The 57,671-nt window shown below is 53.4% G+C and carries 52 protein-coding genes, 2 tRNA genes and 3 rRNA genes (1 of these 57 cut by a window edge); 28 read left to right on the forward strand and 29 right to left on the reverse strand.

Annotation, left to right across the window (positions count from 1 at the left end):
• From trkA to def, 4 genes are all read right to left on the reverse strand, one after another.
• On the reverse strand, nt 1–886 hold the 5' portion of the coding sequence (gene trkA, locus Q3V30_RS02185) for a Trk system potassium transporter TrkA (RefSeq protein WP_306210052.1). Its footprint begins 491 nt before the window's first position; 886 of the gene's 1,377 nt are visible here — the first part of the coding sequence; it begins with the start codon at nt 884–886; the stop codon falls past the left edge of the window.
• Nucleotides 887–948: 62 nt separating this feature from the next.
• On the reverse strand, nt 949–2,238 hold the full coding sequence (rsmB, locus tag Q3V30_RS02190) for a 16S rRNA (cytosine(967)-C(5))-methyltransferase RsmB (protein WP_306210054.1): 1,290 nt from the start codon (nt 2,236–2,238) through the stop codon (nt 949–951).
• A 46-nt stretch (nt 2,239–2,284) separates the two neighbouring features.
• The gene (fmt, locus tag Q3V30_RS02195; protein WP_306210056.1) at nt 2,285–3,229 is read right to left on the reverse strand and encodes a methionyl-tRNA formyltransferase; all 945 of its coding nucleotides are present in this window, start codon (nt 3,227–3,229) and stop codon (nt 2,285–2,287) included.
• Between the two features lie 24 nt (nt 3,230–3,253).
• The gene (def, locus tag Q3V30_RS02200) at nt 3,254–3,763 is read right to left on the reverse strand and encodes a peptide deformylase (RefSeq protein WP_306210058.1); all 510 of its coding nucleotides are present in this window, start codon (nt 3,761–3,763) and stop codon (nt 3,254–3,256) included.
• Between the two features lie 119 nt (nt 3,764–3,882).
• Between def and dprA the strand changes: the two genes are divergently transcribed.
• Genes dprA through aroE form a run of 5 tightly spaced genes read left to right on the forward strand, consistent with a single transcriptional unit; the run spans nt 3,883 to nt 7,426 of the window.
• Nucleotides 3,883–5,007, forward strand: a complete 1,125-nt coding sequence (gene dprA, locus Q3V30_RS02205; RefSeq protein WP_306210060.1) for a DNA-protecting protein DprA — start codon at nt 3,883–3,885, stop codon at nt 5,005–5,007.
• Complete coding sequence (smg, locus tag Q3V30_RS02210; protein WP_034899681.1) at nt 4,979–5,452, forward strand: DUF494 family protein Smg; 474 nt, start codon at nt 4,979–4,981, stop codon at nt 5,450–5,452. Before dprA ends, smg begins: the two co-directional genes overlap by 29 nt.
• Nucleotides 5,453–5,477: 25 nt before the next feature.
• On the forward strand, nt 5,478–6,035 hold the full coding sequence (locus tag Q3V30_RS02215) for a DNA topoisomerase family protein (RefSeq protein WP_306213290.1): 558 nt from the start codon (nt 5,478–5,480) through the stop codon (nt 6,033–6,035).
• The gene (gene tsaC, locus Q3V30_RS02220; RefSeq protein ID WP_306210063.1) at nt 6,025–6,597 is read left to right on the forward strand and encodes an L-threonylcarbamoyladenylate synthase type 1 TsaC; all 573 of its coding nucleotides are present in this window, start codon (nt 6,025–6,027) and stop codon (nt 6,595–6,597) included. Before Q3V30_RS02215 ends, tsaC begins: the two co-directional genes overlap by 11 nt.
• A 10-nt stretch (nt 6,598–6,607) precedes the next feature.
• Nucleotides 6,608–7,426, forward strand: coding sequence for a shikimate dehydrogenase (gene aroE, locus Q3V30_RS02225; protein WP_306210065.1), 819 nt, complete (start codon nt 6,608–6,610; stop codon nt 7,424–7,426).
• Between the two features lie 43 nt (nt 7,427–7,469).
• Here the strand turns inward: aroE and Q3V30_RS02230 are convergent, their stop codons facing one another.
• Nucleotides 7,470–8,024, reverse strand: a complete 555-nt coding sequence (locus tag Q3V30_RS02230) for a gamma carbonic anhydrase family protein (protein ID WP_306210067.1) — start codon at nt 8,022–8,024, stop codon at nt 7,470–7,472.
• A gap of 513 nt (nt 8,025–8,537) precedes the next feature.
• Between Q3V30_RS02230 and Q3V30_RS02235 the strand changes: the two genes are divergently transcribed.
• From Q3V30_RS02235 to rrf, 5 genes are all read left to right on the forward strand, one after another.
• A 16S ribosomal RNA gene (locus tag Q3V30_RS02235) occupies nt 8,538–10,079 on the forward strand.
• Between the two features lie 74 nt (nt 10,080–10,153).
• Nucleotides 10,154–10,230: transfer RNA gene (locus tag Q3V30_RS02240), tRNA-Ile, on the forward strand.
• Nucleotides 10,231–10,409: 179 nt separating this feature from the next.
• Nucleotides 10,410–10,485, forward strand: a tRNA-Ala gene (locus tag Q3V30_RS02245).
• Between the two features lie 201 nt (nt 10,486–10,686).
• A 23S ribosomal RNA gene (locus tag Q3V30_RS02250) occupies nt 10,687–13,590 on the forward strand.
• Nucleotides 13,591–13,699: 109 nt separating this feature from the next.
• A 5S ribosomal RNA gene (gene rrf / locus Q3V30_RS02255) occupies nt 13,700–13,815 on the forward strand.
• Together the 16S, 23S and 5S rRNA genes with 2 tRNA genes alongside form the textbook arrangement of a ribosomal RNA operon.
• A 230-nt stretch (nt 13,816–14,045) precedes the next feature.
• On the opposite strand, the gene Q3V30_RS02260 is transcribed toward rrf, so the two are convergent.
• The 17 genes from Q3V30_RS02260 to acuI all read right to left on the reverse strand — a co-directional run bounded on the left by Q3V30_RS02260 (nt 14,046) and on the right by acuI (nt 30,053).
• Nucleotides 14,046–14,807: an amino acid ABC transporter ATP-binding protein gene (locus Q3V30_RS02260; protein ID WP_306210069.1), complete on the reverse strand. Its 762-nt coding sequence runs from the start codon at nt 14,805–14,807 to the stop codon at nt 14,046–14,048.
• An 8-nt stretch (nt 14,808–14,815) separates the two neighbouring features.
• Nucleotides 14,816–15,916: an amino acid ABC transporter permease gene (locus Q3V30_RS02265; protein ID WP_306210071.1), complete on the reverse strand. Its 1,101-nt coding sequence runs from the start codon at nt 15,914–15,916 to the stop codon at nt 14,816–14,818.
• 15 nt (nt 15,917–15,931) lie between these two features.
• Entirely contained in the window at nt 15,932–17,110 is a 1,179-nt protein-coding gene (locus tag Q3V30_RS02270; protein ID WP_306210073.1) for an amino acid ABC transporter permease, read from the reverse strand.
• Nucleotides 17,111–17,178: 68 nt separating this feature from the next.
• A complete protein-coding gene (locus Q3V30_RS02275; protein WP_306210074.1) occupies nt 17,179–18,204 on the reverse strand; it encodes an amino acid ABC transporter substrate-binding protein in 1,026 nt (341 codons plus the stop codon).
• A 348-nt stretch (nt 18,205–18,552) separates the two neighbouring features.
• On the reverse strand, nt 18,553–19,473 hold the full coding sequence (gene lpxP, locus Q3V30_RS02280; RefSeq protein ID WP_306210076.1) for a kdo(2)-lipid IV(A) palmitoleoyltransferase: 921 nt from the start codon (nt 19,471–19,473) through the stop codon (nt 18,553–18,555).
• A gap of 188 nt (nt 19,474–19,661) precedes the next feature.
• Entirely contained in the window at nt 19,662–19,958 is a 297-nt protein-coding gene (gene fis, locus Q3V30_RS02285) for a DNA-binding transcriptional regulator Fis (protein WP_000462905.1), read from the reverse strand.
• A 24-nt stretch (nt 19,959–19,982) separates the two neighbouring features.
• A complete protein-coding gene (gene dusB, locus Q3V30_RS02290) occupies nt 19,983–20,948 on the reverse strand; it encodes a tRNA dihydrouridine synthase DusB (protein WP_428979231.1) in 966 nt (321 codons plus the stop codon).
• Between the two features lie 313 nt (nt 20,949–21,261).
• Nucleotides 21,262–21,999, reverse strand: coding sequence for a carbonic anhydrase (locus tag Q3V30_RS02295; protein WP_306210078.1), 738 nt, complete (start codon nt 21,997–21,999; stop codon nt 21,262–21,264).
• 133 nt (nt 22,000–22,132) lie between these two features.
• Complete coding sequence (gene prmA / locus Q3V30_RS02300; RefSeq protein WP_306210080.1) at nt 22,133–23,014, reverse strand: 50S ribosomal protein L11 methyltransferase; 882 nt, start codon at nt 23,012–23,014, stop codon at nt 22,133–22,135.
• Nucleotides 23,015–23,025: 11 nt separating this feature from the next.
• Nucleotides 23,026–24,480 carry a sodium/pantothenate symporter gene (gene panF, locus Q3V30_RS02305; protein WP_306210082.1) on the reverse strand — a complete coding sequence of 485 codons (1,455 nt, stop codon included), beginning with the start codon at nt 24,478–24,480 and terminating at the stop codon, nt 23,026–23,028.
• On the reverse strand, nt 24,477–24,713 hold the full coding sequence (locus tag Q3V30_RS02310) for a YhdT family protein (protein WP_306210084.1): 237 nt from the start codon (nt 24,711–24,713) through the stop codon (nt 24,477–24,479). Before Q3V30_RS02310 ends, panF begins: the two co-directional genes overlap by 4 nt.
• Nucleotides 24,714–24,784: 71 nt before the next feature.
• Nucleotides 24,785–26,134 carry an acetyl-CoA carboxylase biotin carboxylase subunit gene (gene accC, locus Q3V30_RS02315; RefSeq protein ID WP_306210086.1) on the reverse strand — a complete coding sequence of 450 codons (1,350 nt, stop codon included), beginning with the start codon at nt 26,132–26,134 and terminating at the stop codon, nt 24,785–24,787.
• Nucleotides 26,135–26,145: 11 nt separating this feature from the next.
• On the reverse strand, nt 26,146–26,616 hold the full coding sequence (gene accB / locus Q3V30_RS02320; RefSeq protein ID WP_306210088.1) for an acetyl-CoA carboxylase biotin carboxyl carrier protein: 471 nt from the start codon (nt 26,614–26,616) through the stop codon (nt 26,146–26,148).
• A 21-nt stretch (nt 26,617–26,637) separates the two neighbouring features.
• A complete protein-coding gene (gene aroQ, locus Q3V30_RS02325) occupies nt 26,638–27,090 on the reverse strand; it encodes a type II 3-dehydroquinate dehydratase (RefSeq protein ID WP_306210091.1) in 453 nt (150 codons plus the stop codon).
• Nucleotides 27,091–27,329: 239 nt separating this feature from the next.
• Nucleotides 27,330–27,932, reverse strand: coding sequence for a protein-methionine-sulfoxide reductase heme-binding subunit MsrQ (msrQ, locus tag Q3V30_RS02330; protein WP_306210093.1), 603 nt, complete (start codon nt 27,930–27,932; stop codon nt 27,330–27,332).
• Nucleotides 27,932–28,936 carry a protein-methionine-sulfoxide reductase catalytic subunit MsrP gene (gene msrP, locus Q3V30_RS02335; RefSeq protein WP_306210095.1) on the reverse strand — a complete coding sequence of 335 codons (1,005 nt, stop codon included), beginning with the start codon at nt 28,934–28,936 and terminating at the stop codon, nt 27,932–27,934. The genes msrQ and msrP overlap by 1 nt, the downstream gene beginning before the upstream one ends.
• Nucleotides 28,937–29,075: 139 nt before the next feature.
• The gene (acuI, locus tag Q3V30_RS02340; RefSeq protein WP_306210097.1) at nt 29,076–30,053 is read right to left on the reverse strand and encodes an acrylyl-CoA reductase (NADPH); all 978 of its coding nucleotides are present in this window, start codon (nt 30,051–30,053) and stop codon (nt 29,076–29,078) included.
• A gap of 211 nt (nt 30,054–30,264) precedes the next feature.
• Between acuI and csrD the strand changes: the two genes are divergently transcribed.
• From csrD to tldD, 8 genes are all read left to right on the forward strand, one after another.
• A complete protein-coding gene (gene csrD / locus Q3V30_RS02345) occupies nt 30,265–32,214 on the forward strand; it encodes an RNase E specificity factor CsrD (protein WP_306213036.1) in 1,950 nt (649 codons plus the stop codon).
• Between the two features lie 312 nt (nt 32,215–32,526).
• Entirely contained in the window at nt 32,527–33,570 is a 1,044-nt protein-coding gene (mreB, locus tag Q3V30_RS02350; RefSeq protein WP_003855260.1) for a rod shape-determining protein MreB, read from the forward strand.
• A 72-nt stretch (nt 33,571–33,642) separates the two neighbouring features.
• Nucleotides 33,643–34,692 carry a rod shape-determining protein MreC gene (mreC, locus tag Q3V30_RS02355; RefSeq protein WP_306210100.1) on the forward strand — a complete coding sequence of 350 codons (1,050 nt, stop codon included), beginning with the start codon at nt 33,643–33,645 and terminating at the stop codon, nt 34,690–34,692.
• Nucleotides 34,689–35,177, forward strand: coding sequence for a rod shape-determining protein MreD (mreD, locus tag Q3V30_RS02360; protein ID WP_306210102.1), 489 nt, complete (start codon nt 34,689–34,691; stop codon nt 35,175–35,177). Before mreC ends, mreD begins: the two co-directional genes overlap by 4 nt.
• 8 nt (nt 35,178–35,185) lie before the next feature.
• The gene (locus tag Q3V30_RS02365) at nt 35,186–35,779 is read left to right on the forward strand and encodes a Maf family protein (protein ID WP_306210104.1); all 594 of its coding nucleotides are present in this window, start codon (nt 35,186–35,188) and stop codon (nt 35,777–35,779) included.
• Nucleotides 35,769–37,238 (forward strand): ribonuclease G, encoded by a 1,470-nt coding sequence (gene rng / locus Q3V30_RS02370; RefSeq protein WP_306210106.1) that lies wholly within the window; start codon nt 35,769–35,771, stop codon nt 37,236–37,238. The genes Q3V30_RS02365 and rng overlap by 11 nt, the downstream gene beginning before the upstream one ends.
• 19 nt (nt 37,239–37,257) lie before the next feature.
• Entirely contained in the window at nt 37,258–41,079 is a 3,822-nt protein-coding gene (gene yhdP, locus Q3V30_RS02375; RefSeq protein WP_306210108.1) for an AsmA2 domain-containing protein YhdP, read from the forward strand.
• Between the two features lie 83 nt (nt 41,080–41,162).
• Nucleotides 41,163–42,608, forward strand: a complete 1,446-nt coding sequence (gene tldD / locus Q3V30_RS02380) for a metalloprotease TldD (protein WP_306210109.1) — start codon at nt 41,163–41,165, stop codon at nt 42,606–42,608.
• 128 nt (nt 42,609–42,736) lie between these two features.
• Here tldD and aaeR read toward each other — a convergent pair whose 3' ends face one another.
• Nucleotides 42,737–43,654: an HTH-type transcriptional activator AaeR gene (aaeR, locus tag Q3V30_RS02385; protein ID WP_306210111.1), complete on the reverse strand. Its 918-nt coding sequence runs from the start codon at nt 43,652–43,654 to the stop codon at nt 42,737–42,739.
• A gap of 270 nt (nt 43,655–43,924) precedes the next feature.
• Between aaeR and aaeX the strand changes: the two genes are divergently transcribed.
• The 5 genes from aaeX to Q3V30_RS02410 all read left to right on the forward strand — a co-directional run bounded on the left by aaeX (nt 43,925) and on the right by Q3V30_RS02410 (nt 48,930).
• Entirely contained in the window at nt 43,925–44,128 is a 204-nt protein-coding gene (aaeX, locus tag Q3V30_RS02390; RefSeq protein ID WP_034890367.1) for a p-hydroxybenzoic acid efflux pump operon protein AaeX, read from the forward strand.
• 7 nt (nt 44,129–44,135) lie between these two features.
• Entirely contained in the window at nt 44,136–45,068 is a 933-nt protein-coding gene (gene aaeA, locus Q3V30_RS02395; protein ID WP_306210114.1) for a p-hydroxybenzoic acid efflux pump subunit AaeA, read from the forward strand.
• 14 nt (nt 45,069–45,082) lie between these two features.
• Nucleotides 45,083–47,041, forward strand: a complete 1,959-nt coding sequence (gene aaeB, locus Q3V30_RS02400; protein WP_306210116.1) for a p-hydroxybenzoic acid efflux pump subunit AaeB — start codon at nt 45,083–45,085, stop codon at nt 47,039–47,041.
• A gap of 113 nt (nt 47,042–47,154) precedes the next feature.
• Nucleotides 47,155–48,609, forward strand: a complete 1,455-nt coding sequence (locus Q3V30_RS02405; protein ID WP_306210118.1) for an NAD-dependent succinate-semialdehyde dehydrogenase — start codon at nt 47,155–47,157, stop codon at nt 48,607–48,609.
• Nucleotides 48,610–48,660: 51 nt separating this feature from the next.
• Nucleotides 48,661–48,930 carry a barstar family protein gene (locus Q3V30_RS02410; protein WP_306210120.1) on the forward strand — a complete coding sequence of 90 codons (270 nt, stop codon included), beginning with the start codon at nt 48,661–48,663 and terminating at the stop codon, nt 48,928–48,930.
• Nucleotides 48,931–49,064: 134 nt separating this feature from the next.
• Here Q3V30_RS02410 and yhcN (Q3V30_RS02415) read toward each other — a convergent pair whose 3' ends face one another.
• Both yhcN (Q3V30_RS02415) and yhcN (Q3V30_RS02420) read right to left on the reverse strand, forming a co-directional pair.
• A complete protein-coding gene (gene yhcN / locus Q3V30_RS02415) occupies nt 49,065–49,334 on the reverse strand; it encodes a peroxide/acid stress response protein YhcN (protein WP_306210122.1) in 270 nt (89 codons plus the stop codon).
• 108 nt (nt 49,335–49,442) lie between these two features.
• The gene (yhcN, locus tag Q3V30_RS02420) at nt 49,443–49,706 is read right to left on the reverse strand and encodes a peroxide/acid stress response protein YhcN (protein WP_306210124.1); all 264 of its coding nucleotides are present in this window, start codon (nt 49,704–49,706) and stop codon (nt 49,443–49,445) included.
• Nucleotides 49,707–49,988: 282 nt separating this feature from the next.
• Here yhcN (Q3V30_RS02420) and Q3V30_RS02425 point away from each other — a divergent pair, with 282 nt between their 5' ends.
• On the forward strand, nt 49,989–50,111 hold the full coding sequence (locus Q3V30_RS02425) for a hypothetical protein (protein WP_306210126.1): 123 nt from the start codon (nt 49,989–49,991) through the stop codon (nt 50,109–50,111).
• Between the two features lie 84 nt (nt 50,112–50,195).
• Here the strand turns inward: Q3V30_RS02425 and argR are convergent, their stop codons facing one another.
• The gene (gene argR, locus Q3V30_RS02430) at nt 50,196–50,666 is read right to left on the reverse strand and encodes a transcriptional regulator ArgR (protein ID WP_306210128.1); all 471 of its coding nucleotides are present in this window, start codon (nt 50,664–50,666) and stop codon (nt 50,196–50,198) included.
• A 434-nt stretch (nt 50,667–51,100) separates the two neighbouring features.
• Between argR and mdh the strand changes: the two genes are divergently transcribed.
• Nucleotides 51,101–52,036 (forward strand): malate dehydrogenase, encoded by a 936-nt coding sequence (mdh, locus tag Q3V30_RS02435; RefSeq protein WP_306210130.1) that lies wholly within the window; start codon nt 51,101–51,103, stop codon nt 52,034–52,036.
• 44 nt (nt 52,037–52,080) lie between these two features.
• Here mdh and degS read toward each other — a convergent pair whose 3' ends face one another.
• The 3 genes from degS to zapG form a co-directional block, all read right to left on the reverse strand.
• Nucleotides 52,081–53,139: an outer membrane-stress sensor serine endopeptidase DegS gene (degS, locus tag Q3V30_RS02440; protein ID WP_306210132.1), complete on the reverse strand. Its 1,059-nt coding sequence runs from the start codon at nt 53,137–53,139 to the stop codon at nt 52,081–52,083.
• A 76-nt stretch (nt 53,140–53,215) separates the two neighbouring features.
• Complete coding sequence (degQ, locus tag Q3V30_RS02445; protein ID WP_306210134.1) at nt 53,216–54,586, reverse strand: serine endoprotease DegQ; 1,371 nt, start codon at nt 54,584–54,586, stop codon at nt 53,216–53,218.
• 97 nt (nt 54,587–54,683) lie between these two features.
• Nucleotides 54,684–55,085 (reverse strand): Z-ring associated protein ZapG, encoded by a 402-nt coding sequence (zapG, locus tag Q3V30_RS02450; protein ID WP_306210136.1) that lies wholly within the window; start codon nt 55,083–55,085, stop codon nt 54,684–54,686.
• Between the two features lie 187 nt (nt 55,086–55,272).
• Between zapG and zapE the strand changes: the two genes are divergently transcribed.
• From zapE to rpsI, 3 genes are all read left to right on the forward strand, one after another.
• A complete protein-coding gene (zapE, locus tag Q3V30_RS02455) occupies nt 55,273–56,400 on the forward strand; it encodes a cell division protein ZapE (protein WP_306210138.1) in 1,128 nt (375 codons plus the stop codon).
• A gap of 245 nt (nt 56,401–56,645) precedes the next feature.
• Nucleotides 56,646–57,074 carry a 50S ribosomal protein L13 gene (rplM, locus tag Q3V30_RS02460; protein WP_306210140.1) on the forward strand — a complete coding sequence of 143 codons (429 nt, stop codon included), beginning with the start codon at nt 56,646–56,648 and terminating at the stop codon, nt 57,072–57,074.
• A gap of 15 nt (nt 57,075–57,089) precedes the next feature.
• Nucleotides 57,090–57,482 (forward strand): 30S ribosomal protein S9, encoded by a 393-nt coding sequence (gene rpsI, locus Q3V30_RS02465; RefSeq protein ID WP_306210142.1) that lies wholly within the window; start codon nt 57,090–57,092, stop codon nt 57,480–57,482.
• Nucleotides 57,483–57,671 lie beyond the last annotated feature (189 nt).

Consider the following 57,671-nt stretch of genomic DNA (forward strand, 5'->3'; position numbering starts at 1 on the left):
CGATATGCTCCTCTTCCAGTAATTCCTGATCCGAAGCGTCACCATAAAACACAATGGTATTTTGCAACAATTCAGCCAGTTCAGCGGCGCGTTGCTGATCGCGTTCAATCAGCTTAACGCTGTAGTGTTTCTCCAGCCGCTGCGCAAGGCCAGACCCTATGTTACCGCCACCGACAATCATAATGCGTTTATACGGTTTTTCGAGACGTTGATATTCGCTCATTACAGCGCGAATATGCTGGCTCGCCGCAATGAAGAATACTTCGTCTCCCGCCTCCACGATGGTGGAACCCTGAGGGCGGATAGGGCGATCCTGACGGAAAATGGCTGCCACGCGGGTATCAATATGCGGCATATGTTCCCGCATTACCGCCAGAGCATTACCTACTAACGGGCCGCCATAATAAGCTTTTACCACCGCCAGGCTGACTTTTCCTTCAGCAAAGGGCACCACTTGCAGCGCGCCCGGATACTCGATCAGACGATAAATATTATCAATAACCAGCTGTTCCGGAGAGATCAGGTGATCGATAGGGATCGCTTCAGGAACAAACAGTTTCTCTGCATCACGGATGTAATCTGGCGCACGAATACGGGCTATACGGTTAGGCGTATTAAAAAGGGAATAGGCAACCTGACAGGCCACCATATTGGTTTCGTCCGAATTGGTCACCGCAACCAGCATATCAGCATCTTCGGCACCCGCTTCACGCAGTACCCTGGGGTGCGAACCGTGCCCCTGGACTACACGAAGATCGAATTTATCCTGCAGCTGACGCAATCGGATCGAATCAGTATCTACCACGGTGATATCGTTGTTTTCACCAACCAGGTTTTCGGCAAGCGTGCCACCGACCTGACCGGCGCCAAGAATGATTATTTTCATTGTGCTTCAGTCTGCTTCGTGGGAAGTCAGGATGGCCGGAAAACTTCTTCCGGCCGCGGCAATTATCGCTTAATTATTTTGGCGTAGAAGAACCCGTCACCGCCTTCGGCAACCGGGAACACCTGCAGCCCGGGCCGCTCAGGCTCACCTGTTTCTGTCAGAATGGCATCTTCGTGACGCTGAAGGAAGTCTGCAACCTGCAAATGGTTTTCTTCCGGCAAAATGGAGCACGTTGCATAAAGCAGCGTGCCGCCTGATTTCAAATGAGGCCAGATCGCTTCCAGGATTTTTTGCTGCAGGGCGGCCAGCTCGACTATGTCACGATCGCGACGCAACCATTTGATATCCGGATGACGGCGAATGACGCCAGTGGCTGAACAGGGCGCATCCAGCAAAATACGGTCAAACTGACGCTCGCCGCACCAGCTCTCGGGGAAGCAGCCATCTCCCACTTTCACTTCAGCGGTCATATTCAGTCGCTGGAGATTTTCAACAATTCTGGTCAGGCGTTGCGCATCAATATCCACGGCAAGCACTTTTGCCTGGGGAGCAGCCTCAAGAATATGCGTGGTTTTCCCGCCAGGGGCAGCACAGAGATCAAGTATCTCTTCTCCGTTCTGAGGATCCAATAAAGCGACGCATCCCTGGGCCGAAGCATCCTGCACAGTAACCCACCCTTGATCAAAACCGGGAAGCTGTGAAACCGGGCAGGGAGCTTCAAGCATTAAAGCATCAGCATGCACCGGATCGGGTTCCGCCATCTTCCCGGACTCCTGCAGCAGGCTCAGCCATGCCTCACGCGTGTGGTGCTGACGGTTAACACGGAGCCACATTGGCGGTCTTTGATTATTTGCTGCAACAATGGCTTCCCACTGCTCTGGCCAGGCGCGCCTGAGCCTTTCCAGCAGCCATTTAGGATGCAGGTATTGCTGATCGCCCCTGTTCATCTGCTGGGTTAGCTCTTCCTGCTTACGCTGGAACTGGCGCAGCACGCCGTTTATCAACCCTTTGAATTGCTGCCGCTTCAGGGATACCGCCCCTTCCACCGTTTCGGCCAGAGCCGCATGCGCGGGGATACGGGTATAAATCAGCTGATAAAGCCCCACCATAACTAAAAAGTGAATGGTGCGTTGCTTGCCTGTCATCGGGCGTTCCATCAGTTGACTGATGATCCACTCCAGTTGCGGAAGGGTGCGTAATACCCCATAGCAAAGCTCCTGCAGTAGCGCTGCATCTTTATCGGCAACGCTTTTTTGCGCAATGGGCAGCACAGTACTCAGGGATTGACCCTGCTCGACCACTTTTTCAATAGTCTGGGCAGCAATGCTGCGCAAGTTGGTATTTTTTTTCATAGGGATCGCAAATCAAAATCTGCCCGGCAGCGTGCCGGGCGAAGCATCAGGCAAGGATATTGCCTGGCGTGAACCATTCCCGACGGGAATTCAGCAGGTCCTGAGCTTTCATCGGTTTTTTACCGGCAGGCTGCAACTCTTCGATATTCAACACGCCATCAAGGGTCGCAACCTGAATCCCCATTTTATCAGCCTGAACTATCTCGCCCGGCTGTTTATTAACATGGGGGAGGACGGTAGCTTTCCAGACCTTTATTGACTGATCGTCAACAGTGAAATAGCTCACTGGCCACGGATTAAAAGCCCGGATGCATCGTTCAAGCTGCGCAGCGGAGAGCTGCCAGTCAAGCCGGGCTTCTTCTTTGCTCAACTTCTCCGCATAGCTGACCAGCGTCTCATCCTGCACTTCTGGCTGAGCACGCCCTTCTGCCAGCGCCGATAAGGTGGCCAGCATCCCCTCAGGTCCCAGCGCAGCCAGCTTGTTATAAAGCGTGGCGCTGGTGTCGTCTGGCTCGATAGCGCAGGCGAGCTTATAAAGCATATCACCGGTATCAAGCCCGACATCCATTTGCATAATGGTCACGCCGGTTTCATCATCACCTGCCCATAAGGCACGCTGAATGGGGGCCGCGCCGCGCCACTTAGGCAACAGAGAACCATGCACGTTAATACATCCAAGCCGGGGCATCGCTAACACAGGGGCTGGAAGGATAAGACCGTAAGCCACCACCACCATAATATCGGCGTTCAGGGCGGCAACCAGCTGCTGGTTCTCTTCGGGGCGTAAAGATTTGGGCTGAAAAACAGGCAGGTTGTGCTGTTCAGCCAGCTGTTTGACCGGACTGGCGGTGACTTTATTCCCCCGGCCCGCTGGACGATCCGGCTGAGTAAATACGCCAACCACGTTATGGCCAGAAGACAAAAGCGCGTCAAGATGACGCGCTGCAAAGTCAGGAGTACCGGCAAAGATTATATTCAAGGCTTCGGACACGCTCTTCCCTTATTCAGGCTCGTGTTAATCACGGGCGTTCTGACGATAAAGCTTTTCCAGTTTCTGACGAATACGCTGACGCTTCATGGGCGACAGGTAATCAATAAACAGCTTACCGACCAGATGATCCATTTCATGCTGAATACAGATAGCGAGCAGACCGTCGGCCTCCAGCTCGAAACTGTTACCGTCCCGATCGAGGGCACGAATTTTCACTTTTTCGGCACGCGGTACCAGGGCACGCTGTTCAGGGATAGAAAGACAGCCCTCTTCAATGCCCGTTTCGCCACTTTTTTCCAGCATTTCCGGATTAATTAACACCAGTCGTTCTTCGCGATTTTCCGACACATCAATCACGATAATGCGCTGATGAATATCCACCTGCGTGGCCGCCAGCCCGATGCCCTCTTCGGCATACATCGTTTCAAACATATCATCAACGATGCGCTGAATGGTGGCATCTACTTCTTTAACGGGTTTCGCAACGATGCGCAGGCGCTCGTCAGGAAAATGTAATACCTGCAAAACTGACATAACTTTCCAGATCTGTGTTCAAGGGATTAGATATTTATCTTTCTTATTGTAGACATTTCGGGCGGTGATTGACAGCATTCCCGCTATGTTAGCCGGGCAGATTCAACAGGGATTGTGAAATGACACCAACGGAGATTTGGTTACGCCTTTCTGGCGTTTCGGGAATAAGATCGGCGCAGCGAATCCAGATAGTAGCATCGTTGATTCGCCTGGGTATGGCTGGTAAACAGGAGTTGACTGAAGCAGGATTGAGTGAGGAACAAGGCGCGACGTTTCTGAACTACGATCCCGTTACGCTTGATAAAACGCTGTGCTGGCTGGATCACTCCGACCATCATCTTCTGACCTGCGACAGCGCAGACTATCCGACACGGCTACGAGAGATCTCTTCCTTTCCTCCCTTGCTGTTTATTGCCGGCAACCCCGAGCTTTTAAAAACCCCACAAATTGCCGTTGTAGGCAGCCGCAAATGCTCACTGTATGGCAGAAACTGGGGAACCTACTTTTCGCAGGTTTTAGCCTTAAGCGGCCTTACCATCACCAGTGGTCTGGCATCAGGCATTGATGGCATTGCCCATCGTGCGGCTCTGGAGGCTGGTGGGAAAACGCTGGCAGTATTAGGCAGCGGTTTATGCCACCTTTATCCGCAACAGCACAAAGGGCTGGCAAAAGAAATTATCGGGGCAGGAGGCGCCGTCATTTCTGAATATCCTCTTGCCATGACCCCGCAGCCGCAAAATTTCCCGCGCCGCAACAGAATCATTAGCGGACTGAGTCTGGGAGTATTGGTAATAGAAGCTGCAATGAACAGCGGTTCTCTGGTGACAGCAAGGCTGGCTCTGGAACAAAATCGTGATGTTTATGCCTTGCCCGGCGCTGTAGGAAATCCGGGAAGTGAAGGGCCTCACTGGCTTATTCAGCAGGGCGCATTATTGACCGCGCATCCTGATTCTATCCTTGAGCAGCTGAGAAGCGACCTCAAATGGTTACCTGTAGCTCAAAATTCAATAATATATTCGCATGAGGAGGGCAATACGCCATTGCCATTTGCTGAGGTGTTGGCTAACGTAGGAGATGAGGTTACACCTGTTGACGTCGTCGCTGAACGTGCCGGCCAACCTGTGCCAGCCATCGTAGCTAAGCTGCTTGAGTTGGAGTTAGCAGGGTGGATCGCAGCTGTACCCGGCGGCTATGTCCGATTGAGGAGGGCAAGCCATGTTCGACGTACTAATGTACTTATTTGAAACGTATATCCACAACGAAGCTGAAATGCGCGTTGATCAGGATAAATTAACTGATGATCTAACCGATGCCGGTTTTCATCGTGAAGATATTTATAATGCGTTGAACTGGTTGGAAAAGCTTGCAGATTATCAGGAAGGGCTTGTTGCACCGATTCTGCTGGCTACCGATCCGCTGTCTATGCGTATCTACACCGAGGAAGAGAGCCAGCGTTTAGATGCCAACTGTCGGGGCTTTATTCTGTTCCTGGAGCAAATTCAGGTGCTGAATCTGGAAACCCGCGAAATGGTTATCGAACGTATTATGGCCCTGGATACTCTCGAGTTTGATCTGGAAGATCTCAAATGGGTGGTGCTGATGGTGCTGTTTAATATCCCTGGATGTGAAAACGCCTATCAACAGATGGAAGAACTTCTTTTCGACGTCAATGAAGGAATTGTGCACTGAAGATCCTCTTCGTGTAAGAAATGTTATGAATAAAACAGCGCTTTTCGCTGTGCGAAAAAATGAGCCCTGCCCTGAATGTGGGGCAGAATTAGTTATTCGCTCCGGCAAACACGGCGCTTTTCTCGGCTGTTCGCACTACCCCGAGTGTGAATACATTCGGCCCTTAAAACATCAGGCCGATGGTCACATTGTTAAAGTTCTTGAGGGGCAGTTCTGCCCGGAATGTCAGTCAGAGCTGGTTTTACGCCAGGGGCGATTTGGCATGTTTATTGGCTGTAGCCATTATCCGGAGTGCGGACATACCGAGGTAATTGATAAGCCCGATCTGACGACGCTCTCCTGCCCTCAGTGTCAGCAGGGGAAACTGGTACAGCGCCGCTCACGCTATGGCAAAACCTTCCATGCTTGCGATCGCTATCCTGACTGTCAGTTTGCGGTGAACTTTACCCCTGTGGAAGGTGAGTGTGAGTTTTGTCATTTCCCCCTTTTAATTGAGAAAAAAACGGCACGCGGGTTAAGGCGTTATTGCGCCAGTAAAGCCTGTGGAAAGCCAGTGACACCAGGAATCAGAAGTGAAGAATAAGTTTTTCCCCGGCACGCTGGACGCCTGTCTGGTACAGCTTCAACAGGGCGCCGTTATTGCCTATCCTACCGAAGCCGTCTTTGGCCTGGGTTGCGATCCTGATAGCGAGTCTGCCGTGACGGCCTTGCTGACATTAAAAAAGCGACCCGTTGCAAAAGGGCTGATTTTGATCGCTGCGGACTATGCGCAACTGCTCCCCTATATAGATGACTACGCACTTTCTGATGAGCAGAGAAAGAGAATGCTGGCGGCCTGGCCCGGGCCGGTGACATGGGTAGTGCCTGCGCGGGCAACGACGCCTCGCTGGCTGACCGGGCGGTTTGATTCCCTTGCTGTACGTGTCACTAACCATTCTGACGTGCAAAGTTTGTGCAGGGAATTTGGAAAACCGCTGGTTTCAACCAGCGCTAACCTTACGGGACTTGAGCCTTGCCGTACGGCTGAGGAAGTTCATCAACAATTTGGCCCGCAGTTTCCTGTTCTGATGGGAACAACCGGCGGACGCCAGAACCCGTCAGAAATTCGCGATGTCGTCACTGGCGAACTGATTCGTCAGGGATAAAGGAAATAAGATGCACACTTTCGCCGTGTTTGGTAATCCGATAGCCCACAGCAAATCTCCCCGAATTCATCAACTATTTGCCGAGCAGACCGGGCTCCCTCATTCATACGGGCGCATTTGTGCACCGGTAGAGGGGTTTGCCGCTTCTTTAACTGAGTTCCTTGCCCAACAGGGAGAGGGCGCGAACGTTACTTTACCCTTTAAAGAAGAAGCTTACGCACTGGCTGATGAACTGACTGAAAGGGCTTCAATGGCCGGGGCGGTAAACACGGTCAAGAGACTAGAAGATGGACGGCTGCTGGGCGACAACACGGACGGCATCGGCTTATTGACAGATCTGCAACGTCTGAATCTTATCAAACCTGGCGACAGAGTTTTGCTGATAGGGGCTGGTGGGGCTGCCCGGGGAGTCATCCTGCCTTTACTCTCCTTCGGTTGCTCCCTGACAATCACCAATCGTACGCTTAGCAAAGCTCAGCTGCTGGCCGACGTTTTTCAGCATGCGGGTGGCGTTAATGCGAAGGCAATGGATCGGCTTGCTGGTGAGCAGTTCGATCTGATCATTAATGCGACTTCCAGCGGGATAGGGGGAGAAATTCCGGCAATCCCCGCTTCGTTGATCTCATCTTCTCTCCGCTGCTACGATATGTTTTACCAGGCGACAGCCACGCCTTTTCTAAGCTGGTGTGAGCAGCAGGGCGCGAAGGAAATGGCTGATGGATTGGGAATGCTGGTGGGGCAGGCCGCGCACTCTTTCTTTCTCTGGCACGGTAAGCTGCCCGATATCACCCCCGTTATTGCCGTTATGAAGGCGGAACTTCAGGGGTAATCAGGCTGTTCAATCCCCGTCAACAGAGGGGGATTGAACATGTTCAGGGCTGGCTTTCACTCTCCTGAGCCAGATAGTCATCTTTCCAACGCACATAGTTGGCAGAAGAATAAAGAAGCCCCGCGATCTCCTCCTCACTCAGCGGGCGCGCCTGCCTGACCGGGCTACCAAGATAGAGATATCCGCTGACCAGGCGTTTTCCCGGCGGTACTAAACTGCCAGCGCCTATCATCACATCATCCTCTACCACCACGCCATCAAGCAAAATTGATCCCATTCCGACTAAAACGCGATTGCCGATCGTGCAGCCATGCAGCATAGCTTTATGACCCACAGTGACATCTTCCCCAACGATCAGCGGATAGCCCTCAGGGTTATAAGATGACTTGTGGGTAACATGCAGCACGCTTCCATCCTGAATATTGCTGCGTTTGCCAATGACCACTCTGTTTACGTCACCGCGGATAGCGACCAGCGGCCAGATACTGACGTCATCCTGCAACTCCACTTCACCCACCACTACGCTTGAATCATCCACCATTACGCGCAGCCCCGACTGGGGGCTGTACTCTTTATAAGATCGTAGTTTCCCTGACATAGCTACCTCTGGTCTGAATAGGATCCCTGAAGGGTAGTGCGGCGAGGCTTCCGGGATCAATAACTCTTGCCGACTACGCTCCATTTTTGTGCGGATCGTCTGAGATCTCGGCGGAAAGAGTGAAAATCCAGCAACCAAACAGAAAGATCGAAAAAACCCTTGTGCTCTGAAACGGGATCCCTATAATGCGCCTCCATCGACACGGAACAACGGCTTACCGGCCGCCGGGTTGAGAGGGTCAGGAAGCTGAACCGCCGGAGAAAAACTTCTGAAAATGTTGTTGACTCCGAAGGAGGAAAGCGTAATATACGCCACCTCGCAGTAACGCCTCAGGGCGCTTACCGCAACGCTCTTTAACAATTTATCAGACAATCTGTGTGGGCACTCGCAGGATTGATATCAGCGCCGCAAGGCGCAGAAAATATCAAGTCTTAAGAGTGAACACATAATGAAATTCATTATGAGTGTTTTACACTTGAGCATCGCTGCACTTGTTGCAGCAAATCGAACTTTTAATTGAAGAGTTTGATCATGGCTCAGATTGAACGCTGGCGGCAGGCCTAACACATGCAAGTCGGACGGTAGCACAGAAGAGCTTGCTCTTCGGGTGACGAGTGGCGGACGGGTGAGTAATGTCTGGGAAACTGCCTGATGGAGGGGGATAACTACTGGAAACGGTAGCTAATACCGCATAACCTCGCAAGAGCAAAGTGGGGGACCTTCGGGCCTCACGCCATCGGATGTGCCCAGATGGGATTAGCTAGTAGGTGGGGTAACGGCTCACCTAGGCGACGATCCCTAGCTGGTCTGAGAGGATGACCAGCCACACTGGAACTGAGACACGGTCCAGACTCCTACGGGAGGCAGCAGTGGGGAATATTGCACAATGGGCGCAAGCCTGATGCAGCCATGCCGCGTGTATGAAGAAGGCCTTCGGGTTGTAAAGTACTTTCAGCGGGGAGGAAGGCGGTAAGGTTAATAACCTTACCGATTGACGTTACCCGCAGAAGAAGCACCGGCTAACTCCGTGCCAGCAGCCGCGGTAATACGGAGGGTGCAAGCGTTAATCGGAATTACTGGGCGTAAAGCGCACGCAGGCGGTCTGTCAAGTCAGATGTGAAATCCCGGGCTTAACCTGGGAACTGCATTTGAAACTGGCAGGCTAGAGTCTTGTAGAGGGGGGTAGAATTCCAGGTGTAGCGGTGAAATGCGTAGAGATCTGGAGGAATACCGGTGGCGAAGGCGGCCCCCTGGACAAAGACTGACGCTCAGGTGCGAAAGCGTGGGGAGCAAACAGGATTAGATACCCTGGTAGTCCACGCCGTAAACGATGTCGACTTGGAGGTTGTGCCCTTGAGGCGTGGCTTCCGGAGCTAACGCGTTAAGTCGACCGCCTGGGGAGTACGGCCGCAAGGTTAAAACTCAAATGAATTGACGGGGGCCCGCACAAGCGGTGGAGCATGTGGTTTAATTCGATGCAACGCGAAGAACCTTACCTGGCCTTGACATCCACGGAATTCGGCAGAGATGCCTTAGTGCCTTCGGGAACCGTGAGACAGGTGCTGCATGGCTGTCGTCAGCTCGTGTTGTGAAATGTTGGGTTAAGTCCCGCAACGAGCGCAACCCTTATCCTTTGTTGCCAGCGCGTAATGGCGGGAACTCAAAGGAGACTGCCGGTGACAAACCGGAGGAAGGTGGGGATGACGTCAAGTCATCATGGCCCTTACGGCCAGGGCTACACACGTGCTACAATGGCGCATACAAAGAGAAGCGACCTCGCGAGAGCAAGCGGACCTCATAAAGTGCGTCGTAGTCCGGATCGGAGTCTGCAACTCGACTCCGTGAAGTCGGAATCGCTAGTAATCGTAGATCAGAACGCTACGGTGAATACGTTCCCGGGCCTTGTACACACCGCCCGTCACACCATGGGAGTGGGTTGCAAAAGAAGTAGGTAGCTTAACCTCCGGGAGGGCGCTTACCACTTTGTGATTCATGACTGGGGTGAAGTCGTAACAAGGTAACCGTAGGGGAACCTGCGGTTGGATCACCTCCTTACCTGAAGATACTTTCCCGCGTAGTGCTCACACAGATTGTCTGATGAAAAAGTAACGAGCAGAAAAAACCTCTACAGGCTTGTAGCTCAGGTGGTTAGAGCGCACCCCTGATAAGGGTGAGGTCGGTGGTTCAAGTCCACTCAGGCCTACCAAATTCTTTCCTGTCCCGCGTTGTGACTTCACTTGCATAGCGAACTATGCGGCGCGAAGCCACGCCTTGTTCAGAAAAGAATTACATTCCTCCCAAAGAGTGATGTCCTCAACGTGTTTTCCGTAAGGAAAAGAACGTAATCAGTTGAGTGGTAGTAGATGGTCTCTGCAGTAACTGTATGGGGCTATAGCTCAGCTGGGAGAGCGCCTGCCTTGCACGCAGGAGGTCAGCGGTTCGATCCCGCTTAGCTCCACCATGCAGTTTACTCAAAAATACTTCAGAGCGTACCGGCAACGGTGTGCTGCGAAGTATTATGCTCTTTAACAATCCGGAACAAGCTGAAAATTGAAACGACGCGTCGTGTTCATTCTCCGTAATAAGAATGAATAAGCGATGCGTTCGAGTCTCTCAAATGCTTACAACAGACAGTGTTCTTCGGGACGCTTGTGGGTTGTGAGGTTAAGTGACTAAGCGTACACGGTGGATGCCTAGGCAGTCAGAGGCGATGAAGGGCGTGCTAATCTGCGATAAGCGTCGGTAAGGTGATATGAACCGTTATACCCGACGATACCCGAATGGGGAAACCCGGTGCACTCGTGCATCATTGCAGCATGAATACATAGTGCTGCAAGGCGAACCTGGGGAACTGAAACATCTAAGTACCCAGAGGAAAAGAAATCAACCGAGATTCCCCCAGTAGCGGCGAGCGAACGGGGAACAGCCCAGAACCTGAATCAGTTTGTGCAGCAGTGGAAGCGTCTGGAAAGTCGCAGGGTACAGGGTGATACTCCCGTACACGAAGCTGCACTTACTGTGAGTTCGATGAGTAGGGCGGGACACGTGACATCCTGTCTGAATATGGGGGGACCATCCTCCAAGGCTAAATACTCCTGACTGACCGATAGTGAACCAGTACCGTGAGGGAAAGGCGAAAAGAACCCCGGCGAGGGGAGTGAAACAGAACCTGAAACCGTGTACGTACAAGCAGTGGGAGCACCCTTGTGGTGTGACTGCGTACCTTTTGTATAATGGGTCAGCGACTTATATTCTGTAGCAAGGTTAACCGTATAGGGGAGCCGCAGGGAAACCGAGTCTTAACTGGGCGTTAAGTTGCAGGGTATAGACCCGAAACCCGGTGATCTAGCCATGGGCAGGTTGAAGGTTGGGTAACACTAACTGGAGGACCGAACCGACTAATGTTGAAAAATTAGCGGATGACCTGTGGCTGGGGGTGAAAGGCCAATCAAACCGGGAGATAGCTGGTTCTCCCCGAAAGCTATTTAGGTAGCGCCTCGTGAACTCATCTCCGGGGGTAGAGCACTGTTTCGGCTAGGGGGCCATCCCGGCTTACCAACCCGATGCAAACTGCGAATACCGGAGAATGTTATCACGGGAGACACACGGCGGGTGCTAACGTCCGTCGTGAAGAGGGAAACAACCCAGACCGCCAGCTAAGGTCCCAAAGTCATGGTTAAGTGGGAAACGATGTGGGAAGGCACAGACAGCCAGGATGTTGGCTTAGAAGCAGCCATCATTTAAAGAAAGCGTAATAGCTCACTGGTCGAGTCGGCCTGCGCGGAAGATGTAACGGGGCTAAACCATGCACCGAAGCTGCGGCAGCGACACTTAGGTGTTGTTGGGTAGGGGAGCGTTCTGTAAGCCGTTGAAGGTGGTCTGTGAGGACTGCTGGAGGTATCAGAAGTGCGAATGCTGACATAAGTAACGATAAAGCGGGTGAAAAGCCCGCTCGCCGGAAGACCAAGGGTTCCTGTCCAACGTTAATCGGGCAGGGTGAGTCGACCCCTAAGGCGAGGCCGAAAGGCGTAGTCGATGGGAAACAGGTTAATATTCCTGTACTCGGTGTTACTGCGAAGGGGGGACGGAGAAGGCTATGTTGGCCGGGCGACGGTTGTCCCGGTTTAAGCGTGTAGGCTTGCGTTCCAGGCAAATCCGGAACGCTTTAAGGCTGAGGCGTGATGACGAGTCACCACGGTGATGAAGCAACAAATGCCCTGCTTCCAGGAAAAGCCTCTAAGCATCAGGTAACACAGAATCGTACCCCAAACCGACACAGGTGGTCAGGTAGAGAATACCAAGGCGCTTGAGAGAACTCGGGTGAAGGAACTAGGCAAAATGGTGCCGTAACTTCGGGAGAAGGCACGCTGGCGCGTAGGTGGAGGGACTTGCTCCCCGAGCTGAAGCCAGTCGAAGATACCAGCTGGCTGCAACTGTTTATTAAAAACACAGCACTGTGCAAACACGAAAGTGGACGTATACGGTGTGACGCCTGCCCGGTGCCGGAAGGTTAATTGATGGGGTTATCCGCAAGGAGAAGCTCTTGATCGAAGCCCCGGTAAACGGCGGCCGTAACTATAACGGTCCTAAGGTAGCGAAATTCCTTGTCGGGTAAGTTCCGACCTGCACGAATGGCGTAATGATGGCCAGGCTGTCTCCACCCGAGACTCAGTGAAATTGAACTCGCTGTGAAGATGCAGTGTACCCGCGGCAAGACGGAAAGACCCCGTGAACCTTTACTACAGCTTGACACTGAACATTGAGCCTTGATGTGTAGGATAGGTGGGAGGCTTTGAAGCGCGGACGCCAGTCTGCGTGGAGCCAACCTTGAAATACCACCCTTTAACGTTTGATGTTCTAACCTGGCGCCGTGATCCGGCGTGGGGACAGTGTCTGGTGGGTAGTTTGACTGGGGCGGTCTCCTCCCAAAGAGTAACGGAGGAGCACGAAGGTTAGCTAATCACGGTCGGACATCGTGAGGTTAGTGCAAAGGCATAAGCTAGCTTGACTGCGAGAGTGACGGCTCGAGCAGGTGCGAAAGCAGGTCTTAGTGATCCGGTGGTTCTGTATGGAAGGGCCATCGCTCAACGGATAAAAGGTACTCCGGGGATAACAGGCTGATACCGCCCAAGAGTTCATATCGACGGCGGTGTTTGGCACCTCGATGTCGGCTCATCACATCCTGGGGCTGAAGTAGGTCCCAAGGGTACGGCTGTTCGCCGTTTAAAGTGGTACGCGAGCTGGGTTTAGAACGTCGTGAGACAGTTCGGTCCCTATCTGCCGTGGGCGCTGGAAGATTGAGAGGGGTTGCTCCTAGTACGAGAGGACCGGAGTGAACGCACCACTGGTGTTCGGGTTGTCATGCCAATGGCACTGCCCGGTAGCTAAGTGCGGAAAAGATAAGCGCTGAAAGCATCTAAGCGCGAAACTTGCCTCGAGATGAATCTTCCCTGGGTCCTTGAGACCCCTGAAGGGACGTTGAAGACTACGACGTTGATAGGCCGGGTGTGTAAGCGCAGCGATGCGTTGAGCTAACCGGTACTAATGACCCGTGAGGCTTAACCTTACAACACCAGAAGCGTTCTGGTGAGCGTCTGAGAGACGCAACAGAGATTTTCAGCTTGTGACGGATTGATTTACGCGGCCTGCGAGGGCGGCGTGAATGACAGAATCTGCCTGGCGGCTTTAGCGCGGTGGTCCCACCTGACCCCATGCCGAACTCAGAAGTGAAACGCCGTAGCGCCGATGGTAGTGTGGGGTCTCCCCATGCGAGAGTAGGGAACTGCCAGGCATTAAATAAAGCACTGACCCCGACCGCAAGGCCGGGGTTTTTTGCGTCTGCGTGCCGTGAAAATGTGCAGGGCGGGAGAGGGTCCGCAGGTCAGGCGCACTGCCTCACCGGCGCAGAAGAATAACGAAAGGGCCCCGCGCTGACGCACGGGGCCCTTTTAATGCATATAAAAAAGCCCCGACAATATGTCAGGGCTGGTTTTATGAAGTACTTTGGGAGGGTTATCTCCCTTAATGGATAACCTGCGAAAGAAAAGCGCGGGTACGTTCAGACTTCGGATTGGAGAAGAACTCCTGCGGCGGAGCTTGCTCGACGATCTCGCCTCGATCCATAAAGATCACCCGATCTGCAACGGTACGGGCAAAGCCCATCTCATGCGTTACGCAAAGCATAGTCATACCGTCTTCCGCCAGACCAATCATGGTATCAAGCACTTCCTTCACCATTTCAGGATCCAGCGCTGATGTAGGCTCATCGAACAGCATAATTTTGGGTTTCATACAGAGAGAGCGGGCAATCGCCACACGCTGCTGCTGGCCGCCCGACAACTGGCCGGGAAATTTGTGCGCATGCTCAGCGATACGCACGCGCTCCAGGTAATGCATGGCCAGCGCCTCAGCTTCCTTCTTCGGTGTTTTGCGCACCCATATAGGTGCCAGCGTACAGTTCTGCAGCACGCTCAGGTGAGGGAACAGGTTAAAGTGCTGAAATACCATGCCGACTTCAGTACGCACCCGTTCAATATTCCGCAAATCGTCGTTTAAGTGAATACCGTCAACCACAATACGGCCTTGTTGATGCTCTTCCAGATGATTGATACAGCGAATGGTCGTGGACTTTCCTGAGCCGGAAGGGCCACAGAGTACGATGCGCTCACGCGGTTTAACATGCAAATTGATATCTTTCAGCACGTGAAACTGCCCGTACCACTTGTTAACGTTCTCGAGCGTAATCATCATCGCGTCGACGGATTGGATCATAGGTTGTGTCATTTTAAGCCTCAGTGCGGTGCACGCCCGGTGTGAAAACGCTTCTCCAGATACTGGCTATAGCGCGACATGCTAAAACAGAAAATCCAGTAAACCAGTGCGGCAAAAACGTAGCCTTCGGTAGACATTCCCAGCCATGCAGGGTCCACGGTGGCTTGCTGCACGCTGCTGAACAGGTCAAACAGGCCGATGATGATCACCAGGCTGGTATCTTTAAACAGTGCAATAATGGTATTAACCAGTCCAGGGATCACCATCTTCAGCGCCTGGGGCAGGATAACCAGCCCCTGCGTCTTCCAGTAACCCAGCGCCAGTGATTCCGCCGCTTCATACTGACCCTTTGGCAAAGCCTGCAGGCCGCCACGTACCACTTCCGCCACATAGGCCGACTGGAACAGGATGACGCCGACCAGCGCACGGATCAGTTTGTCGATACTGCTTCCTTCAGACATAAACAGCGGCAGCATGACCGAGGACATAAAGAGCACGGTAATCAGCGGCACGCCACGCCAGAATTCAATAAAGATGATGGAGAGAGAGCGAACCACCGGCATTGTCGAACGTCGGCCCAAAGCCAGTAAAATTCCAAGCGGCAGCGCCCCTGCAATGCCTACCGAAGCGATAATCAGCGTCAGCGTTAATCCGCCCCATTGACGCGTCTCAACGCGTTCCAGACCGAAGAACCCCCCGTACAGCAAAAACCAGACAATTATCGGATAGGCCACAACCCAGGCGGCAATATAGAGTCCGCGACGAGGCAGGCTTTTCAGAAACATTGGAACAATCGAAGCAAGGCCAATAATCAGTGCCAGATTGATGCGCCAGCGCAGCTCATGGGGATAAAGCCCATACATAAACTGGCCGAAGCGTGCATGGATAAACACCCAACATGCGCCTTCCTTGGTACAGTCCGCCCGCGTGGTACCGAACCAGTTAGCCTGGAAAATAAGCCAGTTAAGAGCAGGGGGGATCACTGTCCAGATCACCCAGAGACAGAACAGCGTCAGCAGGGAGTTACCCCAGCTTGAGAACAGATTTTTTCTTGCCCAGCTGACGGTGCGGGAAAACGCGTTAGTCGGCACCGGCGGGGTTTCATGTGTAGCTAAAGTCATAATGATCCCGTTCCCTTAACGCTCAATCAGACGGATTTTGCGGTTATAAATATTCATTAACAGCGAAATCAGCAGGCTGATGATCAGATAGACACCCATGGTGATAGCGATAGTCTCGATTGCCTGACCGGTCTGGTTCAGTACCGTTCCTGCAAACAGCGAAACCATATCGGGATAGCCAATGGCTGCGGCGAGCGAGGAGTTCTTCACAATGTTCAGGTACTGACTGGTCAGTGGCGGAATAATCACCCGCATAGCCTGCGGAATAATCACCTGGCGCAGCGTAACGGGATTAGGCAAGCCTAACGAACGTGCGGCTTCATGTTGACCGTGTGGCACTGACTGGATACCGGAGCGAATAACTTCAGCAATAAACGATGAGGTATAGATTGAGAGCGCCAGCGTCAGAGCCGCCAGCTCAGGTATCAGAGCAAACCCGCCGCGGAAGTTAAAACCGCGTAGCTGAGGCACATCCCAATGCATGGCAGCGCCGAAGGTGAAATGCGCAACCAGCGGGAAGAGAATCAGCATTATAACGGTAGCTGGCCATGTACGGCGCAGTTGACCCGTTTTCAACTGATATACCCGGTTATAACGGAACAGGGCCAGGGTTCCTGCAATCGCTAACAGCACGGCAATCACAAATGGCCAGGTGCCTGGAGCATATTCAGGCCATGGAATATAGAGACCCCGGTTACTGACGAAAGCTAAATCAAACGCATTTACGGCCTGACGCGGCCCCGGCAAATTGCGTAATACAGCAAAGTACCAGAAGAAAATCTGCAGCAATGGCGGGATGTTGCGGAAAGTTTCGATGTAGATATTAGAGATTTTCCGCAGCAGCCAGTTGTCTGACAAACGCGCAAGGCCAATGAAGAAGCCCAGAAAAGAGGCAAAAACGATACAGAGTGCAGAGACCAGCAGCGTATTAGTTAAACCGACGAGGAATACCCGGGCGTAAGTATCACCCTCCGTATACTCGATTAAGTGCTGAACAATACCAAAGCCAGCGCTACGTTCAAGGAAGCCAAAACCGGAAGTAATGCCGCGGTTTGCCAGGTTGAGGACGGTATTATGAACCAGATACCCCGCCACACCTAAAACAACGACAATCGCAATGATCTGGTACAGCCAGGCGCGCACCGCAGGATTGCTGAATGAAAAATCCCTTTTTACGGTTGGGCGTTGAGACATGTTGAAACCTCAGTGACGACAATTCTGACGAAGGCGCCGGCGAACCGGCGCCCTGTTAACGGAAGGAATTAACGTACTGGCGGAGCGTACTGAATGCCGCCTTTGTTCCAGAGGGCATTCTGGCCACGGGCAATTTTCAGCTGGCTGTCTTTACCGACGTTGCGGTCAAAGATTTCCTGATAGTTGCCAACCTGCTTAACGATGTTATAGGCCCATTTGTTGTCCAGCTTCAGATCTTTACCGAAGTCGCCTTCCGAGCCTAACAGGTGTGCCATATCAGGCGTGGTAGGTTTGGCTGCCATCTGATCAACGTTTTTCGAGGTAATGCCCATCTCTTCTGCATTCAGCATAGCGAACAGAGACCATTTCACGATGGTGAACCAGTCATCATCACCACGGCGCACAACCGGTCCCAGCGGTTCTTTAGAGATCACTTCTGGCAGAACGATAAATTCGTTTGGCTTGCCGAGTTTGATACGCAGTGCGTAGAGCTGCGACTGGTCAGAAGCCAGCGTGTCGCAGCGGCCGGTATCCAGCGCTTTAGCGGATTCGTCAGAACGATCGAAGGTGACCGGGGTGTACTGCATGTTATTGGCTTTAAAGTAGTCCGCCACGTTCAGCTCGGTATCAGTACCGGCCTGAATGCAAACGGTTGCGCCATCGAGCTCTTTAGCGCTTTTAAGGCCTGCTTTCTGGTGAGTCAGGAAGCCGATGCCGTCGTAGTAGTTTACGCCGGCAAAAATGAAGCCCATGCCGCCATCGCGGGCAGAAGTCCAGGTGGTGTTACGGGAAAGAATGTCCACTTCGCCAGACTGCAGTGCGGTGAAACGCTCTTTGGCGGTCAGTGGGGTGTACTTCACTTTATTTGCATCACCAAACACAGCCGCCGCTGCTGCACGGCAAACATCCACGTCGATACCGCTGAACTTACCGCTGGCATCTGCAAAAGAGAAGCCAGGAAGACCATCACTGATACCGCACTGAACAAAGCCTTTCTTCTTAATGGCATCCAGGGTGGCGCCGGCATGAGCCTGATTCGCAACTGCAAACAGCGCTGCAGCGGCAACCAAAGTGGAGAGCATCATTTTTTTCATAAAGCATCCTGTGTGGCGAAATCGTTTTTATGTTTAACGCACGCTGTGGTGCACTTTTCCTGTCTGTGGCAAGAAGCCATCCACGACACTGCAAAGGTAATGCCAAAATTGCAGAGCCCTGAATTTGTTGGAAAGGTTTGCTAATAATTAGAAGCGTCTGGAAAGTTTGCTTAATATCGCGCACTACAGGGGGGCAAAAACAGGTGGGGCGGTCACAAATGGTGCAACTTGTTTCACTATATGAAAGCAATGTGAGCAAAAGCGTGATTTATGTTTCAGGATTGTAATATTGGGCGTGTGCTCCAGCTCAGCAAGAGTGAGCTGGAGCACAACTATGACCAGAAAGGATCAATAAAGAGAGTTTGCGCCATCCGGGCGGGTTTTAAAACGGCGATGGAGCCACATATATTGATTGGGCGCGCGCATGATTTCGCGCTCAATAACCTTATTCATATAGGCTGCTGCCTGCTGCTCATCACCAATAGGGTATTCCTTGAGCTCGGGTTGGATAACCAGCTCATAACCGCTGCCGTCCTCATTACGGATCAGGACTACGGTAATCATTGCCGGTTTCGCCATACGGGCAATCATCCATGTTCCGCTGGTGGTAGCCGCCTGTGGAACGGCAAACAGCGGAGCGAAAACACTGCCCTTAGGGCCATAGTCCTGATCGGGAGCAAACCAGACTGCTTCGCCCTGTTTCAACGCCTGAACCATTCCACGCAGATCGCGACGGTTGATCATCGCTTTATTAGAACGCATGCGACCTTTGGTCTGCACCCACTCCATCAATTTATTATTGTGCGGGCGGTACATCGCCATCATCGGCTGGCAAAGCCCCATCGCCCGTCCACCCAATTCGAGGGACATAAAATGGACGCCAATGATCAGGGCGCCACGACCTTCTTCCTGCGCCGCTTTAAGGTTATGCAGGCCATTGACCGTAAACCAGCGTTTAACCCGGTTGTCCGACCAGAACCAGGCCATGCCTGTTTCTAACAGGCCCATGCCCAGCGACTCAAAATTTTTCACAATCCGCGCTTCAAGCTGATCGGCAGGCATATCAGGGAAGCAGAGTTCAAGATTACGGCGAGTAATACGGATCCGGCGTTTCAGGAAACGCATCGAAGTGCGGCCCATCCAGGTTCCCAGCTTTTGCAGCAGCGGAAAGGGCAGTTGAACCAGCAAAAAAAGAAATCCCACTCCTGCCCAGGTTAGCCAGTAACGTGGGTGCAGTAAGCTGCGGGTGAAACTCGGGGAAGACTTCATAATTCTCTCTTTAGACATGCATAGGGTATGTAGCGCCAAAGGACGCGATACATAACTCTGACAACTTTATTGGCAGGAAGTTGAACCTGGTGCTTCTGATTTACACAATCAAGACAATTCTGGTGATGCAGAGGATATAAAAAAGGCGCTAACAGTACGGTAGCGCCTCCATCACAATGAACCGAAACTTAGTTCATGCCGTATTTTTTCAGTTTCTTACGCAGTGTACCACGGTTGATGCCCATCATCAGGGCCGCACGGGTCTGGTTGCCACGGGTGTATTGCATCACCATGTCCAACAAAGGCTGTTCTACTTCAGCCAGTACCAGCTCATACAGGTCATTCACATCCTGACCATTCAGTTGAGCAAAATAGTTCTTCAGTGCCTGTTTGACCGAATCACGCAGTGGCTTTTGAGTCACCTGATCCTGTGAGTTTACGGTAGATACGGTCAGTACGTCAGAATTTACGCGTTGTTCGAACATAGTTCTGTCAGCTCTTTATTTCTATTAGGCAAGTTTTTCGAAGTATGCTTCCAACGCCTCCAGCTGTTCGCTGGCATCCTCTATGGCGTTGAATGTGCGCCGAAACTGGTCGTTTGGGGCGTGCTCCTGCAGATACCAGGAGACGTGCTTCCGGGCAATACGGTATCCCTTGCGATGACCATAAAAGTCGTGCAGTTCCCGTAGGTGCCCGATGAGCAAGCGCTTAACCTCAGCCAGTGGCATCGGTGCCAGCAGCTCCCCAGTGTCCAGATAATACTGGATTTCCCGGAAGATCCACGGTCTTCCCTGAGCCGCACGTCCTATCATCAGGGCATCTGCCCCCGTATAGTCGAGTACGGCTCTGGCTTTATGCGGGTCAGTGATGTCACCATTCGCGATAACGGGAATAGAGACATTCTGCTTAACTGTCCGAATGCTGTCGTATTCAGCTTCACCGTTGAACAAACACGCGCGAGTGCGTCCGTGAATGGTCAGGGCCTGAATACCGCAGCGCTCAGCCAATTGGGCAATCTCAACACAATTACGGTTTTCTGGATCCCAGCCGGTACGAATCTTCAGCGTAACGGGGACGTCAACTGCATTCACTACCGCAGAGAGGATAGATTTCACCAACTCTGGGTGTTGCAACAGGGCAGACCCCGCCAGTTTGCGATTCACCTTTTTTGCCGGGCAGCCCATATTGATGTCAATAACCTGCGCGCCAGATGCAGCATTGATACGCGCGGCTTCCGCCATTTCATGAGGGTCACAGCCGGCAATTTGCACGGTACGAATACCGGGCTCATCACTGTGAACCATACGCAACCGGGATTTGTCCGTGGCCCAAACTTCAGGGTTTGATGACAACATCTCAGATACGGTCATACCAGCGCCCATTGCATAACAAAGCGTCCGGAAAGGCCTGTCGGTGATCCCGGCCATTGGTGCTGCAATCAGACGATTACGAAGCTGGTGGTTTCCTATGCGCATGAAAAAAAAGTGACCATAGTGTGTCCGCAAGGCGGCGTATATTACGCATTTTTTAGCGAAGATGAAAGGCCAAACTTTGAACAATCAGGAAGAAAAAGAGTGAGAAGCGTATCGCCACAGAAGAAAGGGAGTGAATAGTCATAGTTATCATTCATTTAGCGTAAAACGATAAATTCGTATGCAAGTTTTTCTTTTTTTTGTGACTCACTTAACAACATAAATACCATAACTTAACCCCTTAAACGGAACAACTTATCGTCACTGCGTCAGCAAAAGAGTGGGCAACGCAGAAAGTTCTGCCCTGCCCGCTCTTTTATTCGACAACGACGCGCCCATGTAAAGGTTGCAGCGGACGATTGTTACTTTGTTTTAACTGCTGCTGGAACTGTTTCAACTGATCCTCAGAAAGAGTGACCGTTTGTTTCATTACCAGCCAGCGAACACCCTCCGTGCAAGGGGGCGTAGTCAACGAGCCGCTGAAGCGGTAGTAATGTTTGTCTGAAGGGAACAGGGCGGCAAGGTCTACGGATCGCTTCAGCACTTCTGTCTCATTAATTTTTGGCGGAATTGCCGCCAGAAGCGGATCGAGCGCGGGATTTTTGTCGCCAGGCTCAAACATAACGGCAATAACAGCCAGCTCACCTTGCTCGTTAGCATGGACAAAATGTGCCTCTAAAGGAAAACCTTTTCCATTAATGTGGTTTTCACCTGGCGTATGGAAATGGAACTGCATCAACTTAAAGTCTTGCTGGTCCAGTACAAACTCATCGCTGTCTTTCACGGTAATTTGGATGGTATGGCCATTATTTACAATGGACTCGGTATCGGTATGAAAGTTGATTTCCAGCGGAGGGAGTTTGGCATTGACGAGATTTTTAATATCGATCGGGGACTGAAACTGGCCATTTTTGCAGGTCTGAAATTGTTCACTCAGCTCACCCCAATGGTCTGGTGAGCCTTGACCTTCATAAGCCCAGTGTGGAGTGGGAGTAGCCATGGCAGGGAGAGTGGCGGTAAGGGCAAGTAATATTACCAGGGATTTGCGTTGCATCTGTACAGTCTTCCATGAAAAGGCCAGCCCTGTGAGGCCGGCACGGATATAACTAGCTGAGCAGCAAAACTATGCCGAATTGAATGAATACCACTTTTTTCCGCGGCAATAAAGCAAAAAACAGGACCAGCTGTTAAGCCCGGATGCCGGTAATGCGGCACCACTCCTCTTTTTCAGCCACGGCGTCTAACGTAAAGAGATCCTGATAGGCTTCACAAACGCTTTCAGCCTGACTGGCCAGCACACCGGAAAGCCCTAAATGTCCTCCTTGCACAGGCAGCACGCTGATCAGCGGAGCCAGTTCACGCAGTGGGCCTGCCAGAATGTTTGCTACCACCACGTCGGCACTGAGATTTTCAGGCTGCTCATGGGGCAGATAGAGAGAAAGGCGGTCAGAGACGCCGTTGCGTTGGGCATTATCCCTGCTGGCCTGGATCGCCTGCGGATCGATATCGATCCCGATAGCGCTGGCGGCACCCAGCTTGAGGGCGGCAATGGCAAGAATGCCTGAGCCGCAACCAAAGTCGATCACGGTTTTCCCGGCCAGATCCAGGCCATCAAGCCAGGTAAGGCAGAGTGAAGTCGTGGGATGCGTGCCGGTACCGAAAGCCAGGCCCGGATCCAGCATCACGTTTACCGCATCCGGGTCCGGTACATCGCGCCAGCTTGGACAGATCCATAAACGCTGCCCGAAACGCATTGGGTGGAAGTTATCCATCCACTCACGCTCCCAGTCCTTATCTTCTATCTGCTCAATTTTGTGCGCGAAGCCGCTGCCCAGCAGCGGGCAAGCCTCCAGGCCAGCGATGACCAGATCCATATCCGTTTCGGCATCAAACAGGCCTATCGCGTCAGTATCGCCCCACAGCAGCGTTTCACCAGGGAGTGGCTCGAACACCGGATTATCGTGCGTGTCCTGAAACGTGACCGAGACAGCCCCGTTCTCGATTAGCGCATCGCCCAGCTCTTCAGCCTGGGCGCCGGTGGTGTTAATTTTCATTTGTATCCAGGGCATGGCAATTCTCTTTATCTGACAAAGGTGGAAGTCTGCGCTGAGGGAAGAGTCGCAGGACCAAAACGGTTTCCGATGATGAAGGCGATCAGGCTGATGACCAACGACGGAACGATAGGGTGGAAGCCCCAAAGCTGCAGCGAAAAGCTGGCCAGCAGGGTATAGCAGCCGGCACCAAAGAGCATGCTGCTTAGCGCACCGGCGGCATTAGCTTTTTCCCAGTATAACCCCAGCACCAGCGGCCAGAGGAACACCGCTTCAAGGCCGCCGAAGGCCAGCAGGTTGAGCCAGATAAGCATCTGCGGCGGATTCCAGGCGGCCAGCAGCAGCAGCAGGCCCAGCACAAGGGTGACAATGCCGGAGAGGCGTTTCAGCAAAGGTTCGTTATCCATCTGCTGCGGTCGCACCCGCAAATAGAGATCCTTGACGATCGTAGCGGAGGATTGCAGCAGCTGAGCATTGATGGTCGACATAATGGCGGCCATCGGCGCGGCAAGAAAGATCCCGGCAGCGACCGGCGGCAGCACGCGGATCATCAGCGTGGGGATTACCTGGTCAGGGATCGCCAGATCGGGCATCACGGCACGGCCAAGCGCGCCAGCGAGATGCATACCAAACATCAACAGCGTGACCACAATCGTACCAATGATAATTCCGCGATGGACCGCTTTGCTGTCTTTATAGGAGATGCAGCGCACGGCGGTGTGCGGCAAGCCAATCACGCCGAAACAGACCAGCACAGAAAACGAGGCCAGGAAAGTGGGGCTGAGGATGTTATCAACGCCGCTGGAAGAGACCAGCTGGGGATCGATCTGCTGAAGTTTTTCTACCGCGCTCTGCATGCCACCGGCCGCATGAATAACGGCAAACAGCAGCAAAAAGGTGCCTGCCAGCATCACCATCCCCTGCATGGCATCATTCAGGACGCTGGCTCTGAAGCCGCCAAATGCGGTATAGAGCGCAATACTGCCGCCAAAAATAAGCAGCCCCTGCTCGTAGGGGATCCCTGCGGCAGTTTCTAACAACCGCGCGCCACCGATAAACTGCACGGTCATCGCGCCGATAAATGCAATCAGCAGGCTGAGACTGGCAATCCAGACCAGCAGCGGACTGTGATAACGCGCATAAAGCATGTCGTTAAGCGTAACGGCGTTATAGCGTCTTGCCAGGATGGCGAATTTCTTCCCCAGAATGCCTAACGAGAGCCAGACCGCAGGGACCTGCACCATCGACAGCAGCACCCAGCCAAGACCATATTTGTAAGCCGCTCCCGGGCCGCCGATAAAGGAACTGGCGCTGATATAGGTGGTGGTCAGCGTCATCGCCAGCACGAAGCCGCCCATCGACCGGCTACCCAGGAAGTATTCATTCAGAAAGTTGCCTGTGCGGCGTTTGCGCATGGCATAAACAGAGAGGCCGGCAACCAGCAGCAGATAAGCAATCAGAGGCAGGATGATTTCAAGTTTCACTTTTCATCTTCCAGAGGAATGTCACGAAATACCAGCCTGATCATCAGCCAGCAGAGCAGAATAAACAGCATGGGAACCAGCAGGCAGGCCATTTCAAACCAGTGCGGTAAGCCGGTAATCCCGGGAAGATCGTCCGGTAGCCAGCCCGTCACGGCCCAGGCCGCAAGATAAGCCACGGCGAGCCAGAATGACCAGCGAGCCTCACGATGAGCCTGAACGAAACGCTTGTCCATGTTTCACCTCACCTTAAAAACGCAAAGAAAAAGGCCGGTCAGACCGGCCTTTATTCAGAACATCAGGCTAATCAGGTTTCCTGAAGGCCGAGTTTTTTCTCCAGATAGTGGATGTTGGTGCCACCCTGCTGGAAGTTCTCGTCATTCATGATTTTCATCTGCAGCTCAACGTTCACTTTGATGCCGTCAATGATCAGCTCAGCCAGCGCATTTTTCATGCGGGCGATAGCCACATCACGGTTTTCACCGTAAGTGATCAGTTTACCAATCATGGAATCATAGTATGGCGGCACGGTATAACCGGCATAAATATGAGATTCCCAACGCACGCCAAAACCACCTGGCGCATGGAAGCGCGTGATTTTGCCCGGGCTTGGCAGGAAGGTGTTTGGATCCTCGGCATTGATACGGCATTCCACCGCATGGCCGCGGATCACCACATCTTCCTGCTTGATTGAGAGAGGCTGACCGGCAGCAATACGCAGCTGCTCTTTGATCAGGTCAACGCCGGTGATCATCTCGGTAACCGGATGCTCAACCTGAATACGGGTGTTCATCTCAATGAAGTAGAACTCGCCGTTTTCGTACAGGAACTCAAAGGTACCTGCACCGCGGTAGCCGATCTCGATACAGGCTTTAGAGCAGCGTTCGCCAATGAAGCGGCGCATCTCTTCAGTGATGCCTGGCGCAGGCGCTTCTTCCACCACTTTCTGGTGGCGGCGCTGCATAGAGCAGTCACGTTCAGCCAGATAGATAGCGTTGCCCTGACCGTCAGCCAGTACCTGAATCTCAATGTGGCGCGGGTTCTCCAGGTACTTCTCCATATAGACCATGTCGTTGTTGAAAGCCGCTTTGGCTTCCGCTTTCGTCATGTTGATGGATTGTTCCAGGTCTTTGTCGCTGCGCACGACGCGCATACCACGACCGCCGCCACCGCCGGACGCTTTAATGATCACCGGATAACCGATGCGCTTAGCAAAGGCACGGTTCTTCTCCATGTCATCCGTCAGCGAACCATCAGAGCCGGGTACGGTTGGTACGCCCGCTTTTTTCATAGCGTTGATGGCAGAAACTTTGTCTCCCATCAGGCGAATGGTTTCCGCTTTAGGGCCGATGAAAATGAAACCAGAACGCTCAACCTGCTCGGCAAAGTCCGCATTTTCGGACAGGAAGCCATAGCCGGGATGGATAGCCACCGCACCAGTGATCTCGGCAGCGGAGATCAGGGCAGGGATGTTCAGATAGCTTTTCACTGACTGGGCAGGACCAATACAAACGGTTTCATCTGCCAGCAGCACATGTTTCAGGTCGCGGTCCGCGCTTGAATGCACGGCAACAGTTTTAATGCCCAGCTCTTTACAGGCACGTAAAATGCGCAGCGCGATTTCACCGCGGTTAGCTATTACAATTTTATCCAGCATGGTTCGCCTCGTTATTCGATGACTACCAGCGGCTCGTCAAATTCAACGGGTTGGCCGCTTTCAACCAGGATCGCTTTTACAACGCCGGATTTATCGGCTTCGATCTGGTTCATCATTTTCATCGCTTCAACGATGCACAGAGTGTCACCAGCGTTGACTTTCTGACCCACTTCCACAAACGCTTTAGCGTCCGGGCTTGGGGTGCGGTAGAAAGTGCCAACCATTGGGGAACGTACGATGTGGCCACTGATCTCTGCGGCTGCCGGCGCTTCCATAACAGGTGCGGTTGCCGTTGCAACGGCGTTAGCCAGCGCAGGCTGCTGCTGCATCATTGGCGCAGCATAGTGCTGCATCATTGGGTAGCCAGAATTTGCCGGTGAACGACTGATACGAACAGACTCTTCGCCTTCAGAAATTTCCAGTTCAGAGATGCCTGATTCTTCAACCAGTTCAATCAGTTTTTTTATCTTACGAATATCCATGAGTGTGGTTCCGTACTCTGTTTAATTAGATTGTGACAGACGTTTTACCGCCGTCTGTAAAGCCCAGGAATAACCGTCGACACCAAGTCCACAAATTACGCCGGCAGCAATATCAGAAAGATAAGAATGATGGCGAAACGGCTCGCGAGCATGCACATTCGACAGGTGAACTTCAATGAATGGAATGCTAACGGCCAGCAGAGCATCCCGCAGCGCTACGCTGGTATGGGTAAATGCCGCCGGGTTAATGACGATATAATCGACATTGCCTTTTGCCTCATGAATGCGGTCAATTAACGCATATTCCGCATTGGACTGGAGATGACTCAGCTTCACGTTGAGCGCGTCAGCCTGCGATGAAATATCACTGACGATCTCTGCCAGGGTCGTTTTCCCGTACTTTTCTGGCTCACGCGTGCCGAGAAGGTTAAGGTTGGGACCGTTTAAGAGCAGTATGTGAAACTTATCAGCCATTATGCTGCTATCTCCTGCGATAATTGAGGCATCGCACAAAATACATGGGGAAACGTCGTTTGTCACCTTTCATGGTGAAAATCGCGCCGCATGCGGGTGTAAAGTCGGGCATTATAACGATTTCGTGGCAATTCGCAGCTAAATACTGGTCGTATCAGCGAAGATTATCAACCGCCCGCCGCACAGGAGAGCTGGTTGACTGCAGGATTTGCGGAGCGGCACACACTCTTGCAGGAACTTTAGCGCAGCCACTGGCGAAATTTTTTATAACGCCATACCAGCAGGATCGCCGCAATAAGCGCATAAATCCACGGTTGAGGAGAGAAAGTCTTCACCGACCAAAGATAGTGAATGGGGGCAAGGATCAGCACCAGATAGACGCCGTTATGCAGAGTCTGCCAGCGTTTACCTAATTTACGTTGTGCTTTCTGGAAGGAGGTGAGCGCCAGAGCAAGCAGTATCAGCCAGCTGATAATGCCCAGTGTCAGATAAGGCCGCGAGATCAGTTCCGAGCCTAACAGCCCTAAATTACTGATCCCTAACTCCAGCACCGAATAGCTCACCAGATGCAGCGTTGCCCAGGCAAAGCACCACAATCCCAGCAGCCGACGCACACGGATCAGCAAAGGCTGCTTTCCATAGCGGGCCAGCGGCGCGATCAACAAGCTGCCGAGCAGAAATTTCAGCGCCATACGTCCGGTAAAATGTTGAATATCTTTCGCCGGATCGGCACTGAACCACCCCTGATCGATCGATAAGAGCAACCACAGCAGCGGTAAAAAGCCGGCAAGATGCAGCACCACCTTCAGGCCGGTGATCTGCTTAGCTGTCAGACGAACCACTAGAAATTCTCCCGCAGATCCAGTCCACGGTATAACGAGGCTACCTGCTCGCCATAACCGTTAAACAGTAAGGTTTGCTGGCGCTGCACATCCAGAATGCCACCAGAACCGATAAAGCGCTCGGTGGCCTGCGACCAGCGAGGGTGATCCACGTGCGGGTTAACGTTGCCGTAAAATCCATATTCATTTGAAGCGAGCTGATTCCATGTTGTCGGCGGCATATCCCTGACCAGAGTAATCTTCACAATGGATTTGATGCCTTTGAAGCCATATTTCCACGGCACAGTCAGACGAATCGGTGCGCCGTTTTGCGGCGGTAACTCTTTACCATACACGCCCGTGGAAAGCAGGGTTAGCGGGTGCATAGCCTCATCCAGCCGCAGTCCTTCCACATAGGGATAATCGATCCCGCCGCCGATAAACCGATCCTTCTGGCCTGGCATCTGATCGGGCGCATAAACGGTCTGGAAAGCGACATAGCGGGCATTGCTGTTGGGTTCGGCTGCTTTCAGCAGTTTTCCCAGCTCGAAGCCAACCCAAGGGATCACCATTGACCAGGCTTCCACGCAGCGCATGCGATAGATCCGCTGCTCAAGAGGGAAGCGCTTATAAATATCATCCATCGACAGGGTCATGGGTTTGGCCACTTCGCCACCAATTTCGATCTTCCAGTCACTGGTTTTTAACGTCCCGGCATTAGCTGCCGGATCGGCTTTATCCAGGCCAAATTCATAGAAATTATTGTAACCAGAGACTTTATCTGCCGGCGTCAGCGCCAGGTCCGCCTGGTACTGTGCAGGTTTGGTAAAATCAAGAGGTTTGCCGGCTGGGGCGGCGGGACGATCGTTACCTTTAAACCAGGAGAGAACGTCGGCACGGGCAGCCGCAGGCAGGGATAATGCTGCGGCACCGATGCCTAAGGTTTTCAACAGTTCACGTCGGCGCGTGTTAAAAATGCCTTCTGGCGTAACATCGCTTTCAGTCAGTTTATCAACGGGTTTCATCGGGCGGCCTCCAAAGGCACGGTCTTATCTTACCTTGAGCATGACGAAAGAGCGGGATTTGCGCGAATTAAGAACGAAAAATGTGAAATTTCCTGGAAGGCCCTCCTTCCTCTTTTATCTGCGGAAGGAGGAGAGGGGACTAACGGATTTTCACCAGCGTGCGGCCGGTGATCTCATTGTTCAACAGTTTAGCGGCGCTTTCCGGCACTTCAGCAAGCGAAATTTCCCGCGAGGCCTGCTGATAGAAAGTGTCCGGCAACGTTTTCACCAGACGTTTCCAGGCTTCACTTCTGCGGGCGGCAGGCGTGCTGACCGAATCAACCCCCTGAAGACGAACGTTACGCAGAATAAAAGGCATTACGGTAGTGGGTAAAGCAAAGCCGCCAGCCAACCCACAAGCCGCTACCACACCGGAATAGTGCATTTGTGACAGCACGGTTGCCAGTATGCCGCCGCCAGCCGTATCTATCGCACCTGCCCAGCGTTGCTTTTCCAGCGGGCGGGCTTCCCCACTGAAGGCGCTACGCGGAAGAATTTCAGCGGCTCCCAGCGCTTTCAGATACTCATGCGTAGTGTCGCGCCCGCTCACCGCGACCACGCGATAGCCCAGCGCGCTTAACAAGGCGACGGCGGTACTGCCAACGCCTCCGCTGGCGCCCGTGACTAACACTTCACCCTTTTCAGGAGTGATGCCACCCTCTTCGAGCGCCATTACGCAAAGCATAGCGGTGAAGCCCGCAGTGCCGACAATCATCGCTTTGCGTCCGTCTAACCCTTCCGGCACTGGAACCAGCCAGTCAGCTTTAACCCGCGCCTGCTCTGCAAGACCGCCCCAGTGAGTTTCGCCAACGCCCCAGCCCGTCAGCAAAACGGCCTGACCTGCATGAAAACGCGGATCTTCGCTGTGGTGCACCTTTCCGGCAAAATCGATGCCGGGCACCATCGGAAACTCGCGGATAATTTTTCCTTTCCCGGTAATAGCCAGCGCATCTTTATAATTCAGGCTTGACCAGTCGATATCCACGGTAACTTCGCCAGCGGGCAGCGCATCCGTGTCCAGCGTTTTAATGGCGGCGAGAGTCTTGCCTTCCGATTGGTTAAGGATCAATGCTTGCATGAGAATCTCCTGAAAATGGAACCAGAAAATAGTATTGAAGTCTTACATCACTATACTCCCGATAAGGGCGAGTAAACTGATTACCAGCAAGTAAACACCTTACAGCACGTGGTAATTCTCGGGCAGCCTGCAGAGCGGGATGGAGATAACGTTAATACTGCTGAATGAAAACGCGAACGCCGTTCTTCAGAAGCAGTCAATGGGCACAGGGATGCGATTAACCACCAAACTTTCGACGATGATTACCTTAATGAGCGCACTGGCTATGTTACTGATGCTGGTGGGCTGCGTTATGAGTTTTTTTTACCTGAGTACCCAGCGAGCTGAACACCGTCTGGAAATGATGGCCGAAGATGTGGATTCGGCACTGGTTTCCGACTCTCCTGAGCAGGTCGCGCAGTGGTTGAGCAGAGTGATGGGGCCGCTGCAAATCGTCCGGTTAGAGTTAAGAGAGGGTGAGAAAACCCGACTGACTATCGCGCATCATCAGGAGCCGGTGCTGGACGATGAGCCTAATCAGTATCGTGTCACCCTTCTTCCTCTGCAAAATAACTCCCGCTACTCCCTTAACATTCAGTGGGTTGATTCCACCAAAACCTGGCTGAAATCATTTATTGGCGCCTCTATTCTCAGCGTGGTTGTGACCGTTGTGGCGATCATGACCGCCATCCTGTTTGTGACCCACCGCTGGCTCAACCGTCAGCTTGAAGGCATGGAGCGTCTTGAATTCAGGGCAGGAAATATTGTGAAGGGTGAGAGAGGGACGGTAAAGCCGGGCTCTGTCCATGAGTGGCCGCCGAAAGCCAGCAGCGCAATTGACCTGCTGCTCGCCGATCTTCAGGAGGCGGGGGAGCAGCGCTCACGTCTTGATACCTTAATCCGCGCTTTTGCTGCGCAGGATGCAAAGACCGGCCTTAACAACCGCCTCTTTTTCGATAACCAGCTGGCTACCATGCTGGAGGATACCGAGACGGGCGGCGTCCACGGCATGGTCATGATGATCCGACTGCCGGACTTCGATACCTTGCGGGATAACTGGGGCCACAATCAGACCAAAGATTACCTTTATGCGCTGGTGAATCTGCTTTCCACCTTTGTATTACGCTACCCCGGCGCGCTGCTGGCCCGCTATTTCCGCAGTGATTTTGCCGTGCTGCTGCCGCACCGGAGCCTGAAGGATGCCGACAGCATCGCTTCACAGCTGATCAAGGCTGTTGACGCGCTTCCGCCTACCCGAATGTTAGATCGTGAAGATATGATCCATATCGGCATTAGCGCCTGGCGCAGCGGGCAGGCTACGCAACAGGTGATGGAGAATGTGGAACTGGCTACGCGTCATGCGGCTTTGCTGGGGGGCAACAACTGGTCACTAGGCGAAGCGCCGCAGCAGGAATATGCTCGCGGCAGCGTCAAATGGCGCACGCTACTGGAAAATACGCTACAGCGGGGTGGGCCAAGATTATATCAGAAGCCCGCCGTAAGGCGGGATGGCACCGTCCATCATCGGGAATTAATGCCGAGGATCTTTGATGGCGAGAAAGAGCTGCTGTCAGCTGAATATTTACCCTTTATTCAGCAGTTAGGCATGGCCGAAGGGTATGACCGTCTGCTGGTGACGAGAATTATGGCACTGCTGGCTATCTGGCCGGAAGAGACGCTGACTATTCCACTTACCGTTGACGCTTTGTTGCAGCGGCCTTTCCAGAGGTGGCTCCGGGATATGCTGCTGCAATGCACTAAATTACAAAGAAAACAGATTTTATTTGAACTTGCTGAAGCAGATGTGTGTCAACACATCAGCCGTTTGGGTTCTGCCTTTCGACTGCTGAGGGGTTTTGGCTGTCGGATTGCGGTTAACCAGGCCGGGTTAACGGTGGTCAGCACTGCCTATATCAGACAGTTCGAAGTGGAGCTGATCAAACTGCATCCGGCTCTGGTCAGGAATATTGAACGCCGCACCGAGAACCAGCTCTTTGTCAGGAGCCTGTTAGAGAGTTGTACCCGGACTTCTACCCAGGTTTTTGCCGCGGGCGTCCGTACCCGGACCGAGTGGCAACTCCTTATGGAACTAGGCGTGGCGGGCGGTCAGGGGGAATTTGTTGCATCTTCACAACCGCTTGACAGCAACGTGAAAAAATATTCGCAAAGATATCAAGTTTAATCTGCCGTTGTGCTGGAATTCACGTAGAATACCCGCGCGGCTGTGGTGCCGGCATGGGGATCCTGGTCTGCCAGTGACCCGAAACATGGTAAATATTATGTACGTTATGTCCTTCTGTCAGCCCTGAATGCTGCGTGCAAGGCCTGAATCAGGCGTTTTATTCGCCCCACATTTCGGGCCACTGACGAAGAAGTGAGATAGCGTGATTTTTCACCGAAGTAGAACGTTTTTGCGCCTTGTCGCTGCTTCGTGTGGTTGGTAAAGTAAGCGGATTTTATTTTCCGCCCCCAGCTTGCAGGATTATCCTTTAGTATGTTTAAAAAATTCCGTGGCATGTTTTCCAACGACTTGTCCATCGACCTGGGTACAGCCAATACCCTGATTTATGTGAAAGGGCAGGGCATCGTTCTGAATGAGCCCTCTGTCGTTGCCATCCGTCAGGATCGTGCCGGCTCCCCAAAGAGCGTGGCGGCAGTCGGTCATGACGCCAAACAGATGCTGGGACGTACTCCCGGCAATATTGCTGCTATCCGGCCAATGAAAGATGGCGTGATCGCCGACTTCTTCGTTACCGAGAAAATGCTGCAACACTTTATTAAACAGGTTCACAGCAACAGCTTTATGCGCCCAAGTCCGCGCGTGCTGGTGTGTGTGCCTGTTGGCGCCACGCAGGTTGAGCGTCGTGCCATCCGGGAATCCGCGCAGGGTGCGGGCGCTCGTGAAGTCTTCCTGATTGAAGAGCCGATGGCTGCGGCCATTGGCGCTGGCCTGCCGGTCTCTGAAGCAACCGGTTCAATGGTTGTTGATATCGGTGGTGGTACCACGGAAGTGGCAGTGATCTCCCTGAACGGCGTGGTTTACTCCTCCTCCGTTCGTATTGGTGGCGATCGCTTTGATGAAGCCATCATTAATTATGTGCGCCGTAACTACGGTTCACTGATTGGTGAAGCAACCGCTGAGCGCATCAAACACGAAATCGGCTCGGCCTATCCGGGCGATGAAGTGCGCGAGATTGAAGTGCGTGGACGTAACCTGGCTGAAGGTGTGCCGCGCGGCTTTACGCTGAACTCCAACGAGATCCTGGAAGCCCTGCAGGAGCCGCTGACCGGCATCGTCAGCGCGGTGATGGTTGCGCTGGAACAGTGTCCGCCGGAACTGGCATCTGACATTTCCGAACGCGGTATGGTTCTGACCGGAGGGGGCGCTCTGCTGCGTAACCTCGATCGTCTGCTGATGGAAGAGACCGGCATCCCGGTTGTGGTGGCAGAAGATCCGCTGACCTGCGTTGCGCGCGGTGGCGGTAAAGCGTTGGAAATGATCGACATGCACGGCGGCGATTTGTTCAGCGAAGAATAATTTGCCTTAAGGAGTACGGACGTGCGCTGCGTCGTACTCCTTTTTTAAGATGTCGAGGAATACGCCGAGTTTATGAAGCCGATCTTCAGCAGGGGACCTTCCCTGCAGTTACGCTTATTTTTAGCGGTTATTGTGGCTATAGGCGTGATTATCGCCGACAGTCGTATGGGCGCTTTCAGCCAGATACGCACCTATATGGATACGGCGGTCAGCCCATTCTATTTTCTGGCCAACGGGCCACGTCAAATTCTGGACAGTGTTTCTGAAACACTGGCCTCCCGCCAGCAGCTGGAGCTTGAAAATAAAGGGCTACAGCGCGAGCTGATGCTGAAAAACAGTGAACTGCTGATGCTGGGTCAGTTTAAGCAGGAAAATGCCCGCCTTCGCGAACTGCTGGGTTCGCCGCTGCGTCAGGACGAGCAGAAGATGGTCACTCAGGTCATCTCTACCGGCACCGATCCCTACACCGACCAGGTCGTGATTGATAAAGGCAGCCTCAATGGTGTCTATGAAGGTCAGCCCGTCATCAGCGATAAGGGCGTCGTGGGTCAGGTGGTTGCCGTTGGCAAAATCACCAGCCGCGTAATGCTGATCTGCGACTCCTCCCATGCGCTACCGATTCAGGTACTGAGAAATGACATTCGGGTGATTGCTGCGGGCAACGGCTGTACCGAAGATTTGCAGCTTGAGCATTTGCCGGGTAACACCGATATCCGTGAGGGTGACGTGCTGGTTACGTCAGGCCTGGGTGGCCGTTTCCCTGAAGGTTATCCGGTAGGGGTGGTCTCTTCGGTGAAGCTGGATACGCAGCGTGCCTATACCGTTATTCAGGCACGGCCAATGGCTGGCCTGCAGCGCCTTCGCTATCTGCTTCTGCTGTGGGGAGCCGATCGTAACGGCACCATGCCAATGGCGCCGAACGAAGTGCATCGTGTGGCTAATGAGCGGCTGATGCAGATGATGCCGCAGGTGCTGCCTGCGGCCAGCGAGATGGTAGGGCCGCCAGCGCCAGGGCAATCTGTCGCCACGCCGCCTGCCGCTCAGGGACAACCCGCCGCCGCCGCTCAGAGCGCTGCGCCCGCCTCCTCTGCGGAGCGCCGGCCACGCGGAGGCCTACCGTGAGCAGCTATCGCAGCCACGGGCGTTGGGTTATCTGGCTCTCTTTCCTCGTCGCACTGGTTTTGCAAATAATGCCCTGGCCTGAACAACTTTATATGTTCAGGCCCTCGTGGTTGCTTCTGATTGTCATTTACTGGACGCTGGCTCTGCCGCACCGCGTGAATGTCGGTACGGGCTTTGTGATGGGATCTATAATGGATCTTATCTCTGGCTCAACGCTGGGCGTGCGGGCGTTAGCGTTCAGTATCATCGCTTATCTGGTAGCGTTCAAATTCCAGCTGTTCCGTAACCTCGCGCTCTGGCAGCAGGCGCTGATGGTGATGGTGCTCTCCCTGGCAATGAACGTTATTGTATTCTGGGCTGAATTTTTAGTGATAAACGTCTCGTTCCGGCCGGAAATTTTCTGGAGCAGTGTTGTCGACGGTATCCTGTGGCCCTGGCTCTTCTTGCTGATGAGAAAAATACGCCGCCAGTTTGCCGTTCAATAAGGAAGATTATGGTATCCCTTTATCTGGCCTCTGGTTCTCCCCGTCGTCGCGAGCTGCTTACGCAGCTTGGCCTGCGCTTTGAACGCCTCTCCACTGAAGTTGAAGAACAAAAACGGCCCGATGAACAGGCGGAAGCTTATGTTCGCCGGCTTGCGCGTGAAAAAGCCCAGGCGGGTGTTGCCGTCGCCACACGGGATCTCCCGGTGCTGGGTGCAGACACTATCGTAGTGCTCAACGATGCGGTGCTGGAAAAACCGATCAATGAGGCAGCCGCTGCAGAGATGCTGACAAAGCTCTCTGGCCAGACGCATCAGGTAATGACAGCGGTAGCGCTGGCCGACAGAAACGCATGTCTGGATTGCCTTGTGGTGACCGAAGTCACTTTTCGCACCCTGACGGCGGAAGATATCGCCACCTATATCGCCAGCGGTGAACCGATGGATAAAGCTGGTGCGTATGGGATCCAGGGTTTAGGGGGCAATTTTGTCCGAAAAATTAATGGAAGCTATCACGCCGTAGTAGGCCTGCCGCTGGTTGAAACGGCGGAGCTGCTGAGCCACTTTCAGTCACTGCGTGAAGTAAGGGAGCAACATGACCGCTGAGCTGCTGGTAAATATTACCCCTTCGGAAACGCGGGTTGCCTATATTGATGGCGGCATCCTGCAGGAGATCCACATTGAACGTGAAGCGCGCCGGGGCATTGTCGGCAATATCTATAAAGGGCGCGTAAGCCGCGTGCTGCCTGGTATGCAGGCGGCCTTTGTTGATATCGGGCTGGAAAAAGCCGCGTTTCTGCACGCATCGGACATCATGCCGCACACCGAATGCGTGGCGGGTGATGAGAAAAAGAATTTCACGGTGCGTGATATCTCCGAACTTGTCCGCCAGGGGCAGGATCTGGTGGTGCAGGTGGTAAAAGATCCGCTGGGCACTAAGGGAGCGCGTCTGACCACCGATATCACGCTGCCGTCGCGCTATCTGGTCTTTATGCCCGGCGCTTCACACGTCGGCGTTTCACAGCGCATAGAGAGCGAAGCGGAGCGTGACCGCCTGAAGAAAGTAGTCTCCAGCTACTGTGACGAGCTGGGCGGTTATATCATTCGCACCGCCGCCGAAGGCGTAGGGGAAGTTGAGCTGGCTTCCGATGCCGCTTTTCTCAAGCGTCTGTGGACAAAGGTTATCGAACGTCGGAAGCGCAATCAGACCCGTTGCCGCCTCTATGGCGAAGTTGCGCTGTCGCAGCGAATTCTGCGTGATTTTGCTGGCGCAGCGCTTGATCGCATCCGTATCGACTCGCGCCTGACCTACGAGCATCTCGTCGAATTTACCAGCGAATATATCCCGGAAATGACCGACAAGCTGGAGCTCTACACCGGTAAGCAGCCGATCTTCGATCTGTTTGACGTCGAGAACGAAATTCAACGTTCGCTGGACCGTAAGGTCGAGCTGAAGTCGGGTGGTTATCTGATCATCGATCAGACGGAAGCGATGACCACCGTCGATATCAATACCGGCGCCTTTGTCGGCCACCGCAACCTCGACGAAACCATCTTTAATACCAATATTGAAGCCACCCAGGCGATCGCCCGTCAGCTGCGGCTGCGTAATCTGGGTGGCATTATCATCATCGACTTTATCGATATGACCAATGACGATCACCGTCGGCGGGTGCTGCATTCACTGGAGCAGGCGCTGAGCAAAGATCGGGTGAAAACCGGCATTAACGGCTTCTCGCAGCTTGGGCTGGTGGAGATGACGCGCAAGCGGACGCGTGAAAGTATTGAACACGTACTCTGCCAGGACTGCCCGGTCTGTAAGGGGCGCGGTACGTTAAAAACGGTTGAAACCGTTTGTTATGAAATCATGCGTGAAATCGTTCGTGTACATCATGCCTATGATTCGGATCGCTTCCTGGTTTACGTGTCCCCAGCCGTGGGCGAAGCGTTGAAAACTGATGAATCGCATGCGCTGGCGGAAGTGGAAATTTTTGTCGGCAAGCAGGTCAAAGTTCAGGTCGAACCGCTCTATACTCAGGAGCAATTTGACGTGGTCATGATGTGACAACCACAGGGAGAAGTGCGTGAGGCGATTACCAGGAATTCTGCTGCTGACTGGCGCAACGGTTGTGGTGATCGTTGCGTTGATGGTCAGCGGGCTGCGTCTGGTTTTGCCCCATATCAACAGCTGGCGGGTGCCTTTGCTGGAGAAGATCTCTGTAGTGGCTGGCGTGCCGGTGCAGGCCAGCGCCCTGAACGGTCACTGGGAGAATTATGGCCCGGTGCTGGAAATCCGCGATCTGCATCTCAGCCTGAAAGAGGGCGATAATCTGCAGGCGGAACGCATTACCCTGGCGCTGGATATCTGGCAGTCGATACTGCATCTGCGCTGGCAGTTTCGTAACCTCACTTTTTATCAGCTCAACCTGGCCACCAGCAAGCCGTTGACCTCGGGAGACGGCGCAAAAATAAAGCTGGAGCCGGGTAAATTCATCGATCTCTTCCTGCGCCAGTTTGACCATTTCGATCTGCGCAACAGCCATATCAGCTTCCTCACGCTTTCCGGCCAGCGCGCCAGGCTCGATATCCCACAGCTGACCTGGCTCAATGAGAAAACCCGTCACCGCGCAGAAGGGATTGTTAACCTCTCCAGCTTTACCGGGCAGCATGGCGAAGTGCAGGTACGCCTGGATCTCAGCGACAGCAATGGCTATCTCGATACTGGCCGCGTCTGGATGCAGGCTGATGATGTTGACGTAAAGCCGTGGCTTGGAGAGTGGATGCGTGATAACACCACGCTCGACAGCGCCCGCTTCAGCCTGGCAGCCTGGATGAGCCTGAGAGAAGGTGAAATTTACGACGGTGATATTCAGCTAAAAAAAGGGGGCGCGAGCTGGCAGGGCGATAAGCAGCGGCACACGCTAACGGTGGATGACGTTACTGCTCATGTCTCCCGTTTTAACAGCGGCTGGCAGATTGAACTGCCGCAAACTAACCTGGTAACGGACGGCCACCCCTGGCCTGCAGGGCGGCTCTCCCTGTTGTGGCAACCGGAAAACGGTGTGTTGCCGGGGCCGCATCATAATGAAGAAGTGCGGGTACGCGCCACCCAGCTGGATCTGGAACGTCTCGATCCGCTTATCCCGCTTTTCTCCCGACTCTCTCCCACACTGCTGGAAAACTGGCGTTCTTTACAGCCCAAAGGCCGGCTTGAAGCCCTGGCTGTGGATTTCCCTGTTCAGCAGCCTGACCAGAGCCGCTTTCAGGCGCGCTGGCGCGATCTGAGCTGGCAGCACTGGGAATTACTGCCGGGTATGGAGCATTTCAGCGGCTCAGCGTCCGGCGGAGGTACCCGTGGCAAAGTGAGTTTCGACATCAACAAGGCAAGCCTGCCTTATGGGACGATGTTCCGTGCGCCGCTTGAAATCGAAGCGGCTAAAGGATCGTTTAACTGGCAGTATGATAAAGATCGCTTCACGCTTGCCGGTCACCAGCTGGATATCAAAGCCCGTTCGCTGTGGGCTAAGGGCGACTTTACCTATGCGCAGCTTAAAGATCAGGCTCCGCGCCTGGATATTCTTGCGGGTATTAATCTTACCGATGCTGGTGATGCATGGCGTTACTTCCCCGAGCCGCTGATGGGCACCTCGCTGGTGAGCTACCTGAGAGGAGCGATCAAGGGCGGTCAGGTCCACAATGCCACCCTGATCTTCGCCGGTAATCCGCAACTTTTCCCGTTTAAGCATAACGAAGGGATGTTCGAAGTGTGGGTGCCCCTGCGGCAAGCGACCTATCAGTTCCAGCCTGGCTGGCCCGATCTGCAGGATCTTGATATCAATCTCGATTTCGTCAATAACGGCCTGTTTATGAAGGCCGAACGGGCGAAATTAGGGCAGGTTGACGGGAAGAATGTCTCGGCGGTGATCCCCGATTATCTAAAAGAGAAGCTGATTGTTGACAGCGAGGTCGTTGGCGCAGGCAAGGAGATTGGTCGCTACTTTAATCAGACGCCGTTAAAGCCTTCGCTGGGCGCAGCTTTAGATGAACTCCAGATTGACGGAGATGTAAGTGGTCGCTTACACCTCGATATTCCGCTGGATGGTAAGCCAGTCAGAGCCACGGGTGAGGTAGATCTGCAAAACAATTCGCTGTTTATTAAGCCGCTCGACAGCACCATCAAACAGCTAACCGGCCACTTTACTTACGACAATGGCGACCTGAAAAGCGACCCCATGAGCGCCAGCTGGTTCGGCCAGCCTCTGAACGTCAGTTTCAATACCAATGAGGGTGACAAAAATTATCAGATTGGCGTCGATCTTCAGGGGGAGTGGCAGCCGGGCAAGATAGAGGCAGTGCCGGTACAACTGCGCGATAAGTTAGAGGGCAGCGCCAGCTGGAAAAGCAATGTCCTGATCAATCTGCCGCATCAGGGCGGCGCCAGTTATCAGATTGCTCTGGAGGGCGATCTGAAAAATGTAAGTAGCCACTTACCGGAACCGCTCGATAAAAAGCGGGGAGAAGCCATGCCGGTAAAAGTTTCCGCTAAAGGGGATCTGCAGAGTTTCACCCTGAACGGCGCGGTTGGCGACGGACACCGCTTTAACAGCCAGTGGCTGCTGGGCAAACAGCTGAAAGTGAGCCGCGGCATCTGGGAAAACAGCGCAAAGCAAACTCCTGCCTTGCCTGAAGCGGATGGCATGGTGCTGAATCTGCCGCCGCTGAATGGCGAAGCCTGGCTGGCGCTGCTGGATGGCGATGGCGAGAATAAAACCGGCACCTCAGCAGTGGGACAAAGTCAGCAAAGTCGTGCCAGGATCCCGGGTAATATCACCCTGCGTACGCCAGAGCTGACGCTGGCCGGACAGCAATGGCACGATCTTGAAGCCAGTCTGAGCCAGACCGTCTCAGGCGATACCCAGGTGCAGGCAAAAGGTAAAGAGATTGCTGGTACGCTTAAAATGAACCAGCGAGCGCCGTGGGATGCGCATATCAATTACCTTTATTACAATCCGCAGTGGGGTGACGGGCAAAAAAGTTCGCCTCTGCCTGACAAAGCCACAGCCATCAATTTCAGTAGCTGGCCAGCAGTGGACCTCACCTGTGATGAGTGCTGGCTGCGCGGGCAGAAGTTTGGCCGGATGAGAGCTGACCTCAGCCATTCCAGCGATACGCTAACTCTGAAAAACGGCCTGATTGATACCGGAAACGCCCGTCTCAAAGTGGAAGGAGAATGGGTTAACCGTCCGGGCGAACAGCGTACGGCGCTGAAAGGCGTGCTTAGCGGCAACAAAATCAATGAGGCTACCAACTGGTTTGGCGTGAATACGCCCTTGCGGGACTCTCCCTTCAATATTCAGTACGATCTGCATTGGCAGTCTGCGCCGTGGGAGCCATCGGAGGCGACGCTGAGCGGCGTGTTGAAAACCCACTTTGGCGCAGGCCAGATAGCCGATGTGAATACCGGCAGAGCGGGACAGCTGCTGAGGCTGGTGAGTTTTGATGCGCTGCTGCGCAAGCTCAGGCTCGATTTCAGCGATACCTTCAGCCAGGGCTTCTATTTCGACTCTATTAACGGCACGGCCTGGATTGAAAAAGGGGTGATGCGTACCGACAATCTGCTGGTGGACGGACTGGAGGCGGATATTGCCATGAAGGGCAGGATGGACCTGGTACAGCGGCAGATCGATATGGAAGCCGTTGTTGCACCTGAGATTTCGGCTACGGTAGGCGTCGCCGCCGCCTTTGCCGTCAATCCTGTGGTGGGCGCAGCGGTGTTTGCTGCCAGTAAAGTTCTCGGGCCGCTCTGGAACAAAATTTCGGTGCTTCGCTATCATATTTCCGGCCCCATTGATAAACCGCAAATTGATGAAGTGCTGCGTAAGCCGCGTGAAAAGAGCGCGAAGTGAATTTGACGTGACCTGCGAATTGCCTCAGGCTATAGAGATGCGATGCCAGCGATTACTGGCTCATCCAAACAGAGCGAGAATACATGAGTCTGAATCTGGTAAGTGAGCAGTTACTAACTGCGAACAACATTAATCAACAGGATCTCTTTTCCCTTCTCGGTCAGCTGTCTGAACGTAAACTGGATTATGCCGACCTCTATTTTCAATCCAGCTATCATGAATCCTGGGTACTGGAAGACCGCATCATTAAAGATGGTTCCTGGAATATCGATCAGGGCGTCGGCGTGCGTGCCGTCAGCGGTGAGAAAACCGGTTTTGCCTATGCCGACCAGATTACGCTGAATGCCCTGACGCAGAGCGCCACGGCGGCGCGCAGCATTGTACGCGAGCAGGGAAATGGCAAATCGCATACCCTGGGCGCGGTGATGCACCGGTCGCTTTATCCAACGGCAGATCCGTTACAGAGCCTGACTCGCGAAGAGAAAATTGCGCTGTTGCATCGCGTTGACAGCGCTGCCCGTGCCGCAGATAAGCGCGTGCAGGAAGTGAGCGCCAGCCTGAGCGGCGTTTATGAGCTGATCCTGGTGGCGGCGACCGACGGGACGCTGGCGACCGATGTGCGCCCTCTGGTGCGTCTCTCGGTCAGCGTGCAGGTTGAGGAAAACGGCAAGCGTGAACGCGGCTCCAGCGGCGGCGGCGGGCGTTTTGGTTATGAATTTTTCCTGGCCGATGAGTCTGGCGAGATGCGGGCAGAAGCCTGGGCTCGCGAGGCGGTGCGGATGGCGTTGGTCAACCTGAATGCCGTGGCCGCGCCTGCCGGGACGATTCCGGTGGTGCTGGGTGCTGGCTGGCCTGGCGTGCTGCTGCATGAAGCTGTAGGGCATGGCCTTGAAGGTGATTTTAATCGCCGTGGCACTTCGGTGTTCAGCGGGCAGATGGGGCAGCTGGTCGCTTCCGAAATCTGTACCGTGGTAGATGACGGAACTATTGAAGGATTGCGCGGCTCGCTCGCGGTTGATGACGAAGGAGTGCCGGGCCAGTATAACGTGCTGATTGAAAACGGTATTCTGAAAGGATACATGCAGGATAAGCTGAATGCGCGGCTGATGGGCGTGAACCCGACCGGCAACGGCCGTCGTGAATCTTACGCCCATTTACCGATGCCACGCATGACCAACACCTATATGCTGGCCGGGAAATCAACGCCGCAGGAAATTATTGAAAGCGTGGAGTATGGCCTGTATGCACCAAACTTTGGCGGCGGCCAGGTGGACATCACTTCCGGTAAGTTTGTCTTCTCCACCTCTGAGGCGTACCTGATTGAGAACGGTAAAGTCACTAAGCCGGTCAAAGGCGCGACCCTGATCGGTTCCGGCATTGAAGCGATGCAGCAAATTTCCATGGTCGGCAACGATCTGGCGCTGGATAAAGGCGTTGGCGTTTGTGGTAAAGAGGGGCAGAGCCTGCCGGTCGGCGTAGGTCAGCCAACTCTGAAGCTGGATAAGCTGACGGTGGGCGGCACCGCCTGATTTTCCCTCTGCAGCGGAACAGTCAGCCTCTATTTCTGTGAAGGCGATTGTTTCTGTAAGAGGCAGATTGTCTCTGACTGGAATCCGTGAATGGAGCGCTTTTGGCGCTCCGTTTTTTTTCGCTGCGGCTACTCCTGCCGTGACTCCTGATAGATATCCGCCACTTTATCGAAATACTCCGTCAGATAATTAATGCAGACCTCCACCTTCAGCGGCAGTTTGTCTTTCTGCGTATAGACGGCATAGACCGGTCTTGGAGCAGAATGGTAATGGGTAAACAGAATGTCCACTTTCCCGGCATTGATCTCCTCTATCACCCACATCAGAGGGAGATAGGCGATCCCGGCACCGGAAACCAGCCAGCGGATCAGCGTTTGTGAATCATTGGTGGCGAAACGGCCCTGAGGGGAAAGGCGAATAGAGACCCCTTCTGGCGAAATCAGGTCAAAGTCATTATCGGGACGAATGCTGTATTCCAGCCAGGAAAACTTGCCGATATCAGCAGGATTATCCGGGGTGCCGTGCAGCGTCAGGTAGCTTTTCGCTGCGCAGACTACCATCGGCATCGAACCCAGGCGGCGTGAGAAGAGGCTGGAGTCCTGAAGCGCGCCCACGCGGATTAGCAGATCCAGTCCGTCAGCAATCAGGTCAGGGGCAGGATTACCGGTCACCAGGCTTACCGTCAGGCCGGGGTACTCTTTCAGCATTTCAGCCGTCATCGTCGCCAGCACATTCTGCGCCATTGTTGAGGAGCTGCCGATGCGTAGCGCGCCAACAGGGGTGTTATTGAACGCATACAGCTGTTCATGAACCTGCTGGGCCTCATGCATCATGCGCCGACAACCCTGAAAATAAATTTTTCCCGCTTCCGTCAGTCCAAGGCTGCGCGTGCTCCGGTTCAGCAGCTTCACCTGAAGTTCATCTTCCAGTTTAGCCACGCTCTGGCTGACGGCGGAAACGCTCATCTGCAGCCGCTGTGCCGCGGCCGTAAAGGAACCCAGCTCCACTACCCGGGCAAAGACCGACATGCCTTTCAATCTTTCCATTATTAACTCTGGCTTAAAAGTGATTTAGATCACATTAGGTAGAAAACGTATAGTCAGGCGCGTTACTATAGCATCGCCGGGTTACTCTCTTGTAACTCTACTCGTCACTATGCTGGCTCATGGATACGCTATGATTCATTGAGCGCCGGTTAGGATGATCTGGCAGTTTACCGTCATGAATTACCTTCAACCTGTAGATCGGTGCCCCCTTATCAGGAAGGGAGCCTGTCGCAAGGCGCGTGCCCGGCAAGGTACTGACAAGGAAAAAAGATGAGTGTGCTTCCGGTTATTGTAATATTTGGGCTTTCGTTTCCGCCCATCTTCTTTGAAATTATCGTGTCACTGATGCTGTTCTGGCTGGTGCGTCGCCTGCTGACGCCTACCGGGATCTATGACCTGGTCTGGCATCCTGCACTGTTTAATACGGCGCTTTATTGCTGCCTGTTCTACCTGGTTTCCCGATTGTTTGTCTGAGGTCTTAGTGAAAGCGCTAACAACTAAAATTGCCCGATACGCCATCACCATTATTCTGGTGATCGTCGCCGTCATCGTTATCTTCCGCGCGTGGGTGTTCTACACCGAATCCCCCTGGACGCGTGATGCAAAATTTACCGCTAATGTTGTGGCTATTGCGCCCGACGTCAGCGGGCTGATTTCCGACGTACGCGTTCGTGATAACCAACTGGTAAAAAAAGACCAGGTGCTTTTTGTGGTCGATCAGCCCCGTTATCAGCAGGCTTTAGATGAAGCTGAAGCGGATGTGGCTTACTACCAGACGCTGGTAAATGAGAAACGGCGTGAAGCAAGCCGTCGTAATCAGCTTGGCGTTTCCGCCATGTCCCGTGAAGCCATTGAGCAGTCTAATAACGATTACCAGACTTCGGAACATCAACTGGCGAAAGCTGTTGCCACTCGCGACACGGCTAAGCTGGATCTCGCCCGTACCGTGGTAAAAGCGCCTTCCGACGGCTGGGTCACCAACCTGAACGTCTACCGGGGAGAATTTATCACCCGCGGCTCCACGGCGGTGGCGCTGGTTCAGCAGCACACTTTCTATGTGCTGGCCTATATGGAAGAAACCAAGCTGGAGGGGGTCCGCCCGGGCTATCGGGTTGAAATCACTCCGCTGGGCAGCAACCGGGTTCTGCACGGCACGGTTGACAGTATTGCCGCAGGCGTGACGAACAGCAGCAGCACCATCGACAGCAAAGGCATGGCTACCATCGACTCCAACCTGGAATGGGTGCGCCTGGCGCAGCGCGTACCGGTACGCATTCATCTGGACCAGCAGCAGGGGAATCTCTACCCATCGGGTACCACAGCCACTGTGGTGGTGACCGGTGCGCAGGATCGTAAACCCGAAGAGATGTCGCCGATGATGAAACTGATGCATCGCCTGCGTGAGTTCGGCTAACCAGGGGCGCATCTATGCAGTGGCACCGTTTGCGGTTCCCGATCAAGCTGACCTTCGCTATTTTGCTGGCTCTGCTTATCGGCTTTCACTTTAATCTGGAAACACCCCGCTGGGCGGTGATGACCGCCTGCATCGTGGCAGGCGGGACGGCGTTTGCCGCCGGGGGCGATCCCTTTTCTGGCGCCCTCCGCCACCGTGGCATGCTACGCATTATCGGCACCTTCCTGGGCTGTATTGCGGCGCTGACCATCATGATAGCCACCATTCGCGCCCCCGCTCTGATGCTGCTGCTTTGCTGTCTCTGGGCGGGATTCTGCGTCTGGCTCTCTTCACTGATCCGGGTTGAAAACTCCTATGCGCTGGGGCTGGCGGGCTATACCGCGCTGATTATCGTGGTCAGCGTGGATGCCAACGGCTCTGTTCTTCTTGCTCCGCAGTTTGCGGTGGAGCGCTGCAGCGAGATCATTATCGGCATCGTTTGCGCCATCCTGGCCGATATGCTGTTTTCTCCCCGTTCAATTAAAAACGATATCGATCGGGAAATTGATGCGCTGCTGGTAGACCAGTATAAGCTGATGCAGCTTTGCATCGCCCACGGTGACCGGGAAGAGGTGGACAAGCTCTGGACAGGGCTGGTACGTCGCACCTCCGCGCTGAACGGCATGCGCGGCAATCTGATGATGGAGTCCAGTCGCTGGCAGAAGATTGACGAGCGGATGCGCGCCCTGAACACTCTCTCGCTTACGCTGATTACCCAGGCTGCAGAAACCTTTCTTATACAGAACTCCCGTAAGGAGTATGTTCCCCCGCAGTTCCATATCTTTTTTGAGAAGCCGGTAGAGAACATTGGTGATATCCACAAACGCATGAAAATCATGCGTCGGGTGATCACCCGTAGCGGCAGCAAAAACACGCCGGTGACCATCCGTAACTGGGTAGTGGCCGCCACGCGTTATCTGCTTTTGCTGAAAGGGATCCATACCAACAGCAGTATCAGCCGTATTGAACAGGAAGTGCTGAACGATGAACCGGTAGTCAAAATGCGTTCTGCCGAAACCAGGCATGCGTTGATTAACGGCATCCGTACGTTTGTGGCTACCTCCGTGGGATCGCTCTTCTGGCTGTGGAGCGGCTGGACCTCCGGAAGCGGAGCGATGGTGATGCTGGCGGTAATCACCGCGCTGGCGATGCGCATGCCTAATCCGCTGATGATGGCGAAAGATTTCCTCTACGGCATGATAGTGGCAATTCCGTTGGGGTCGCTCTATTACATGGTGATCATGCCGGCTACTCAGCAAAGTATGCTGTTACTGTGCATTGCCCTTGGCGTGATGGCTTTTATCGGCGGAATATTGATCCAGCGGCGGCAAATTGGCACGCTGGGTGCGCTGGTGGGGACAATCAATATCATCACGCTGGATAATCCAATGACCTTTAACGTCAGTGCATTTCTGGATAATGCGCTCGGTCAGGCGATTGGCTGTTTCCTTGCGCTGCTGGTGATCCTGCTGATCCGCGACACCTCTAAAGCGCGTACGGGGCGCATTCTGCTTAACCGCTTTATGTATGCCGCCGTCTCTGCCATGACCACCAATCAGGCCCGCCGTCGTGAGAACCACCTTCCCGCGCTCTATCAACAGCTCTTTATGCTGCTGAATATGTTCCCCGGCGACATCGATAAATACCGTATAGCCCTGACGTTGATCATCGGACATCAGCGACTGCGGGATGCAGATATCCCGGTGAACAGCGACTTGTCGGCTTACCATAAACAGCTGCGACATACCGCCGATCGGGTGATTGCCTCCGGTACCGACTCTAAACGCCAGCATTACTTTGAACGGTTGTTGGCTGAACTGGAGGTCTACCAGGAAAAGCTGCGTTATTACGAGGCACCGCTAAGCGTGACCGAACCGGTACAAAGGCTCGCTTTCATGCTGAAAAAATACCAAAACACCCTGATCAAAATTTGATTCAACGCTGATACCGTCCGGTATCAGCGCTTTCCCTTTCTGCTCTCTCCCGCCTCAACGTGTGCCATCTATACTTAATTTTATTATGTTGGTCATTCACTGAGGAGAACACCATGAGCACCTCCACGCTCCAGGACAATGCGCTATTCCAGACCGGCTACTTTGCGGGTGGTCAGTGGCTGCGCGGCACTTCAACCTTCGATGTCCTTAATCCGGCAACTGGCGAGGTTATCGCGCAGGTGGCAAAAGCGGGGAAAGCGGAAACGGAGCAGGCCATTGATGCCGCGGAAAAAGCCTTCCCGGCCTGGCGTGCAAAAACGGCGAAAGAGCGCAGCGAGATCCTTTATCGCTGGTATCAGCTGATGATTGAAAATAAAAGCTGGCTGGGCCAGCTGATGACGGCTGAGCAGGGCAAGCCGGTTAAAGAGGCTGAAGGCGAGGTTGAGTATGCAGCCAGCTTTATTCAGTGGTTTGCTGAACAGGCTAAACGCGCAAATGGTGAAATCATCCCTCCGGCTAAAGCTGGCTCGCGCATTCTGGCTACGCGTGAGCCTGTAGGGGTGGTTGCGGCAATAACCCCCTGGAATTTCCCGATGGCGATGCTGACCCGGAAGCTCGGGCCGGCGCTGGCCGCAGGCTGCACCGGCATCATTAAACCTGCCAACAATACGCCGCTCTCCGCCTTTGCATTGCTGGCGCTGGCGCAAAAAGCGGGGGTGCCGGATGGGGTACTGAACGCTGTGGCGGGCGACACGCACGCCATCAGCGACGCCATTATGGCCAGTAAAGCGGTAAGAAAAATCTCTTTCACCGGTTCCACTGCCGTTGGCAAACTGCTGATGCGTAACGCTGCAGAAACAATGAAAAAATTGTCGATGGAACTGGGCGGCAATGCGCCCTATATCGTTTTTGAAGACGCAGATATAGAGGCGGCAGTTAAAGGTGCCATTGCCAATAAGTTCCGCAACGCTGGGCAGGTTTGCGTTAGCGTAAACCGCTTCTTTATCCACAACAGCGTTTACGATCGTTTCGTCAGCCAGCTGGCCGAAGAGGTGAGCAAGCTCAAGGTGGGTAATGGGATGGAAGAGGGCGTTATTGTGGGGCCGCTGATTGAAGCTTCCGCCGTGGAAAAAGTGGAGGAGCACGTCAACGATGCCGTAGCCAATGGCGGCAGGATCGTGACCGGCGGAGCACGCCATGCGCTGGGCGGTAATTTCTGGCAGCCAACGGTGATTGCAGAAGCTAACGAGAAGATGAAACTCTCCAGAGAAGAAACCTTTGGCCCCGTAGCGGCCTGTTTCCGTTTTGATGATGAAGAGGAGGTGATTCGTCGCGCCAATGAAACGGAGTTTGGTCTGGCAGCCTATTTCTATACGCAGGATCTGCAGCGCGTGTTCCGCGTTTCAGCCGCGCTGGAAAGCGGCATGATTGGCATTAATGAGTGTGCCGTATCCACTGAGCTGGCGCCCTTCGGTGGCGTTAAAGAGTCCGGACTGGGACGTGAAGGCTCGGTTTTGGGCATGGAGGAGTATCTGGAAGTCAAAGCCCTGCATATAGGGGGACTGTAACTCAACGGGCGGATAACACCGCCCAGATGTCTGCCTCGCGGAGCGGCCAACATGAGAACAGAGACATTTGATTTTGATGAAATAGTCGATCAGGCGCATTTTTTCCGCCAGTTCAGCGAACGTTTTGCTCTTGCCGATTTGACCGTAACGGATTTAGACGGTTTATGGGAGGCGGTGAAAGCAAGCGTGCTCCCTTTGCCGCTGGAGATAACTTTTATTCATCTGGGAAAAGGTCAGAAAAGGCGATATGGGGCGCTGATCCTGCTATTTGAAGAAGCTGAAGAGGAGCTGGAGGGGCAGCTCCGCTTCAACGTTCGATGAAAGCAGTGGCAGGGTAAAAAAGGCCCCGACAAACGGGGCCAAAGGGTTCGTCATACTGACGAGGAATGCTTTGGATAGGGTGTAAACAATGCCGGCTGCAGGCAGGCTTCGACGACATGCCCGCAAAATAGCGCTTATTTATACAGCTCAGCCGTAGCGTGGTAGTTGCCGTTGTTATAGGCCTCAATCACACGGTAATGGCTGGCACCCTGCTGTTCAGCTTTCTGGGAAAGCGCCTGACGGATATCGGTTGGGGCTCCATCAATCCCGCTTACGCTTACGGTGCCCATTGACTGCAGATTTTGCTCAGCAGCCTGCTGGTCAGTCACAAGGTTAGCGGCGCTGGCACCGAAAGAGAGAACGGAAGCCAGACTGAGTACAGCGATAGCGATTTTAGTTTTCATGATTCATGCTCCACATAGGGTTGAGCGGTAACCGAAAGGGCTGTAAAGCGTTTATTATTCTTGGGGTTACCGTAGTGTCAGGTTAAAACAGGTTTATAACTGATTCGTCTATTTGTACAGTTCAGCAGTCGCATGGTAATTACCGTTGTTGTAAGCCTCTACAACACGGTAAGCGTTCGCACCCTGCGCATCCGCTTTATCACTCAGTTTCTGCTTAATATCCATGGGCGCACCTGCGACGCCGCTTACAGAAATGGTACCTACAGATTGCAGATTTTGCGCCTGATCCGCGTTGACAGATTCAGCTGCAAAAGCACCAAACGACAGGGCGGAAAGAAGGCTTAATGTGGCAATACTGGTTTTAATGTTCATGGTTTATTCCTCGCAGTCTGTTTTTATCTTTCTGTTTAATGTGATTCTCATCACGAAAAGAAGTATAGATCTAATCACCTAAAAAATTAATAGCATGCTAATAATCTTTTGTTGTGATCCTTTCCTCCATTCGCGCTTTTTAATAACCTTAAGTTATAAAAAATGCTTATAATTCGCGCATGGATTGTTAAATACATGTAAAAACATAGAGATAGGTTAATTTAGCCATTTGTGCGCTAATTTGTGGTGGATCACACCGTGAGACGGGAGTATCCAGTTTTTATGGCTGTTTCTGCGCCGTTATGGCAGTTCATCATGCTGGAGAGGGAGAGGGAGAGGGAGAGGGAGAGGGAGAGGGAGAGGGAGAGGGAGAGGGAGAGGGAGCTGAGGTTGGGACTGGAGTAAAGACGCCAGCAAAAAGCCGACAATAGCCGGCTTTTGAGAGAGCGAAGTGAGGAGCGTTAGCGTAGCGCGCCTGACTGGCGTCTCTTAAAACTCCTGCTCAAAGAGAATCAGGATTGTTTCAATCAGCTTCTTAACCGTTACGGTACGCGCAGGGGTAATAAAAATAGTGTCATCTCCGGCGATGGTACCGAGAATACCCTCTGGTTTACCCAGTGAGTCGAGCATGCGGGCGATGAGCTGAGCCGCGCCCGGGCTGGTATGAATAACTATTAGCGCATCGTTATAGTCGATATCCAGCACCAGATTCTTTAGCGGACTGGTGGTAGTCGGCACGCCCAGTTCGGCGGGCAGACAATAAACCATCTCCATTTTGGCATTACGGGTGCGTACCGCGCCAAACTTAGTCAACATACGCGACACTTTTGACTGATTAATATTGTCAAAACCCTCTTCCTGCAGTGCGGCCACAATCTCGCCCTGGGAGCTGAACTTCTCCTGCTTTAACAGCGCTTTGAAGGCTTTGATAAGATCTTCTTGTTTTGATGGATTACGCATAAGTGTCCGCTAAAAGTCGGTGTGTATAAGGGAAAGCCCAAGAGGGATATTACATTATTATGCAATTATATGAATTATTATGCAATGTATAAGCTTTTTAATTGGCAGGTGCGTCAGGCGGAGCGGCAGTTTACCAAATATTGCTGATGAAAAAAATGCGTTATAGCGCGCTATTCTTGATCGAAAAGTAAACGAATTGTTATTAAAATGATGTTGTTCTGATGAGCGCTAAGGGTGTAATGTAACGCCGAAACATGTTGTCTGCAGACGGCTACGAATAGCGTTTCCGGTAATGCGGTCAATCTCACTCGCCTCAGCGTTTTCAGGCATAGCGCCCGAAACTTTAGTGAAGCATTCGCGTTTGACCTTACGGGTCGTCTATTCTTAACCAGATGGATTCACGGCACATTTCGTACACTTATAAGGAGTTCAGGATGAAAGTTGCAGTTCTCGGCGCAGCCGGCGGTATTGGCCAGGCTCTCGCGCTTCTGCTTAAAACCCAGCTTCCGGCGGGTTCAGACCTTTCTCTGTATGACATCGCTCCCGTTACGCCTGGCGTTGCGGTTGACTTGAGCCACATCCCTACCGCCGTCACCATCAAAGGATTCAGCGGCGAAGATGCCACTCCGGCGCTTAAAGGCGCCGATGTGGTGCTGATCTCCGCCGGTGTTGCCCGTAAACCGGGTATGGATCGTTCCGACTTGTTCAACGTCAATGCTGGCATTGTGCGTAATCTGATTGAACAGGTTGCCAGCACCTGTCCTGAAGCCTTAATTGGCGTGATTACCAACCCGGTCAATACCACGGTGGCTATTGCTGCCGAAGTGCTGAAAAAAGCGGGCGTTTACGATAAGAACAAGCTGTTTGGCGTCACCACGCTGGACATCATCCGCTCCAACACGTTTGTGGCTGAACTGAAAGGCAAAAACCCTGCCGAGCTTAACGTTCCTGTTGTAGGCGGTCACTCCGGCGTTACCATTCTGCCTCTGCTCTCTCAGATCCCGGGCGTCAGCTTTACCGAACAGGAAGTGGCTGACCTGACCAAACGCATTCAGAATGCGGGAACGGAAGTCGTGGAAGCGAAAGCTGGTGGAGGCTCTGCCACCTTGTCGATGGGACAGGCGGCCGCGAAATTTGGTCTTTCACTGGTGCGGGCGCTGAACGGCGAAAGCAATGTGGTTGAGTGCGCTTATGTGGAAGGGGATGGCGAACATGCCCGCTTCTTCTCGCAGCCGCTGCTGCTGGGCAAAAATGGGGTTGCCGAGCGCAAGCCAATTGGTACGCTGAGCGCGTTTGAACAGCAGGCGTTAACCGGCATGCTTGATACGCTGAAAAAAGATATTACCCTGGGCGAAGAGTTCGTCAAATAACTGAGCAGAGGGCCAACTACCCTGGCCCTCTGTGATTTTCCTGCCTAAGTCCCCGGATATTCCAGCACCGTGATTGGCAGCGTCATTTTCCGATCGTTGCGAATGATATCCATGTTAATCACCGTACCGGGCCGGATTTCAGCGACCTGATCCATGGTTTCAAGCGCGGAAATTGCAGGTTTATGGTTTACGCTGGTAATCACGTCATTGACCTGCAGGCCTGCTTTAGCGGCTGGTCCACCCTGCGCTACGTTGGTCACTACAATTCCCTGAATATGATCAAGACCGTTGTTCTGCCCGTGCATCTGAGGCACTTCGCGGCCACTGATACCAATAAAGCCGCGAATAACCCGTCCATCGCGGATCAATTTATCCATAATTTTTGCCGCCAGCGCGGTAGGGATGGCAAAGCCGATGCCCTCCGGCGTTTCGCCATCGTTGCTTTTATCAAAGGATAACGTATTGATTCCCATCAGCTCACCCAGCGAGTTGATCAGTGCGCCGCCGGAGTTGCCTTTGTTGATAGAGGCATCGGTCTGCAGGAAGTTCTGGTAGCGTGAAGGGCTTAAGCCTACGCGGCCGGTGGCACTGATTATCCCCTGCGTCACGGTCTGGCCAATGTTGTAGGGGTTGCCGATAGCCATCACCAGATCGCCGATGTGGGCAATGCGTTTTGGGTTGATCGGGATAACGGGAAGAGCAGAGGCGGTTATTTTCAGCACTGCCAGATCGGTCAGGCTGTCTGAACCCACCAGCATCGCTTCGAAAATACGGCCATCCTGCAGCGCAACGATGATCTGATCGGCATCGTTAATCACATGTTTGTTGGTCAGGATATAGCCCCGACCATCCATGATTACCCCCGAGCCCAGCGTACGGATCTCCAGGTTATCTGCAGAGGCATTGGCGCTGCGGTTATAGACATTCACCACCGCTGGCGCGGCCCTTCTCACGGCAGAGTTATAGCTGACAGGCGTCTCATCGGCGCTGTCATCTTTGTGAGAGAAAAAGTCACTGCCGATCCTCAGCGCCGGCAGGGCAGCCAGCAAGAGACCCGCGACCACCAGGCCAATAAGCACTGAACGCAAAAGTTTAGGAAACATGGCTTTACAAGGTGAGTGAATCAACTCCGGGAGGATAACATGAGTTAAGCGGACACGCAGGTGTCCGCTTCATGATTTAGCGTAAAAGCAGGTAGATGTTCTCGTCGCCGCGGATCACATTCAGCGCCAGCAGGGAAGGCTTGGCCTCCAGCAATTTACGCAGCTCTGCCAGATTCTCCACTTTGGCCCGGTTGAGCCCGACGATGACGTCGCCTTTCTGCAAGCCGAACTGCTCGGCTGGGGTAGATTTCCCAACAGCATCGATAATGACACCTTTGGTACCATCTTTTGCCGCGCCGTCGCTTAACGTCGCGCCCTGAAGAGCTGGTGTCATCTGCTCGGCGCTGACGGTGGTCTGGCTACTCGTATCCAGCTTAACGGTCACCGTCATGGGTTTGCCCTCGCGAAGCAGGCCAACCTTCACATCTTTACCTGGCGCGGTGGTGCCAATTTTTACGCGCAGCGCAGCAAAACTCTCTACTGCCTTATCATCCAGCGTGGTAATGATATCGCCAGATTTAATGCCTGCTTTAGCTGCGGCAGAGCCTGGCAACACTTCGTTGACGAAGGCGCCACGCTGAACGTCTACGTTGAAGGCTTTCGCCATCTCACCGGTCATCTCGGTGCCCTTGATGCCCAGCTGGCCGCGTTTAACCTCGCCAAACTCAATCAGCTGCTGCGCCAGGTTCATCGCCATGTTGCTCGGGATGGCAAAGCCGATGCCGATATTGCCGCCGGCAGAGGAGAGAATGGCGGTATTCAGGCCAATCAGCTCACCGTTAAGATTCACCAGCGCGCCGCCGGAATTTCCCCGGTTAATGGCTGCATCGGTCTGAATAAAGTTTTCCAGCCCTTCCAGATTCAACCCACTGCGCCCTAAGGCGGAAACAATCCCGGAAGTCGCTGTCTGCCCTAATCCAAACGGGTTGCCGATGGCAACGGCAAAATCGCCCACTTTCAGCTGGTCGGAATCGGCAATTTTAATTTGCGTCAGCCCTTTTGCGCCGCTGATTTGCACCAGCGCAATATCGGTCTGCTCATCGTGCCCCAGCAGTTTGGCGTCAAATTCCCGTCCGTCGCTCAGCTGCACGCTGATCTTATCGGCGCCATTCACCACATGATTGTTGGTCAGCACGTAGCCTTTTTCGGCATTGATCACCACGCCGGAGGCCAGCCCCTCAAACGGCTGAGGCTGAGTATCACCCTGCGCGCCGCCCTGACCGAAGAAGCGTTTTAACGGCTCCGGGATCTCCTGCGATTGCGTCTGCGTCCCTTCCACATGCACGCTGACCACTGCCGGCAGCACTTTCTCCAGCATCGGCGCCAGGCTTGGCAGCGGCTGCCCTTCCACCTGCGCAGGCAGCGTAGCAAAAGCTTGTGGAGCAAGGGCCAGATTCAAACCAACGCTCAATGCCACTGCGCTTAAAAGTAAGGATTTTTTCTTCATCGTTACGACGCTCTCGCTACCGGTTAAAGGGGAAGTTGGAAACTCAATTGCTGGATAAAAAGAATTAAAAAGGGCGCGCTGCGCCCTTATAACCTGATTATTTCTGCGCAGCACGGTCGCCGCGAAGTAATCCTGATGCGCTGTCGGGATAGTCGCGCGGCATCTGGACAGGAACCTGATCGTTATCCGCTTCAGATTCCGTTAACTGATAAGCAAACGGGTTCTTTTCACCCGGAAGGTTAGGCAGCAGATCGTTCGATCCTTTCGCCATGTGCTGATAAAGCTGGCGGTAATCCCGCGCCATGTTATCCAGCAGCTCAGCGCTCTGTGCAAAGTGGCTGGTCAGCTCTTCACGGTAATCGGAAAGCTCCGCTTTGGTTTTTTCCAGCTCATATTGCATGCTTCGCTGCTCGCGCAGCTTCCTGTTACCGAAACGCATTGCCACCGCGCCGATGATTAATCCCACTACCAACCCAATAAGCGCGTATTCCCAGGTCATAATAACTCCCGTGTTGTCTTCGTTGTTCCGTAAGGGCTACTGGCCAACGCCAGTTCACTACCTGCCACTATAACCGCTAATCTGATGGAAGTGGAATCCTGAGGCTGCATCGCTTAGTGTAGAGCGGCCTTTTTTTCGACAATCAAACACCTGGCGCACCGAATTTTTCAGGAAATGTGACTAAATTATGCAAACGCTCTCTCCTTTGACGCTGTACCAGCAGGCGCTGGATAAAGGTGAATTTCAGCCTGACGATGTTCAACGTGAAGCAATGACCCGTCTGGACGGGATTTTTCAGGCCCTGACTCAGGTTGAGCCGCACCCTGCACCCGCTGGAAAGGGACTATTTGGCAAGCTGAATAAGCTGTTGGGTAAGGGACAAACGGGTTCTCCGGCGCCGGTTCGCGGGCTCTATATGTGGGGCGGAGTGGGGCGAGGAAAAACCTGGCTGATGGATCTCTTTTTTCAGTCTATTCCTGGTGAGCGCAAGCAGCGTTTGCATTTCCACCGATTTATGTTGCGCGTCCATCAGGAGCTGACCGAATTACAGGGCCAGAGCGATCCGTTGCAGATCGTTGCCGATCGTTTCAAGAGTGAAACTGACCTGCTCTGCTTTGACGAATTTTTTGTCTCTGACATTACCGATGCAATGCTGTTGGGGACGTTGATGGAGGCGCTGTTCGCCAGAGGCATTACGCTGGTCGCCACCTCCAATATTCCGCCAGACGATCTTTACCGCAATGGCCTGCAGCGTGCCCGCTTTCTGCCCGCCATTGAGATGATTAAGCAACATTGCGACGTCATGAACGTTGATGCCGGTATTGATTACCGCCTGCGGACGTTGACCTCTGCTCACCTCTGGATATCGCCGCTGAATGAAACGACGGATAAAGAGATGGACCGTATGTTTATTGCGCTGGCCGGGCAGGCGAGAGGAGAGAAGCCGGTGCTGGAGATCAATCACCGTTCTCTCGCCACCCAGGGCATGGCAGAAGGGGTGGTGGCGATGGATTTCCTGACGCTCTGCGGAGAGGGGCGTAGCCAGCACGACTACATTGAGCTTTCGCGCCGTTTTCACAGCGTGCTGCTCTATAACGTGCCGGTCATGATCTACAAAACAGAAGACCAGGCCAGACGATTTCTGGCATTGGTGGATGAGTTCTACGAGCGGCATGTTAAGCTGGTGGTCTCCGCCGAAGCCTCGCTCTATGAGATCTATCAGGGCAGCAGGCTGAAGTTCGAATACCAACGCTGCGTCTCTCGTTTACAGGAGATGCAAAGCGAAGAGTACCTCCGTCTGAAGCATTTGCCCTGAGGCAAGCCAGGGCGGGGCGGGGGGACGCAATTATTATGAAAAAAGAGTCGCGCTTTACGGGCGACTTCTCTATAATCTTGCGACCCCACGTTACAACAAAGGTTTTTTTCCCAAAACTCTTTGTGTTCCAGTAACTCTATCCGAAGGGGTGGGCTTGCTGGTCAAGATGGTCGTGTGAGCCTCAACCGTTTATTCAAGCGTTTGGGATTTCACCAACGTGTAACTTAATTTGGGTAAGCTTTTAGATGAAAACTTTTACAGCTAAGCCAGAATCGGTCCAACGTGACTGGTTTGTTGTTGACGCAACAGGCAAAACCTTAGGTCGTTTAGCGACTGAACTGGCTCGTCGCCTGCGCGGTAAGCACAAAGCGGAATATACTCCGCACGTAGATACCGGTGATTACATTATCGTTCTTAACGCCGAAAAAGTTGCCGTAACCGGTAACAAGCGTACCGATAAGGTTTATTACCATCACACCGGCCACATCGGTGGTATCAAGCAAGCGACCTTCGAAGAGATGATTGCTCGCCGTCCTGAGCGTGTGATTGAAATCGCGGTTAAAGGCATGTTGCCAAAGGGCCCGCTGGGCCGTGCTATGTACCGTAAACTGAAAGTTTACGCGGGCAACGAGCACAACCATGCGGCGCAGCAACCGCAAGTTCTTGACATTTAATCGGGATTACAGGCAATGGCTGAGAATCAAAACTACGGCACTGGTCGCCGCAAAAGCTCTTCCGCACGCGTCTTTATCAAGCCGGGTAGCGGTAACATCGTTATCAACCAGCGTTCATTAGAACAGTACTTCGGTCGCGAAACTGCCCGCATGGTAGTTCGTCAGCCGCTGGAACTGCTGGACATGGTCGGTAAATTCGATCTCTACATCACCGTTAAAGGTGGTGGTATCTCTGGTCAGGCTGGTGCGATCCGTCACGGTATCACACGCGCTCTGATGGAGTATGACGAATCACTGCGTTCCGAACTGCGTAAAGCAGGCTTCGTAACTCGTGATGCTCGTAAGGTTGAACGTAAGAAAGTCGGCCTGCGTAAAGCACGTCGTCGTCCTCAGTTCTCCAAACGTTAATTTGCTCTGCTTCGGCAGAAAAAATTATCGGAAAACCCGGTGCCTGCACCGGGTTTTTTCTTTTCCGTCATCAGCAAAAATGGTTGAAAACGCGACGGGCTTTACCCTTTTCCCGTCAAATCGACGTTCCCGCCCCCACAAGCTGTCTAAAATCTGGTAAACTGTGTGTCACTTTGCGCCCATTAGCAG

Origin of the sequence: Erwinia pyri (assembly GCF_030758455.1) — a bacterium.
In the GTDB taxonomy this organism is placed as follows: Bacteria; Pseudomonadota; Gammaproteobacteria; order Enterobacterales; family Enterobacteriaceae; genus Erwinia; species Erwinia pyri.

Coding starts and splice junctions, on each gene's coding strand:
- rsmB (WP_306210054.1), bottom strand. CDS start 2,238: ATGAAAAAAAATACCAACTTGCGCAGCATTGCTGCCCAGACTATTGAA.
- def (WP_306210058.1), bottom strand. CDS start 3,763: ATGTCAGTTTTGCAGGTATTACATTTTCCTGACGAGCGCCTGCGCATC.
- dprA (WP_306210060.1), top strand. CDS start 3,883: ATGACACCAACGGAGATTTGGTTACGCCTTTCTGGCGTTTCGGGAATA.
- smg (WP_034899681.1), top strand. CDS start 4,979: ATGTTCGACGTACTAATGTACTTATTTGAAACGTATATCCACAACGAA.
- Q3V30_RS02215 (WP_306213290.1), top strand. CDS start 5,478: ATGAATAAAACAGCGCTTTTCGCTGTGCGAAAAAATGAGCCCTGCCCT.
- aroE (WP_306210065.1), top strand. CDS start 6,608: ATGCACACTTTCGCCGTGTTTGGTAATCCGATAGCCCACAGCAAATCT.
- Q3V30_RS02230 (WP_306210067.1), bottom strand. CDS start 8,024: ATGTCAGGGAAACTACGATCTTATAAAGAGTACAGCCCCCAGTCGGGG.
- Q3V30_RS02260 (WP_306210069.1), bottom strand. CDS start 14,807: ATGACACAACCTATGATCCAATCCGTCGACGCGATGATGATTACGCTC.
- Q3V30_RS02265 (WP_306210071.1), bottom strand. CDS start 15,916: ATGACTTTAGCTACACATGAAACCCCGCCGGTGCCGACTAACGCGTTT.
- Q3V30_RS02270 (WP_306210073.1), bottom strand. CDS start 17,110: ATGTCTCAACGCCCAACCGTAAAAAGGGATTTTTCATTCAGCAATCCT.
- Q3V30_RS02275 (WP_306210074.1), bottom strand. CDS start 18,204: ATGAAAAAAATGATGCTCTCCACTTTGGTTGCCGCTGCAGCGCTGTTT.
- lpxP (WP_306210076.1), bottom strand. CDS start 19,473: ATGAAGTCTTCCCCGAGTTTCACCCGCAGCTTACTGCACCCACGTTAC.
- fis (WP_000462905.1), bottom strand. CDS start 19,958: ATGTTCGAACAACGCGTAAATTCTGACGTACTGACCGTATCTACCGTA.
- dusB (WP_428979231.1), bottom strand. CDS start 20,948: ATGCGCATAGGAAACCACCAGCTTCGTAATCGTCTGATTGCAGCACCA.
- Q3V30_RS02295 (WP_306210078.1), bottom strand. CDS start 21,999: ATGCAACGCAAATCCCTGGTAATATTACTTGCCCTTACCGCCACTCTC.
- prmA (WP_306210080.1), bottom strand. CDS start 23,014: ATGCCCTGGATACAAATGAAAATTAACACCACCGGCGCCCAGGCTGAA.
- Q3V30_RS02310 (WP_306210084.1), bottom strand. CDS start 24,713: ATGGACAAGCGTTTCGTTCAGGCTCATCGTGAGGCTCGCTGGTCATTC.
- accC (WP_306210086.1), bottom strand. CDS start 26,134: ATGCTGGATAAAATTGTAATAGCTAACCGCGGTGAAATCGCGCTGCGC.
- accB (WP_306210088.1), bottom strand. CDS start 26,616: ATGGATATTCGTAAGATAAAAAAACTGATTGAACTGGTTGAAGAATCA.
- aroQ (WP_306210091.1), bottom strand. CDS start 27,090: ATGGCTGATAAGTTTCACATACTGCTCTTAAACGGTCCCAACCTTAAC.
- msrP (WP_306210095.1), bottom strand. CDS start 28,936: ATGAAACCCGTTGATAAACTGACTGAAAGCGATGTTACGCCAGAAGGC.
- acuI (WP_306210097.1), bottom strand. CDS start 30,053: ATGCAAGCATTGATCCTTAACCAATCGGAAGGCAAGACTCTCGCCGCC.
- csrD (WP_306213036.1), top strand. CDS start 30,265: ATGCGATTAACCACCAAACTTTCGACGATGATTACCTTAATGAGCGCA.
- mreB (WP_003855260.1), top strand. CDS start 32,527: ATGTTTAAAAAATTCCGTGGCATGTTTTCCAACGACTTGTCCATCGAC.
- mreC (WP_306210100.1), top strand. CDS start 33,643: ATGAAGCCGATCTTCAGCAGGGGACCTTCCCTGCAGTTACGCTTATTT.
- Q3V30_RS02365 (WP_306210104.1), top strand. CDS start 35,186: ATGGTATCCCTTTATCTGGCCTCTGGTTCTCCCCGTCGTCGCGAGCTG.
- rng (WP_306210106.1), top strand. CDS start 35,769: ATGACCGCTGAGCTGCTGGTAAATATTACCCCTTCGGAAACGCGGGTT.
- tldD (WP_306210109.1), top strand. CDS start 41,163: ATGAGTCTGAATCTGGTAAGTGAGCAGTTACTAACTGCGAACAACATT.
- aaeR (WP_306210111.1), bottom strand. CDS start 43,654: ATGGAAAGATTGAAAGGCATGTCGGTCTTTGCCCGGGTAGTGGAGCTG.
- aaeX (WP_034890367.1), top strand. CDS start 43,925: ATGAGTGTGCTTCCGGTTATTGTAATATTTGGGCTTTCGTTTCCGCCC.
- aaeB (WP_306210116.1), top strand. CDS start 45,083: ATGCAGTGGCACCGTTTGCGGTTCCCGATCAAGCTGACCTTCGCTATT.
- Q3V30_RS02405 (WP_306210118.1), top strand. CDS start 47,155: ATGAGCACCTCCACGCTCCAGGACAATGCGCTATTCCAGACCGGCTAC.
- Q3V30_RS02410 (WP_306210120.1), top strand. CDS start 48,661: ATGAGAACAGAGACATTTGATTTTGATGAAATAGTCGATCAGGCGCAT.
- yhcN (WP_306210122.1), bottom strand. CDS start 49,334: ATGAAAACTAAAATCGCTATCGCTGTACTCAGTCTGGCTTCCGTTCTC.
- yhcN (WP_306210124.1), bottom strand. CDS start 49,706: ATGAACATTAAAACCAGTATTGCCACATTAAGCCTTCTTTCCGCCCTG.
- Q3V30_RS02425 (WP_306210126.1), top strand. CDS start 49,989: ATGGCTGTTTCTGCGCCGTTATGGCAGTTCATCATGCTGGAGAGGGAG.
- argR (WP_306210128.1), bottom strand. CDS start 50,666: ATGCGTAATCCATCAAAACAAGAAGATCTTATCAAAGCCTTCAAAGCG.
- mdh (WP_306210130.1), top strand. CDS start 51,101: ATGAAAGTTGCAGTTCTCGGCGCAGCCGGCGGTATTGGCCAGGCTCTC.
- degS (WP_306210132.1), bottom strand. CDS start 53,139: ATGTTTCCTAAACTTTTGCGTTCAGTGCTTATTGGCCTGGTGGTCGCG.
- degQ (WP_306210134.1), bottom strand. CDS start 54,586: ATGAAGAAAAAATCCTTACTTTTAAGCGCAGTGGCATTGAGCGTTGGT.
- zapG (WP_306210136.1), bottom strand. CDS start 55,085: ATGACCTGGGAATACGCGCTTATTGGGTTGGTAGTGGGATTAATCATC.
- zapE (WP_306210138.1), top strand. CDS start 55,273: ATGCAAACGCTCTCTCCTTTGACGCTGTACCAGCAGGCGCTGGATAAA.
- rplM (WP_306210140.1), top strand. CDS start 56,646: ATGAAAACTTTTACAGCTAAGCCAGAATCGGTCCAACGTGACTGGTTT.
- rpsI (WP_306210142.1), top strand. CDS start 57,090: ATGGCTGAGAATCAAAACTACGGCACTGGTCGCCGCAAAAGCTCTTCC.